The following is a 57,671-nucleotide window of genomic DNA, read 5'->3' as shown; positions in this document are numbered from 1 at the left end:
CTTGGCCTGAAGCCAACGCCATTGTCGCTAACACTCAGCTCCACCGCTGACTCATCAAAAGTCAGACTCACTTCCACCTCAGTAGCTTTGGCATGTTTCCTCACATTAGTCAGGGACTCCTGGCAAATGCGCAGAAGACCTGCTTCTATTTCTGGCGGCAGGCCACGCCTCACACCAAAAACATCGAACTGAGCATTCACACCAACGCCCTGACTGAGTTTATCTACCTCCTGTTTAATCGCCTCAACTAAAGGCAGCTGTTCCAAAGCCTGAGGCCGTAGGTTCCACACCGACCGCCGAGCTTCAGCTAGGCTTTTTCGAGCCAGGCTTCGAGCTTGATTCAAATGCCGCTCCGCTGCTGCAACATCCTCACCCAATGCCTGTTCAGCTGCTTCAAGCTGTAGAATAATGCCGCTGAATCCTTGAGCCAGTGTGTCATGGATCTCTCTGGCCATGCGGTTACGTTCCTCCATAACTGCTATCTGACGTGTCTCCTCGTAGAGACGGGCATTTTCAATAGCCACAGCCAGCTGGTCAGCTAGCGTCTGGGCAGTGTATAAATCAGCTTCGCCAAAAGCATCAACTTCGGTGCTCTCGATATCCAAAACTCCAAGAACGTTGTTCCCAATCTTGACAGGAACAGCAAGCTCAGACTTAGTGTCTCTTAATGCCTCGACAGCACGATACCTAAAATCCTCACTTACATCATTCGCCAAAATCGGCTCACCTGTCTGAGCTACCCAGCCAACTATACTCTCCTCATCAACCTCCAGAGGCACCTGCACCGGTATAACCCCTTTCTGTCCGCTTAAACACAGCGCTTTAAGCGCAACTTTACCAGAGCTAGGTTCCATCAGAAAGATGTTGACATTATAGTAGTGGAAGGTCTCATGGAGCAGGTTGCCTACATACGGTAATAGTTCGTCAAGATGCACGATAGAGCTAATCTTACGGCCAACCTCGTTTATGGTACGTAGTTGCTCCGCTCTCTGTCGTTCCTGTTTGGTGCGATCTTCAACCTTTCGTTCCAGGTCAGTATAGGACTCCTTTAAAGCCTTGGCCATATCATTGAACTGCTCAGCCAACTGCTGGATTTCATCACCAGTATCAGCACTAATGCTATAGTCAAGCTCGCCCTTGGCTATGACTTCAGCACCCTTGGTCAACGCCAGTATTGGCCGGGTGATCGCCCTTGATAGTAAAAATATCACTGCAGCAGCAATAAGAATCATGCCACCGAAAACACCAGTGAGAATCCACTGCGTTTTCTCTACTCTCTCATTTATGTCTTGCATAGCCTTCTTAACTGTGGAAGTTATCTCAGCTTCTAACTCCCCGGCAGGTGCCGAGTACTCATCAATGTAGGTAGATGCCGCTACTACAAACTCCGTACCTTCTACAGGCATACAATGCATATATTTTGTCCTGACCTCCCCTTTAGTATCTTCCCAGTCATAAATGCCTGAGGCTTCTCCCTTAAAACTCCTTCCTACGATAGACGCAAAGTAGACAGGCTCACCACCCACCTTAAGTAAGTTGACACCCACCATTTGAGGGGTGCTATGGAAATAGACCGTGCCAGTCTTATCATAGGCCATTGTAGACCCAGTTTGTCCTACACGTTGAACTGCTATCTCGCCCAGCTCCTTATTCCCCGTCAACTCGGAAATGCTCAAGGCTGGATGATACCGCATAAAGAGTTCCATCTCATTGGCAACATACAGTGCCCGCCGCTGTATTAAAGTTCGGCCCAGGTCTTCCAAAGCAACAATGCTCTGACGCGCAACTTCGTCTACCATGGTAGCGCTACTCTTTTTGGCAATATCCCTGACCTGATATATGGTACGAAATGCCAGTGAGCTAGTAACACCCAGTGAGATAAAAGACAAAGCCAAAAAAAAGATAAGAATTTTAGCTCTTATGCCAAACTTTAACCTCATCTTAACTTCCAACCTCCATACCTTCTTCTATCCTTTGCTCCGCTTCCCATATCAACCTTTCGCCATATCCAAATAAGACCTCCTGGCACTCATCAAATACTTTCTTAGTCTCTAAGTATTTCTTTAGCCTTCAACCGGAGTCAACTTCTGGCTCGTCCACTCACCCAATCTAAAGCACATCTCCTGCCTGCTTCGGCAATAGTAGCATAATGAGCCTCTCTAAGAGCCTCGTATATCGCCGCAGAAGATAACCAAGTCAACACCATTGCCCACTGCATATTCTACCACCTCGCCCAGAGCCCTGAGAACATCAATCAGCCTTGTCGAGGATCCCGTAGCCGAGTCGACATCAAAAGTCTCCACGCCCAGACGGAGTTCAAAAGAATGGAGAATCTTCATTATTTATTATTTATTCCGAAGTACCTGGTGTCCTAGTTTCCCATAGTGACTGTGTAGCAAAGGGCTCACCGCTCAGTTTAGACTGTAAGGTATTCGCCATATCCTTTATCGCCAATCTAATCTGCGCCATGCTATCGCGTTCTCGAATAGTAACCTGTTTGTCCTCCAGCGATTGGAAATCAATAGTAACACAAAATGGGGTACCGATTTCATCCTGCCGACGATACCGCCGACCTATGCTCTGGGCATCATCATACTGCGTCATAAAATGTCGGCGAAGTTCAGCATATACCTCCCTAGCTAGAGGCACCAGCTTCTCATTTCTGCTTAAAGGCAGAATGGCCACTTTGATTGGAGCTAATTCTGGATGAAAATGCAAAACCACCCTGGTTTCCCCTTCAGCTAGCTCCTCATCATAGGCATCTATAAGGAAAGCCAGCGTCGAGCGGTCAACACCGGCCGAAGGCTCAATAACATAGGGCGTATAACGCTCCCCTGTCTCCTCATCAAAGTAGCTCAAGGTTTTTCCGCTATACTTAGCATGTTGCACAAGGTCGAAGTCGCCCCGGTTGGCAATGCCCTCTAGTTCCGCCCAACCCATAGGGAAAAGATACTCAATATCGTCGCAGTCCTTGGCATAATGAGCCAGTTCTTCCTTAGCATGCTGGCGAAGGCGCAGGTTCTCCTCTCTGATTCCAAGCTTTAAGTACCAATTGAAGCGCTCCTTCACCCAGTAATTGAAGCACTTCTCATCAGTGCCCGGCTTGACGAAGTACTCGATCTCCATCTGCTCAAACTCTCTGGTTCTGAAGATGAAGTTACCAGTTGTGATTTCGTTGCGAAATGACTTGCCCATTTGCGCAATACCAAAAGGCAACTTTCTCCTTGAAGTAGCCAGTACATTATCGAAATTAACAAAAATACCCTGAGCTGTCTCCGGACGCAGATAAACAACGCTGGCATCATCCTCCACTGGCCCCATAAAAGTCTTGAACATCAAGTTGAACTGCTTCGGCTCCGTCAGCTCGCCGCTACAATCGGGGCAGCTATCACCATTCAGGTCAGTGGCCCGCCACCTGAAGTGACAGGCCTTACATTCTACCAAGGGGTCAGAAAAGCCCTCAACATGACCACTAGCTACCCACGTCTGGGGATGCATCATTATGCTGGCATCTATACCAACCATGTCATCCCGTTCTTGAACTACTGCTCGCCACCAGGCGTCTCTAACGTTCCGCTTCAACTCCACCCCTAGCGGCCCATAGTCCCAACAACTACCCAACCCACCGTAGATCTCGCTGCTAGGAAAGATGAAACCTCTCCGCTTACATAAGGAGACGATTTTTTCCATGTCCACTTTGTTCTTTTCCTCAGGCAATTTAACCTCCTCAGAAGCTTAACCAAGCTTATCAACTTTATGTCTGAGTGTCAAAAGACCCCAAAAGTGATGTTTCTATACAATTATGCTAGAATCGAAACACACTAAGACTGCATAAGTCAGCCGATGAATACAATCAGTAAGCCCGGAATACTATGCATTGTGTATCTGGTTCTGCTGGTTTTGGCAAACATCTCTTGCAGCCCTAAACCCATAACACCATCACCCCAACCGCCACCCCCACCAGAACTACCAACTCCAGACACTACACAACCTCAAACAGTAATTACCATCGCCCCGATTGAAACCATCAGCTACAACAAAGTCACCTTCGAATGGATTGGTAGCGATGATAGAACTCTAACCATTAACTTGACCTACTCATATTATCTAGAAGGCTATGATACAGACTATTCTCCGTTCACCGCTGATACCACCAGGATATACAATGACTTGCCTAACGGCACTTACACATTTTATGTCAAATCAAGAGATGAAGCTGGCAATTCTGACCCCACTCCAGCAACCGTCAAATTCACAATAGCTACAGCCCCACCGGAAGAAAAGCCCCAAGTCGTAACACCTATCGTCAGCACCTTGCTTACAGTGCCCAATAGCGATGTCAGCCACATAGCTGTCGCCTACAATAACACCATTTACGCCGTCGATTCCCCAAACGCTAAGCTTTACAAATCAGACCACGGCGGTATCGGCTGGACTGACATAACAAGAGGCCTTCCTGCAGCGGCGCCGTGGACAGAACTAGCCATAGCCCCGGATGACCCGAAAATCGTTGCCGTAGCTGCCAATGCCGGTACTGAGGTTTATCTGTCCACTGATGGTGGTGCCAATTTCACTGCCACCGGATTAAGCGGCAAACTAGGTGGCGGTGAGCAAGTCAATTGCATTGCCATATCGCCAAGCTATGGCCGCCGTGATTTAGCCGTAGGCACTTCCACAGGCAGTGGTAACGGCAGAGTGTTGGTGAACATAACCAGTGGATTTCCCAGCAACTGGAAAGACATGAGCACCGGCGCCACCGGCTGGTCAAACGCCGACGTCTTCGCCATCGAGTATCCACCAGGGTTTGCTGCTGACGGCACTCTTCTGGCTATCACCGCCACTGGCCCCGCTCCAGCTACCGATGACACCTACCTCTACATCGGCATCAGGGACCTTGGCGGAGATACCACAATCTGGAATAGCTCCGCAGGCTACCCTGTAGAAATCTGCCAATCAGGCCAAGACACACCAGGAACACCGCTAACTTATGCCGATATAGCCTTGCCAGCAGATTACTCTGGCACCGTCCCCGCACACCGGCATGTCTACACTTGCTGGACTGATAATCCACCAGGAGTAGCCACCGCCGGCAATCCTAATGATGACGTTTACCGTCTTGATGACACCGTCTGCTACCGACTTCTGGTTCGCAACGATATCATCTGCAGTCTGGCGCATTACGGCATGTTCAGCCGGGGCAAGCTGTTGGCTGGAGCTATGTTGGCTAAGCCAGCCACTTTCAATCCAGGCCCTCAGGTATACTTTACATCCAACCCACAGTCACCATACCCCACCTGGCAGAGTAGCCAGAAAACACCCACCGGCCCCGGTCAGGCCCGCGTAGCCTGGTCTCCCGATGGCAAAGCGGTTTATTGCGGTACCAGCTCCGCCGGTGGCGGCAGCCACGACCAGAGCGCCTTCTCCATAAGCACCAACGATGGCTTCACCTGGAACCAGATAGGTCTGATTGACCTTTAGTTTGACACCTCAAGTCGCTTTCTCTACAATTTCAACTCGGCATGATCAAAGCTGTCTTCTTTGACTTCTACAACACCTTGGCCACTTACCATCCACCTCGGGAAGAGGCATGGGCTAATGCCTGCCGAGAGCGCGGCATTAAGGTGGAAGCAAAGACGCTATTTAGCTCCTTAGCTGCAGCAGACATGTACTGGCGTGATGAGAACTCCCGCTCACCCGTAGACAAGAAAACTCCAGAGGAAAAAATCAACTTTTACGTCGAATACGCAACCAGGATACTCGAAGGAGCTGGTGTGGAAGCTAGCCGTGACACGGCACTTCAAATACTGGCAGCAATCCGAGAGCATAAGTGGGAGTTCAGAACCTTTGATGATACCTTACCCACCTTAAAAGAGCTGGAGAACCGAGGCTTAATCTTAGGGCTGATTTCCAACGTCGTCCAGGACATGGAGTCCACATATACGGAGTTAGGACTACAACCGTACCTCGATTTCAAGGTAACCTCTGCCGAAGTTGGTTGTGACAAACCACAGCCAAAGATATTCCAGGCAGCGCTAAAGAAAGCTAAGGTCAAGCCTGAAGAAGCCATATATGTTGGTGACCAGTACGACTTGGATATTGTCGGTGCCCGAGGGGTCGGCATGAAAGCTTTATTCATCGACCGCAACGACTATTTCCCGGACATCACCGACTGCCCCAGAATCCGCAGTCTCACCGAAATCACGAAATACATCTGACCTCATCGATCGCCTTTACCTCAGCATTGCCACATAGCTGTTCAGTGGAACTTTGAGGGAATCAGCCACCGGTTGGCATTTCGCCCTGAGACAGTAGAAAACCCTGCCTTCCGCCGGCATCTCAGATAGAGACTCATAATAGCCCATGCCTTTGGCAAATATGAGGTCTGCAGAATTGAACTCACGCTTAAACTCCGCCGACGCCACAGAGAAATCTATGCCCGGGGTAGCCGTCCCGGTGGTCATTATCTCGCCTAGCTCAGCTTCAGGCCCGGCTCGCCTGATATCTTCCACAGTAACGTCATCCTGAACCGGCGAGGCCTTAACCACATAAGCAACAGAAGCCCATTGCCTCATCCACCTGATAAGCAGTAAATCAAAAAACACCTCACCAGCATTATCCGCCAAATACAGAACTCTTCGGGCATGCTTAAGTTTGGCTTCAAACCGCTCCGAATCATCGATGACAAAATCCACATGCCGTTTCATGTCCTTCTTCATAACATCAAGAGGCCTGAAGAAATCTATGGTATTCCCCAGAGCGGCAAACTTGAGGCAACTTCTAAAGCTGCCATGTTCAACTTTTATCTGCTTCGACAGCTCTCTGGCGACCGCGATCTCCTTGTCTTTCATCTGCCGGTAAGGGTCAGAATTTCCGGTTATCCTCTTTATGGCATCATGGATTTTGGTGGCGATAACAATAGATACACTATCCAGAGAGAAATTGTCACCAAGTATCTTCAGGCTCTCTGCTACAGCTCTGGCTTTAGCCGGCTCATCATTCGCCGCCAGCTCAGCGGCCTGGCAAGCCAGCTTCTGCAAGCACTCATAACAATCCTTCGAAGCTTTCATTTCCAGAATTAATGTGCAGCGGGATAGGTTATGCAGATAACTTGCCTTTAGTTACGCTTGCGGCTTATCGGTTCAATAACCATATCGATGAATTCAGAACCGCCGCAAAAGTCACCCAGAGCAGATAAGGCCACATAAGTGCGCTAGAGGCCAAAGATATCCTGAAGAACTTCAGAACGGTGAACAGTATCGCCACCCACAGAGCGAAGATTACGATTAATCCGTACAAAGGAGACTCGAGGCCAAAGAAAACCACCGACCACAGGGCATTTAGAACCAACTGCACCAGGAACACGATTAGTGCTATCCTGACCTGTCGATTCTCCAATCCCTTACGCCAGACCAGAAATGCGGCTACGCCCATCAGTATATACAGTAGTGTCCACACCGGAGCAAACAACCAGTTCGGTGGGTTAAAAGCCGGCTTCTCCAGCGTTGCATACCAGTTTGGAATCGCCTCCCGTGTAAATATAGAACCGATGGCACCAGCAGCCAGGCAAGCAACAATACATGCTACTAGCTTAAAGACGTCCTTGAGTTTCATGTCTCGCATTATACCATTGAAATATTCTGTTATCTCAACAAATGCTTCTTAAACCAATCAATAGAATAAGGAATCACTTCATCGAAGTAGTTGGCACAGCAGTGTTCACCATCAGGATACCACTTTAACTCCTTTTCCCCAATCGCCCAATTCATAATGTAATCGACCTGCTCTGTGGGATTAGGGACCACTATGTCCCTTCCCCCGTGAATGATAAGAAGCGGACGGTCCAGCGGTGGTGCCTTTTTAATGTCGATTTCTCCCCAATTATCTCTAGCTTCCTCCACGCTTTTGAAACCGGTGACATACAACAAATCCCTGGCCCAAATTGGAGTTACTCTTTTAGCCATTTCCGTTGTTATATAACCAACGCCACCATTTCCAATAGCACAAGAAATCCTCTTATCAAATGCCGCAGCACGAGGCGCCAGATAACCACCAAAACTAAAGCCAGACGTTCCTATCTTTTTAAGATTAATACCGTATTTGTTATTCTTCTCAAACCAGTCGATAATAGCGCTAACCGCCTTTTCATAGTCAGGAATCATCTTCATGTTCTTCCACATCTCTCCCTGCCCCGGCCCATCGAAGCTGAAGCAGTTAAAACCAGCCTCCGTCAGCAAGCTCCCCATATAGTGATTTTCAACTTCCTTTATATTGTCCAATCCGTTGATATAAATTATCAGCGGTCTGTTCGGCTGCCCTGCAAGCCTGAGGTAACCGGGAATTAAAATCCCCCGAAAAGGTATCTCTAATCTTATCGGTCTTTTGTCTTCATCGTATAACTCAACGGCTCTTCTATAACTCCGCCTGGCCTTCTCCTGAGCCTCTTCCTTCTGCTCAAGGTCTATAAAGTAGATATGCTGACCGATATGAAAACACCCCGCTGCCTCATGGAATAAGCATCTAGCGGTGTAAGTATTCCCATTTGACAGGGCGTCTTCAGCTAGCTTCAGTAGGCTCTCCCCTTCTTTCGACCATTCGCTACACCACATATAGAAATTCTTTATCCGTGACACTACTCCCCGAATCCGGGCTAAATCCACGCCACAAATCAGAAACCTGGTGTACCAATGCCTGTAAACCCTCTTCTCGTTAAGGATAAAGCGATAGATTACCCTTTCTTTAACCGACAGTTTTTCCATCGTGTTGCCTCCTGCCTTCACAATAGGTATCTAGTTGCTCAGGAAATCGAGTATGGCCTTACTAACTTCCTCCGGCTTTTCCAGCTCCGTGAAGTGGCCTGAATCCTCGATGATTTGAAACTCAACATTTGGAAAGACCTCTTCAATACCTTCATAGTACCACAATGGCTGGGCCGGGTCTTTCTCCCCTTGAAGCACCAGCACCGGGAATGTCATCTTGCTAAACCGCTCCAGCCGGACGTCCTCGTCTTCGAGCCTAAAGTCTCTAAAGTACCGAGGTACAGCTTCAGCAACCCCGGGGCGGCTGAACTCGAAGATAATGCCTTCCATGTCCTCATCGCTGATTTTCTGCACTGTTCGAGGTTCATAAACCATGGTAATAAAAGTTCTGGCTTGTGACATCATGCCTGTGGCCACATCCTGATTTTTGAACAGCTCGAACTGAGGATGCTTGGTCGGGTCAATCTTCAGCACTGGCGCTTCCATGCGGATATACTTGACGATTCGGTCGGGAATAGTGCTGGCGATACAGTCGCCTATCAACGTGCCCCAATCATGAGTTACCAGTGAGAACCTATCCAGCCCAATGGCATCAAATAGAGCAATCAGCTCGTTCGCCACCCCCTGGGCTGTATAGTCGCCATCGCTTTTATCGGACTGCCCGTACCCCTTCAAATCAACAGCTATAACGCGATATTTCTTACTAACCGTTTCGATTTGATAATGCCAGGAAAACCAGCTTTCCGGCAAGCCATGAAGAAAAACCACAGGCTCACCTTTGCCGGCTTCAACGTAGTGCCATTCAACCCCGCCAGCTTCCACAAACTTATGCTCAATCTTTACTCCTTCAGATGGTTGCTCAGGAGAAGGCACTTCCACCGGTTTAGCACAACCAGCTAATAACAAACAGGTCAAAATTAAAGCAATCAAAGAAATCCATTTCATTCTTGTTCCCTCCTCGTAGCTAACTAGAACCGGAGCCTGGCGCCAAGCGCATCACATTGTAGCAGAAGGGGCAATTCTTTTACTAACTACGGGGAGCCAAATTCTTCTCGCTTATTGTTACGCAGGCACAAGCCTTGCATAGTGCCATGAATAGCCAAATATCTTCTGTTAGGCAATGTGTTGGTATTATTACTTAAACACTTGCCATTTATTTATTCCTCAAGGTTCTCCAGTTTTAGTTGATTTCCTTTATCTAAACTACTATCATAATTCATATAGGAGGTTGGTATGAGTGAAGACGCCATTCTTAAATATATCGCTGCTAAAAAGGAATCTGATAAAGCAAAACAAGATGTTAAAGAAATGGTTGTAATAATGGAAAATGTGGCTAGGGCAATAAAAGATAACCCGTCCAAAGAAGACATTCTTAACATTCCTATTATTGTTGTTGAGGGCAAGAGACCCAGTAGGACGAAGGTGTTAAGTGCTTTACATGTATTTGATGCCGACAGGTGGTCAGATGCTAAGCAAATAGTTGAAAAATTAAACATTTTGAATGACACCCACTCTAATGCATGTAAATTATGGGAGCTTATTCCTCCGTCAGAGCGAAGTAATCTGGTGCCTCCTGGCAGAATTTCACCATTCGAATAGTTGGTACGACATCAATAATTGAAGTGCCGCCAGTAATATCTGACACTTCAACAGATATTACTGGAATTTTACCCGTCAATTCTTTAGCCAATGCTTCCATCATATCTAAAATTGCTATCTGATTGCGTAATATTATTTTCTGATATTCCCTAGTCTTGGCTAATTCATCCATAACTATAATCTCCTTTGCTTTGATTTAGAGTTTCACAACAAGCTCAACCTTAATCTCCCTAGGGGGATTATGCTAAAATTAAACTAAAACAGGTTGAGAGACTATGCCAGCGAACCTACCGCCACAATACTTTGACGCTGAAAAGCGCTACAGGCAGGCTAAGACTCCGGAGGATAAAATCGAGGCTCTGGAAGTCATGCTGGCCATCATGCCCAGGCACAAGGGCACCGACCATCTGTATGGCGACCTGAGACGAAGAATAGCCAAGCTCACCGAAGAAGCGGAGAGAAAGGCTGCCACCAGCAGAGCCAGCTTTTACATCAGGAAAGAAGGCGCCGGCCAGGTAGCCCTGGTCGGGCTGCCCAATGTGGGCAAGTCACAACTGCTGGCTGCTGTCACCGATGCCTTGCCCGAAATAGCCGATTATCCCTTCACCACCAAGACTCCTAATATAGGTATGATGAAATTCGAAAATATCCAAATCCAATTGGTTGACACACCGCCAGTGACAGGCAAGGACTCCCGCGTCTGGCTAAATAATATCGCCAGAAACGCCGACCTGATAGCTATAATCGTCGACCTTAACAACCGCCCAGTAGAACAGGCAGAGGCTACCCTTCAGGAGCTGGACAATATAGGCATAGTGCCGGCCACAAAAGAGACTACCGAGGCTACAATCGGCAAACGGCAAAGGAAAATACTTATCATAGGCAATAAGAATGACCTGGACAGCTCGGCTGCCAGTTGGAGCCGATTGAATTCGCGCTATAACGCCAAGTTCCCCATGATTTCAGTGTCCGGCACAGAGGGCAACAACCTGCAAGACCTCAAAAAGGGAATTTTCAAAGCCTTGGAAATTATACGCGTCCACACCAAAAGCCCGGGGCAGAAGCCAGACCTGACTGACCCGATAATATTGAAAAGAGGCAGCACAGTAAAAGAGGCCGCTGAAGACATTCACAAAGATTTCAAAGCCAAACTGAAGTACGCTGTCGTCTGGGGCTCGGGAAAATTCGATGGGCAGAGAGTCAGTCAAGGTCATGTCCTGCAAGATAACGACATAATCGAGCTACATGTCTAGAGTTATTTGCCGCGCCTCTTTCGAACCCAGACATCATACAGCACCTTCGCCAACTCTTCTATGTATATCCGATTTTCCAGCTTCATCTGCCACTTGTTCGGCACAGTGTCTACGCCCTGATAAGCCCCGGCTATGGCCCCGGTCATCGCCGCTATGGTATCAGTGTCCCCACCGAGGCTGACAGCAAACAGGATTGCCTCCTCGAAAGAGCCGAAGTGGGAAAGAAACGAATATATGGCTGTCGGCACCGAGTTAAAAGCTTCAACGCCATTACCCAGCTCAGCCACCACTCTAGCCCTATCCAGCTCACCCAGGAGCATCTCTACCTTAGCCAATTTTTGCTTGTACACCTCGTGCTTAACAAACTCACCTAGCTTAGCTAAAAACTCCCGCGTGTCAAGAGCTTCCGCTGTCTCCAGATTCACAGCCAAAGCCACTGCATAGGCCTGCAAAGCCGCCCCTTCCTCACCCAGTTCATGGCTATGTGTAATCTGGCTTGATTTGTAAGCCACCTCTTTCAGCATAGCTAAATCATCGTAATAAAAGACGCCTACAGGGGCAATCCTCATTGCCGAGCCATTACCATAAGAGCCGCCACGATACATCTTTTCAGCTGCCTTGTCCCAGGCTTCACCAGCCCTTATCATTCTGAATATTTGCGGCGGTCCTGGCCCATAGCCACGCCACGGCTCACGCTCATAATTTCGCGCAAAAGTATGTGCCATATGTTCACCATCAAAACCTTCTCTATACACCAGCGATTCAGTCATGCCTATCATCATTTGAGTATCATCAGTATAGGCTAGAAGCTCTTTCCTGGCAGTTGCAGCCTCAATCGCCTCAGGCTCAGCCATCCGCAAACCCTCAAAACCAGCGCCAACAGCATCCCCAACCGCGGTACCAACCAGAGAGCCTAAGAATTTTGCCCTTAGAATTTCCTCATCCATTCAGCCCACCACAACAGAACTCAAGACTTTCGTCACCAGTTATTATATACTAAAGGGCAATTAAATGAGACCGTGAATAGCAAGATAATCGAAAGAATAAATAAAATCAAAAGCGATAGGGTACACGGTGCCGGTTGGCTATCACGGCAAGCTATCAGCACTCTAAATTTTGCTGTAAACGCAAGCCAAGCTCGTACCATCACCGAATTTGTTGAAGAAGTACAAATGGTAGCCGCAGAACTTGTTAAAGCCAGACCTAGCATAACTCCTATAGCTAACTATACCAACGAGCTTCTGAATCAGATTATCACTAGGTCTCAGAGTGAAAAGGACCCAGTTTCTCTAAAGAATTTCGCCAAGATTAAGGGAAACGAGCTCATCAAATCATCGGTAAGAGCTTTTTCTAAAGCTGTAGAGTACGGCTGCGGAATAATCACCGACCTTGATACGGTGATAACCTGCAGCTATAGTTCGACAGTCTGCAAGGTCCTTGAGCTAGCCAGAAAGAGAGAGACAAGGTTCCGGGTTATCACCGCTGAATCTAAGTTTAGGGATAAAGCTTACGGGAAAATCACCGCCGAGCAACTAATGAAGCACCACATTCCAGTAGAAGTAATACGTGATGAAAATATACACCTCCGCATAGCCAAAGCAGACAAGGCATTAGTCGGTGCTGACAGCATAACAGCCGATGATTATCTTATTAACGGCACACCGACACTTACACTGGCTCAGGCGGCCAAGAAGAAAAAAATCCCGCTCTTCACTATCTGTGAAACCGCTAAGTTCGACACTTACGGTTACATAGCCAAAGCACCAGAGCTAGAGCCAGGCTTTGACAAGACTCCGCTCAACCTAGTAACCGGGATAATAACCGAAAAAGGCACCATGCAGCCGAGTATGGTCATTTCTTACATCGAGCAAATGGCACATCACAATATCTAAAATAGAAACCCGGGCTGACAAGAATGAAACAGGAAAACTTACTTGAAGTTATTGACACACATGCCCATCTCGATGAGCTGGAAAAACTTGAACCAGCGCTCAAAAAAGCCAAAGAGGCTGGCGTTATAGCCATTGTCGCTGTTGGCTCAAGTCACCAATCAAACCAGAAGGTGATGGAAATCAGCCTGAAGTATCCCACCCTTGTCTATCCGGCTCTCGGCCTACACCCCTGGGAACTAGGTAATTTAGATTCTCGACGAATCGACGCCACTCTAATATCCATTGAAGAAAGAGCCGCACACATCGTGGCAATAGGCGAAATAGGACTGGATTACGATAAAAGAGTAGTCAAAGTAGCCTCCAAAGAGCTACAGAAGGAAACCCTAAGACGTCTGTTAACTTTAGCCAAGGAATACAGAAAGCCGGTTATACTACACAGTCGCTATGCTTGGAAAGACAGTTTTGACTTGGTTAAAGAGACCGGTATTGAAAAAGCTGTTTTCCACTGGTTCACCGGATTTTCCAGCGTGCTGAAAGATATAATCGAAGCCGGCTACTTCATTTCAGCCACCCCAGCTGCGGAATACCACCAGGAGCACAGACGGGCTATCAAGGAAACACCGCCGGAAAAACTGCTTCTGGAGACAGACTGTCCGGTAACATACGGCAGAGAGACCAAGTATCGCTCTGAACCCGCAGACATCTTTAGAAGCCTGAAGGCTGTTGCCGCACTGAAGGGCATCAACGAGTCCGCCATGGCTCAGCAGACCACATATGACGCAACACAATTTTTCCACTTCGATTTACAGGCCAAATGAACTTTGCCAAGACAGGAGAAACGGAGTAAAATATTAGCGAAAATCACCGAGGAAAAAGCTAAAGGCTCAGTGAAAGCAGTCATTCTTGTTGGCGGTGAAGGCACCAGGCTGCGTCCACTCACCTACTCCACTGTGAAAGCTATGGTGCCAGTCCTGAATAAGCCGTTTATTGAATATGTCTTTCGTCACCTCAGCAATCACAAAATAAAAGAAATCATTCTAGCCTTAGGTCATAAGCCAGATTGCATTACAGACTATTTCGGTGATGCCCGCCAACTGGGTACGATGCTAGTTTACAGCGTCGAAACAGACCCAATGGGCACTGCTGGGGCTATCAAGAACGCCGAGCAGTACATAGACGACACTTTCTTCGTTATGAATGGAGATATCTTCACCGATATCAACTTGACCGACATGCTACGTTTCCATAAAAATAAAGGCGCCAAGGTAACCATCGCCCTGACGCCCGTAGAAGACCCCACTAGATTCGGCGTTGTTGAAACCGATAGTAATCAGCGGGTAACCCGCTTCGTCGAGAAACCAAAGCGTGAGCAGGTTACAAGCAACATGATAAATGCCGGCGTTTACATTATTGAAACTGAAATCCTAAAGCGTATCCCACAAGGCAAACGTTTTATGTTTGAACGCGATGTCTTCCCCGCACTCTTAGCTGACGGAGAGCCTGTTTCCGGCTACGCAACCGATGTCTACTGGATTGACGCTGGGACTCCAGAGCAGTATTTACAGTTGAACCACGATTTAATGTTCGGCAAAAGCGTCCAGGTTGCCTTCACGCCTGAGGAAATCCGGATAAACGAAAAGAGTTCCGTCCATCCCCAAGCCAAGTTGACCGGACCAATACTAGTTGATAGAGATTGCACCATTGGCAAGGGCGTTCAGCTCAAAGGGCCAGTGGTTATTGGCACAGATTGTACAATAAAGGATGGTGCTATAATAGAAAACTCAATTCTATGGCAAAATGTTACAATAGGAGAGCAAGCCATATTAAAAGATTGTATTGTAGCTAGCAATAGCTGCATTGATAATAATGCCTGCATCGAATGTGCTACCCTTGCACAGACAAAGGAGTAGCCTTAAAGTCATCCAAATAAAAAAATCAGGAGGCCGAGACCGTGTCACAAAACATAACGAATGTAGACCACGATAGCTTTCAAAAAGCTGTCTTAGATTCACAAAAGCCAGTGATGGTTGACTTCTGGGCACCCTGGTGTGGTCCGTGCCGTGCTGTTGCTCCCATCGTCGAGGAGTTAGCCAATGAATACAAGGGGAAAATAGAATTCGCCAAGGTTAACGTAGATGAAGCCCCATTTGTAGCCTCAAAGTACGGAGTTATGAGCATCCCGACTATTATGGTATTCCAAGGCGGAAAACCTGTACAGCATGCAATTGGCTACCAGCCCAAGGAGCAGCTAAAGAAACTGCTGGATGGCACGTTGGCGAAGCAGGACAGCAAATGACAGATATTTCCTACATCGTCGCTTTTACCGGCGGACTACTTTCCTTCTTCTCGCCATGCGTCTTACCCCTGGTACCAGCCTATCTAGCTAACCTGGCTGGCGTTACCGCCATCGACCCCAATACTAGGAAAAGCTACCTGCCAGCTTTGTTTCACAGCCTCAGCTTCGTGCTTGGCTTCTCCATAATCTTCATCGGCCTGGGTGCCTCAGTTGGTTTGATAGGTACAGCCATAACCGCCTATTCAACTCTACTCAGCCAGATAGCCGGCGGTCTGATTATCGCCTTTGGTGTATTCCTAATAGCCGCCTTCAAATTACCCTGGCTGAACTATGAAAAACGTCTAAACACGACAGTGGGTGGCAACCCCGGTTACCTACGCTCTATCGGCATCGGGGCTGCCTTCGCCTTAGGCTGGACGCCCTGCATCGGCCCGATACTAGGCGCCATCCTGACCTTAGCCTGGAGTTCTCAAACTGTTGCCGAAGGTGCCCTGTTGCTCACTATCTACTCCCTGGGTTTAGGTATTCCCTTCATCATTCTCGGTTTAGTCTGGGGAGCAATCATGCCGCTATGGAAGAGTATAAACCGTTATCTGGGGGTAATTTCCATAGTAAGTGGAGTACTGCTTATAATTGTTGGCATACTCATGCTTACCGGCAACCTGGCCTGGCTCGGTCAACTCGCACCGTCTTAGAACCCAGTCAATGAATGAAAGGAGCGCTAATCAAGTGAAACGAAAAACACCGATAATATTGGCGATCGTTGCCTTCATATCGCTAGCAATGATTAGCTGCGGTACCGATAATGTCCCCCAAATTGGTGACAAAGCTCCTGGTTTCACACTGGAAAGCATTGACGGCAAGAGCACAAGCCTGAGCGATTTTCAAGGCAAGATAGTACTAGTCGTGTTCGCCAGCGTCAACTGCAAGGAGTGTGAAGAGCAAATGCCATACCTAATTGAAGCATACCAGAAGGCAAATGGGGAGCTAATAGTATTGGACATCTACCACATGATTTACGATGCCAAAATAGTGCAAGGTTATATAACAAAGAAGCAGTTCACTACTTTCCCCGCTCTGCCTGACCCAAAAAACAAAGTTGCCACTGCCTATGGCGCTACACGCTTTCCACCAACAAACTTCCTCATAGATGCAGAGGGAATCATCAGATATAAAAAGATCGGACCTTTCCAGAGTCAGGAGGAAATAGAGGACATACTCAAATCTCTGTAGCCAGCTATGCGCAGCTTCTGAACCCGGCCATCTGTTCATCAAAATACTACTTTGAGAGTGTTTTTCAACGGTTGTTTTCAATGTAGTGACGAGGTTAAAGCCTCGCTGCTACATTAGTAAAAAATGTCCTAGTTTCGTTCTTGCCCAGGATGTATAATAAGGTCAGTTACAGAGACTTTAAGTCGGTGCACCGAAGCAATCAACGGATGGTACTCTAGTGCAGCAGCAAAGATTCTGCCCTAATTGTGGAACGCAAATCGAGTCTGGTCAGAAGCACTGCAGCAACTGTGGTGCGACATTCTGTCCCATCTGCAGCACGCTTATACCACAGGGAGGCACAAAATGCCCAAGATGCAATTACCTTCTGGGGTCGTCACCGCCTGGAATGGTAGAACATCGGCCACTAACACCACCTCCATCTCCCAGACCGTTTAGTGCATCACAAGGTGGCATAATAGGACCACAGCCTATACAACCGCCGTCATATCCTCCGACTCCATCAGCTCCGACACCAAGTGCCATACCTGGAACACCAATCCAACAACCCATGCCACCCCAGCAATATGGAACAGGTGGCCAACCACCGGGAGTCTCTGACTCACCCGGTGCTATGCCTTATGTGAGTGCACAAGAACCATCAGTAAGCACTCGAAAAACATTTGTGGACACCGCCCCAATACGAGTGAGGCGGTTCCCTCCAGCTCTAGTGGCTATCCTCATTATCGCCGTTATCGGCCTTCTAGGCTTCTCTGCCTTCGCAGCCGGCTGGCTTGAAAGTCCACTTAACGCCATTCAAGAATTCGCTGTTGGGATCCAGTGGCCAAACTGGTTGCCTATTGGCCCTAAAGATACCACACCACCTGCAATCTCAGAGGTTAATGTTTCAAATATAACCGAGACAAACGCCGTCATAACCTGGCAAACAGATGAGCCATCTACCAGCCAAGTAATGGTATGCGATCCAGAAGGTGGCTGCACCTGGACAGAGGTTGATGAAAATTTAGTTACTGACCACTCCGTAACTATAAGCAACCTCAAGCTCAGTACGACCTATCACTTCACTGCAACATCAACCGACGCCAAGGAGAATCAAGCGATCTCCGAAGGAGATTTCACGACTTTAGCGCAAGCCACTACAACTCCACCAGCAATTTCAGGAATCAAAGCATCCAACATCACTGACATAAGCGCCACCATAAGCTGGACGACTGACAAAGCTGCCACCAGCCAGGTGGAATACGGCACAACAAATGCCTACGGCTCAACCACAACACTCGACCAGCAATTAACCACTAGCCATAGCACCACATTAGCAGGGCTAATACCAAGCACCACATATCACTTCAAAGTCAAATCAAAAGACGCTAGCGGAACGGAAGCGGCATTTCAAGACCAGACTTTTACTACTCGTAGCACTGTGTCAGCCGCCGCCGAGGTGGGCCCCGAAGTGGGCAAGCGCGCTCCTGATTTCACCCTGCAGGATCTTGACGGAAAAGCAGTGAGCTTAAGTGAGTTCCGGGGGAAGACTGTGATGCTCAAGTTCTGGACAGACAGTCAAACCTCTCGAAATGAAATGCCCGTCATACAGGCATTCTATGAAAAATGGACGGGCGAAGAACTCATACTACTGGCCATCAACTGGAAACAACCTCCTGCACAGGTGCAAAGCTTTGTCGAAGACAAAGGATTAACATTCCCCGTACTGCTTGATCAAGAAGGAGAGGTAGCTTCCAAATACAAGGTGTCTCCCAGTTCCAATCCCTCCACTTTCTTCATTGATGCCCAAGGTATTATCAAGCTAAGACAAGATGTCCCCTTCAAAACAGACATGCAGATAGAAAGTAAACTCGAATCTCTTCAATCGTCACCGTAACACATACGCAGTCAGCGAGACCTACCAGATATCCTCTTTTCCCGCGACCTTTTCATCAACGCTGATGGTATTATTAAGGAAATAAAAGAAGGGCGCTTTATGAGTCCATGCGAAATAGAAGCCATACTCAAGTCCTCTAATTATGATTTGTCATAATGATTGAATCCAGCAGCTTTTTGCACCTTTAGCCCCCACCTGAACACCACCCAAGGCGAGAGAATGCATGAGTCCGATTTACCAGCCACAATTGCAATGGCTCCAGTCCGTCATATAAAATACCCTAGAACACAAGAGGAGATTCACGTGAAGAGACATAAATGGCATCTGATTCTAGTCACGGGATTAGCACTTCTTCTGATAGGGTCGGTTGTGTCCTGTGCCAGATCTGATAAAGTACCTTATGCCCCTGACTTCACCTTGAAATCTGTTAATGGTGACACTGTAAGCCTAAGTGACTTTCGCGGTAAGCCGGTAATGCTCACCTTCTGGAAGATTGATTGCCCGGCCTGTGAGTTCCAAATGCCTCATATGCAAGCACTCTACGCCGAGTATCAAACCGAAGAGATAGCGATGTTAACCGTCAATGTGGGTGACAGAGCCACACGTATTCAGGAGTTCATCGAAAGTCACGGACTTACTCTCCCCGTACTGCTCGACGGCAAAGGAAGAGTTGCCAAAACCTACGGGCTCCCTGGTGTCCCGATGACCTTCCTGATTGATTCTGAGGGCATCGTGAAAGCATACCAGATTGGCTCCTTCAAGAGCCGAGAGGCAATAGAAAGCGCACTCGCACAGGTGTTCCCATCCCTAACACTGACTCCCAAAGTTGAAGCGGGGCCCGAAATCGGCAAGCTCGCCCCTGATTTCACCCTGCAAACCCTCGATGGTCGAAGCATTACCCTAAGCAACTTCCGAGGTAAAACTGTGTTGTTAAATTTATGGGTGAGTTCATGCGCTGCCTGTGTCGATGAAATGCCTTACTTCCAAATAGTGTTTGATGAGCAAACGAACGAGGGGCTAATTATACTCGCTATAAATTGCGGGGAAAGCAGCCAGACTGTGCAAAGTATAGTCGATGGTCTGCGACTTACATTCCCTATGCTGCTTGACACAGATGGTAAGATATGCGCGGAGTACAAGCGCGGTGCCCCCACAACCTTTCTCATTGATGGCAACGGCATCATCAGAGCTATAAAGGATAATGCATCCGAGAGTTCCGAAGAGATAGAGGGTATGCTCGATTCCCTGTAATAAAACTCTATAAATTGCTCTTTTCATTCTCTATATACGCATTAAGATGAAATTATCAAATCCCCTACAGAATCTAGCCGGAGGCATAGGCCTGCTGTTACTCGTCATATTCGCTGGCACCATCGGCTACAGGACTATTGAAGGCTGGTCTTTCATGGATTCCCTGTATATGACCATAACAACCATAACCACTGTGGGTTATACCGAAGTCCACCCACTGTCAACAGCCGGTCGAATCTTCAGCATTATCCTCATTCTAACTGGTGTTGGCACTGCCTTTTATATCCTAACCACCCTGGTGCAATACATGCTCGAGGGAGAATTCGGAATCAGAATAGGGAGGCGACGTATGGAAGCCAAAATCAGAAGACTGAATAACCACTTCATCCTTTGCGGTTATGGGCGAGTTGGGCAAGCAATTGCCAATATACTCAAACAACAAGAAGCTAAATTTGTAGTTATCGAACGAGACAGGGAGGCCGTCAACAGGGCACAGCAAGCAGGCTATCTAACCATTCACGGTGATGCCACTAAGGATGAATCGCTGAGACAGGCAAGGATAGACAGTGCCAGAGGTATAATTATAGCCCTGGGCGATGACGCCGATATTATTTATACCACCCTTGCTGCCCAAGAACTAAATGCTACGTTACCCATAGTCGCCCGAGCTAATAATGAAGATGCCGAGAGAAAATTGCAGCAAGCCGGTGCCCACCGTGTGGTAGCTCCAGAAATCATCGGCGGAGCACGAATGGCCAGGCTAGCCTTACGCCCACAAGCCGTAGAATTTATCGAGACAGTCTTATTCGGCCGAGAGAAACAACTGCTTGTAGAAGAGATAGAAACGGGGGAAGAATCGCCATTAGTTGGCTCTACAATAAAAGAAATAGAGGAGCGCTTCCCAGGAGTAAGAATTTTAGCTCTGAAAAAGAGGGACGGGGCATTAGTTCCTAACCCGAGTCCGAATACAACTGTCACGCAGGCCAGTAGCCTGACTGCCTTTGGCACTATCGAGCAATTGCGAGCCATAGAGGGATGTTGCCAGCCAAGCAAAGTCGCAACAAAATCTGGCAGTAAGACGCGAACTGGCTAGAAAAAAAGCCTCTTCCCGCACCTTTGTAAAGAGCGACCGAAGTACGCACGGATTCCCACTGGTCATCCCTCCTCACGCACCCTGGATTCAATTTCCTCTTCGCGATGTCTCAATTTGCTTATTGTTTGTTGAATCCCGGCTTTACTCCAGCCAATACGGGACAGAGTGCGGCGCACGAATTCAAAACTAGCTTCATATTCCGGGCTTACCAAATCCGAAACCCCCAAACTCTCAAGCACTTCTGATTCTCTCTTCCTATGTACACGAGCAACCACTTCAAGTTTAGGATTAATCCTCAGGGCATTTTTTACCGTAGCCACCACTACTAAAGGGTCAGGATATGTAACGACCATAACTTTAGCTTTATCCAGTCCAGCCAAAGCAAGTACGTGAACATTGCTAGCGTCCCCATAGATAGAGGCCTCGTCTCTACGATGTAACTCAGAAATAAGCTCGGGGTCCATTTCAATCACCAGATAGGGTATTTCGAGTTCATTCAAACTCTGAGCAATATTTCGTCCCACGCGACCATACCCACATATCACTACCTTCGTAAAAGGCCGCTTCGATTCTGCCCCAGCTGCAGGAAGAACATCACCAGCCAACAATTCCCCTGGGTCTGGAGTTCTAGCCAATTTGCGATATAGTACCGAAACGAAACCGATTAGCAATGGGGTAAGCAACATAGTAATAATAGTGCTGGCTATAACTACCGAATAGAAGTAGTCAGATATTATCCCCGAACTTATTCCAGCCCGAGCTAGAATAAAGCTGAATTCCCCAATCTGAACCAGACCAATACCAACAAACAAAGCCGTCCGCCCACCGTAGCCAAAGAGCCTGGCGATGCTAAAACAGATTGCAAATTTAAGAGCAATTATAAGTACCACAGTTAACACCACTGCAGACCAATGCTCCACCACAAACTTGGGACTGAGGAGCATACCAAGGGACACAAAGAAAAGGGTAGCGAACACATCCCGCAAAGGGGTAACCTCAGCCAAAGCCTGGTGAGCGAATCTAGATTGTTTAAGTAGCAAGCCGACGACAAAGGCACCAAAGGCGATAGACAACCCGAAAATGTAGGTTCCAAAAGCTGTTCCGAAACACAGAATGAGAACAGTTAGCAAGAAAAGTTCGCGAGACCTTATACCTGCCACCGTCCCCAACAACCAGGGAAGCACCCAAATTCCCAAAATAACAGCTACCCCCAAGAAAAGAACTGCCTTGCCAAGAGCAATTGCGAGGCTAGACAATAAGACTTGTGGCGTGGCACCAAATACAGGCACCACGACCATCATAAATACAACACTTAAATCCTGAACAATGAGAATTGCTACCATAATTCGCCCATGTACTGAATCTAATTCACCCCGCTCCATGAGTATTTTGAGGCAAACCATGGTGCTGCTCAGCGAGATAAGAAGACCAAAGAAAGCAGCATCTGATACAGTCCACTGGAATAGGAGCTTCCCAGCCACCAGACCAAGAGCAAAGGTGGCTAAAATCTGGGCTATACCACCCCAAATACCGACCTTGCCTACCTCTCGCAGCTGACTATAGGATATCTCCAACCCTACTGCAAACATCAGCAAAGCCACGCCTATGGTAGCTAGAGTCTCAATCAACTCCACGTCTCTAACTATCCCGAAACCATAAGGGCCAATAGCAATGCCCACGAGTAGATAGCCCAAGATTACTGGCTGCCTCAGCCGATGAGCTACCATGCCACCGACCAAAGCCGCCGCTAAGACAATAGCAACGTTGACAATAGGGTCGAATCCTGTCATAATCGCTTGCATCCCACTGATTCAAATCCAATTCTAACACATGAGGCAAATTAGCCAAAATCTGCAACTGATAAGCTCCAGAGACCCCCAAGCCTTATTAAACTAAACAACAAAAGGAGGAGACCACGATGTTTAAGACACGCATGACTGAGCTATTTGGAATAAAGCACCCCATCATGCTTGCAGGCATGAACTGGATTACTGAGCCTGAGCTGGTAGCCGCCGTCTGTAATGCCGGTGGTCTAGGTATTTTTGCTACCGCCGCCTCCACTCCCGACGAGACGCGAAAAAACATAAAACAGATTAGAAAACTTACCGATAAGCCATTTGGTGTAAACCAAATCCTGATAGGTCCCGGGGCTAAGGAAAACATACAGGTAGCCATAGAGGAAAAGGTGCCCGTGATAAACTACTCCCTGGGAAAGCCCTGGTTCATCGAGCAAGTCCACAGCTATGGGGGCAAGGTTTTAGGGACAACAGCAATTGCCAGGCATGCAGTCCGAGCAGCAGAATTAGGTTGTGACGCCGTTGTAATCACCGGCCAAGAGGCAGCAGCTCATGGAGCTAATGCTACCTCAATGGTGTTAATACCTCTTGTCTCCAGCCACATAAAAGTCCCCCTTATAGCAGCCGGCGGTTTTTACAACGGCAGGGGGCTTGCAGCAGCTTTAGCATTAGGGGCTGACGGTATATCCATGGGCACCAGGTTCATGCTCTCTAAAGAGAGCCGAGTCCATGATAATTTTAAGAAGCTCTGCCTGCAGGCTACTGAACAGGACACACTATATAGCGACCATTTCGATGGCATGCCTGGAAGAGCACTAAAAACCAAAACAACTGAAGCAATGATGAAAAGCGGGTTCCCTCTAATGGAAGCACTTAAGGGGGCTAGCGAAGTAAAACAATTGCTTGGACTTTCATTCTGGCAATTCATGGGGCTCAGCTTCCAAATGATGCGAGCCGAAGAAGGGTCACCACTTTGGGTGCAAGCCCGTCAAGCTGCCGGTGCCAGAAGACATATGAAGGCAATATACGAGGGTGATGAAAAGGAAGGGATTTTGTTTGCTGGAGAATGTTGTGGTGGTATCGGCGACTTGCCCAGTGTTAAGGAGATTATCGACCGCGTAATAGCCGAGGCTGAAGAGACGCTAGAAACAACAAGAAAGAAGCTGGTGAAATCATAGAAATGCTACATTCTAAAAAGAAGGGGCATAAATTTAGGGGATTCTAACTATGTGCCCCTCCAAGTCGCCGCTGTATATTAGCCAGCAATGTCTCAGCGTCCCGCACCATTTTCTCCAGCAATTCCTGGCAACTAACAACTTCTTTGATTAGACCTATGGATTGGCCCACAGCAAACGGAGCCCCGTCCACATCGCCATTGTTCCAAGCCTTCTCGGAGCGCTCACCGGATATCAGGGGTATTATTTCTTCCAGCCCCCCACGCCGCCCCTCTACCTCAAGCACCTTATAGACCAGCTCATTCTTCAGGGCTCGCATCTGCAAATCAATTGTCCCACATATGAGAGTAGTATCATTCTCCTGGCGGCGGATGAGTTCTTCTTTTATCTTGGGATGCGCCGAACATTCGGTTGTAGCCATAAACCGTGAAGCCATCATGACGCCTTCCGCTCCAAGAACCAGGGCGGCAGCCAAGCTTCTGCCATCAGCAATGCCCCCAGCAGTAATAACTGGTATCTTAACCGACTCAGAAATCCGCGGCGTGAGCAGCATTGTGGTCACATCATCATTCAAAGGGTGTCCCCCCTCCTCAAAACCGGCTGCGATGACAGCATCGTAGCCAGCTTCCTCAGCATGCCTGGCATGCCTCACCGAACCGAGTTTATGTATCAATTTGACGCCTGCTTTCTTCGCCCGGTTAACAGCATCCACGCCCAGGTACCTATCCAAAGGTGCACCTGAGATTTCAATAGCAGCCACTTTTTCTTCACAACAGACCCGAAAATACTCCTGGTGCATCTCTTTTGTAATCCGCACCGATGGCATAAACGTAATGTTCACGCAGAAGGGCTTGTTCGTCAACCGCCGGGTCTCATCAATGGCTTTATGTAGCGCATTACCAGATTCATAGTTGCCAGACGTTAAATTCCCAAGTCCGCCAGCGTTCGAAATCGCGGCACAGAGCTCAGGCTTAGCCAGCCACATCATACCACCACACATCACAGGGTGCTTACTACCGAAGAGTTCCGTCATTCTAGTTTTCACGGTTTGCCTCCTCTAGATGCGAAAGATACTTATCCCTATTTAGGATGTAATTATAACCCAGTGAGAGCAGCGGGACAATAGAGTATTGTGCGGCATTGCCGTTGATTCTACCTCTTTGCCTCTGCTATACTTCCTACGGTCGTTTGCCAAGTGACCACACTTATGATAAAGGAGGACTCTCAATGAAAACAAGGATGACTGAGGTATTCGGAATAAAGCATCCCATTATGCTGGCTGGAATGGCTTTCGTGAGCTTACCCAAGCTTGTAGCTGCCGTCTGCAATGCTGGGGGCTTGGGTATGTTCAATAGCGTTGCCAACACACCTGACCAGATGAAAGATATTATCAAAGAGATTAAGTCGCTCACCGATAAACCATTCGGCATAAATGTTACGCTGCTGTTCCCCAACGCCAGGGAGAACGCAGAAGTAGCCATGGAAGAAAAGGTGCCGATTCTGAACTATGCGCTGGGGAAAGGTGATTGGCTAATCAAAGCGGTGCACGAGTACGGCGGTAAGGTTATAGCCACTGTAGCCACAGAGCGACATGCACGCCGGGCAGAGCTGGACGGGGCCGACGCTCTTGCCGTCACCGGTTTGGATGCCGCAGCACATGGCGGTGAGCCCACCACGTTGGTGCTAGTACCATTACTAGCTGGCAAGGTAAACATACCTATTATAGCCGCTGGTGGTTTTTGTGATGGTAAGGGGCTTGCAGCAGCTTTGGCCCTGGGGGCTGACGGCATATCTATGGGCACCAGGTTCATGCTTACACAGGAGAGCCCGGTACATACAAGAATCAAAGAGATCGGACTCAACGCTACTGCCGAGGATACCTTTCGCTCAGATAAAATCGATGGCCTGCCCGGCAGATTCTGGGCAAGTAAAGGAGCTTTAGAGATGGCACAAGGAAATGTGTCACTAGCACAGGCTGCATCCAGCGCGTGGCAGATAAAGAAAATGCTGAATGTTCCATTCTTTAAGCTCTTCCTGAGTGGGCTAAGACAACAAAAGGGAGTTCAGGATTTAGCTCGCCAAGCGGTCGGAATCGACTTTCTCAGGCAGCACCTCTACGAGCCCGCCGATGATATAAACTCTGTTATTCTGCCCCTGGGACAGGTCACTGGCAGGATAAACGATATACCCACTTGCCAGGATGTAATTGAAAAAACAGTCGCCGAAGCCGAATGGATAATAAAAAGACTGAGGGAAAAAGTCACTTCCTAAGACCAAAAACTAACTGAATGACGTAAGCGCCAAACAAATGGCAACGGGAGGCTGTTCATTAAGTCACGTCCAGCAATGAATTCTAACCAGAGTTTGTGTTTTCCTGTAGCGTTCTTCGAGTCCTACAATAACAGCTAGCAAATGTTTCCTCTTTGCCTTGCGAGCTTAGCGCTGTGTGCAGTCTCCTTTCTGCATCCTTGGCTCTAGTCGCGGCCGAATCGGTAGGCACGTACGCGTGATTCTCACTGTAAAATGCTGTAAAATAAACCCTATGGATGATCAAGCTGCTAAATCCAGGTGGCCTAAAAAGAGGCTTCTCTGGATTCCATTTGGTTTTACCGTGGCAGCTCTTGGGACTGTTCTCGGGATCTCGTTGTATGCTGCCTATTCAATGACCAAAGTTGTCCGGGCGCCGTTTGAGAAAAAGCCTAATAACCTTGGCCTGAAATATGTGGACATATCTTTTACCAGCAGGGATGGGCTGACATTACGTGGCTGGTGGCTTGAAGCGGGCGATAGCAGTCGTGTCGTTGTGATGATTCATGGCGCAAATGGGCACCGTGCTGACCCAGATATAAAGATGCTGGATATAGCTCGAGAAATGTTGAACGCCGGCTATAACGTTCTGATGTTTGACCTGCGTGGACATGGCGAGTCAGAAGGGAAACACGTATCTTTAGGCTATTATGAGCAAAGAGACCTGCTAGGTGCGATAGATTACGTTAAGCAACGTGGCATGAGTAAGATTTGCGTTATTGGCTTCTCTATGGGAGCAGCAACTGCTCTCATGACTGCTGCCAATTGTAAACAGATTGATGCCATTGTCGCTGATAGCTCCTTCGCATACCTTGCAGATATTGTCGAGCCTCAGTTTTCCAAGCGAAGCAGCCTGCCGAAGTTCTTTATACCTTTGGTCCTTTTCGTGGCTAAGAAAATACACGGCATTGATTTGTCTATGCCCAAGCCTGTCGACGCTGTTAGGCAATTCACTACGCCTCCAATACTAATTATCCATGGAGGGCAAGACAATACTGTTCCTGTGGAGCACGCCAGTATATTGGCACGAGCATCCTGTAATCCCAATACTAGGTTATGGATAGTACCAGAAGCGGAACACGTAGGTTCCCACCGAGCCAGACCCAAAGAATATATCACTCAGGTGCTATCTTTCTTTGATCAAGCTCTCAATGTAAATCAAGTGTAGACATATTGAAATCATGCAGCCTGTTTGTCAGGTATACGTAATGAAAGTGCTAACGAAGACTCTGCACAGCTGTCATTTTAGTATCTTTTGCTATTTAACCTTTACTTAGACTCTATCTGCCTTGCTTGGCGCTTTCTGTGTATTTTACCATCAAGCAAGCCTGAAAAATAGGCTACGCCAGAGGGGTGATCCGACAAGAAGAAGAGAAACAGACAACTTTAAGACGACAAGTTATTAAGAGGTTTTGCTGCACCTGCCAATCTGCATCTTTTAATAGCGGAAAACAGACAACTTACTCCTGTACTGCATCAGCGTTTTGCTGGCGCGATTTTCTGGCGAAAATAGGAATGCCTATAGCTGAGATGATAACACTGGTCACGATGACTGACATTATAATGTCGGGATAAACAGAGGCATTTAGAATCCCAGCAGCGACTACAATTTGAGTCAGCACAGCAGCAGATTCACCCCTGGCAAACATTGTGGTCAATATACCACTGTTGGATAACAGGATACGACTACCCACAGAAGTGAGAAGGACTACAATGTACCTTCCAAAGAGGAGTATAAGAGACAGAACGACGCCGAGCACAACAAGTCCAGGCTCCTTAAAAGTTATCATTAATCCTAAATAGATGAAGAAGAAGGTCTTTATAAGGAAGGATATTTGAGAATGGAATCTCTTCATTATTTCAGTAGCCTCGACTGTTCGCTTAATTCTAAATAGTCTAGCTACGCTTACGCCGTTTCCTAGCATAAGACCGAAGACCAAAGCAAAGATGACTCCGCTGCCATGGAAAGCCTCTACAACAAAGTAGAAAAGGAAAACAATAGCCAAAGTCGTGATGTCGCTATAAGCCTCTTTTTCAAGCAGCGTAAGCATCCAGAGCCAGAAAAATCCGACAGCAGCTCCGATTGCAACCCCTAGGCCAAACCGTATACCAATATCCTGACCAATTATTGAAACTTCGAGTTCAGCCTCCCCGCTAGACATGGCTCCTAGGATGACTAGAGCAAGGACTATTACTATAGGGCTGTTCAGAACAGATTCCAGACTTAGCAAAGATGAGACTTGAGTTGGGACTCTGGCTCGACTTATCAAGGGCACTACTATGGCAGAGCTGGTACCACCTACAACAGTCCCGAGCAATAAGCTGTCCATCAGTCCCCAGTCCAACAGGTAATAGGTAAAGGCTGCTATTGATGCTATGCTGACTCCAACGCCCAATAAGACCAGTGGTATTGCTCTGGGTGCACCTGAAAGAACCTTTTTAAATTCGAATTCTAGTCCCGCGCTGAACAGGATTACGACTAAAGCCAAGCTGGCGATTATTTCCGAAGCCGGGGCTATTTGAGATGGATCAACAATATTCAGAACAGGTCCTATTAAGTAGCCTAATGCCAGTAGTATTAGTATGTCAGGAAAATTTGTTTTCCTGAAAAGAAAATCTGCCAGGAAGCCGATAAGGAGGAGGATTCCGATGAACCCGAATACTGCTGCAGTTGTCATCTTAGTATCTCTTGGCTTTCAATTGCCTTCCATAAGAGCAATAGTCTGGGAGCGATTACAAATAGATTACGTCAGAGGTTTGGTCTAAAGACAAAAACATAAGTAAGTAGTCTTTAAGGTGGCCAGTTATCAAAAAGTTCTGCTTAACATGCTCTTTTCCATTTTGCCCCAGCCAGTTAGCATATTCTGGGTTGCTCAATAGCTGTTTGAGGGCATAGGCAGCACCCTCAACCGTGTAGCATAGCAGTCCAGTAAACTTATTCTTAACCTGCAACGGTATGCCTCCGACCGCCGAAGCCACTACCGGCTTCGCCTTCCACAATGCTTCGCTTATGGTTAGCCCAAAACCTTCTTTCAACGATTTCTGAATGATAATCGTGGCTGCCCGCTGCAAAGCGTTAATCTCAATATCGCTTTCTGGCGGCACTAGCAAGACATGAATGTCAGGATTCTCTTCCACTCTTTTCCTCACCTCCTCAAGCACCTCCTCGGACTCAGGGTCATCAGTGGCTGTTCCACCAGCCAGAACCAGTTGACAATCTATGCTTTTCCTCACCATCTCAAAAGCTTCTATCACCCCCAGCGGGTCTTTCAAACGGTCAAAACGAGAAATCTGGGTAATCATGGGCTTGTCTGAAACCAAACCATACTTTGCCAGCACAGTATCAATTGTCCCTGAGTCAAGCTCTTTGTTCTTATCGCTCAGTGGGTCTATGGATGGTGTAATTAAGAACTGACGGATGGGCAGTTGTTGAGCAAAGTTAGGTGCTGAGAAGACAGCGGCATCATAGTCCACAATAAAGCCACGCAGAAACCTCCATACCTTCCTATCAGGGCTGGAGACATCGATATGGCATCGCCATACCCATTTCTTGCCTATCTCCTTCTTCTTGGCTATCAAACCCACCGGCTGAGGGTCATGAACAAAAACAATATCTCCGTAAAAACTCATCTCCTCCAGGTTCCGCTCAGTTACTTCCGAGAACAAAGCAAAATCTCGAGGCGAAATTTTCTCATGCTTACCATGGAGGGCATTATGGAATTTCTTAGTCACCTCAAAGAATTCATCGCTACCATTTATCACATTCCATCTGACATCAACACCTAGCTGATTAAGCAGAGGTACCATATGCTCCAAAATCTCTGCCACCCCACCACCAATAAACGTAGAGTTTATAATCTGGACAACTTTGCCCGAAGATTTCTCGGTCAGCATCCTCAATTCTTCAAGGCAACTTCTGCCAACTATGGGCTCATAATCTTGCAACCGGATTCTAGATTGTAAATGAATTTCGTTCTGCAATTAATCCACCTTATTTAATACGCTTCTCAATCACTTGAATCATAGTCGACCTCAGACCTTCCAGCGTATAATTATATGGGTCTAAGTAAGCAAGTTTCTCAGCCAAATCCTTATCATCAAGACATTCCTCAATCCAAATAGCAAAGTCACTAACACCCTTCTTTAACCTTAACCTTGCCTCAAAAATGTGATAAGCAAGGGAATTTATACTGACTTGCCTGAGCACCTCAATAAACTCCCTGAGATCGTGAGCAACATACGGGGTAGGCATTATGAAGCTCACTGACTTGATAAAATGGAACTCCCTACCCTCGCGTGCAGTTCGCCCATCCGGCTTTTTCGATAGATAATCCCTAATGACGCCCTCAATTCTTGCCCTTAAGGCGCTGATGGTTGGGAAATCAAACGTATCAATGCTGGCTAACTTCTCTCCTATGACTTCGTCGCCAAGCTCGTCGCTAACCCACAGGGCAAAATCATTGGCTGGTTCAGGAGTTAGATAATGATACTCTTCAAGAAAATGATGAGTATGGTAATAAATCACAGAGTCAGGAACTTCTTTCAACATATTAACCAGCTCCACCAAATTGCTGGCTTTTAATCCGGTCAGCTCCTTCAAATAGAGACGCGTGTAAAAACGAAAAGGCCTAGTAGCTTTCTTGAGTGGACGCCCGTAATTAATAACAGTGCTCTGGACCAATCGACTGTTGGGAACCAGGATGAGGTTGCCATCCAGTGCTCTGACCTGGGTATTTCTCCAGGTCACGTCGGTGACATAACCGCTCTCCCCAGACTCCAATTTTATAAAGTCGCCGACCTTGATTTGCTCACCTTGGGCTAGTTGAAAACCTGAGAAAAAATTGGCCAGCACGTCTCTAAAAGCTAAAGCCGCTATCAGAATAGCAGCAGCCAGAAGCAAGATGATTGGTGTAGTCGGTGCTCCCCAAACATCGAGCAATATCAAGGCTCCGACCACAGCAATAGCAATTCTAACGGCATTTACTATCAAAGTCTCCGAGGGCTGCAGGCGTGGAACCTTACCAATGTAAAGCTTCAATATTTGTGTGCTTAAACTGACAACCACCCAAGTCAATGAAAAGACGAAAAGACTGGCCAATATCTTATCAGCGAATATCTTTGCGGAAGAGTTTAATTTTGAGACCTGGATGGCTATGAAAGCACCTAAAATCAGGAACCAGTAGATAAACGGGGTCCGTGTCGTATGAATGATTAACTGGCCTCCTTCCCACTTCCCTACCATCCAACGGTTGAAGGCCCTATAAACAATCCTCCTGACCCACAAACCGACCACATAGGTAGCCAAGAAAATAACCAGAGGAACGGCAATGTAAAGCCAGTTTCTTGTTAGCCAAAGCCAACTTGTGGTTAGCCAATCAACCATTGAGCATCTCCACACATTATAACATCTTTAAGAATTCCGTCACTTCTTCAGGCGACTTCAAGAAGTAACGCGCCGCTGATTGCAAGTTACCCTCACCAACAAAAATTGAAATGCCATCATTTCTCTCAACCGCCCTAAAACCATCTTCGTCAGTCAAGTCATCACCCAAATATATCGGTAATGCTGCTCCTCTTCCCCTGGCCGCTCTGCATTTAGCCATAAGCCAGCATATCGCTTTACCCTTGTTCCAATCTACAGGCGGCCTTATTTCGTAAACCTTCTTACCTTGAGTAATCCTTATCTTGCCGGTCACATGCAGCGGGTCAGTGACCTTTCTAAATGTGTCTTTCACTCTTGCCTCCTCAGAATCATCAACCAATCGATAGTGAACACTGACAGTCAATCCTTTATCCTCAACAAACACTCCTTTAATATTCCTCAACGTGGCTGATAGCGCCTGATTTAACATCTTAAGGAAAGGCCTCATTTCCTCAGCAATAGGCTCTAAAAAGCTTGAACCAAAACCTTCTATCTCCAACCCATGGTTTCCAGCATATATAATACCCTCTAAGCCTATCTTGTTTTTTAGGTCAGGCAAAGCCCTACCGCTAACGATGCCAACTGCATAGCGTCGGTTCTTAGCCAATATTCGGAGTAGCTTTCTCGTCTCCTGAGGAAGAATAGCTAACTCCGGCTTATCTACAATGGGAGTTAAGGTGCCATCATAATCCGAGAGAAGCAGGACATGGTCAGCCGATTTGAGACGCTGGGCAACCTCATCCCATACATCGAAAAGATACTGCATGAAATAAACACCCCTAAAGCCCCAGATTAGCTAACTCAGAAATGATGCTTCCAGCCCAACGATAAATATTGTTTTCCTCCACCACCTGGCGCAGCTTCCGCATCCTTGCCTTCCTTTGCTCCTTAGGCATTTCGATGGCTTTTTTTATAGCCTCAGCAAAGTCATCAATAGCGTAAGGATTTACAAGAAGCGCCTCGGTCAGCTCCCTGGCAGCGCCGGTGAATCGGCTGAGTATCAGCACACCATCTTCATCTGTTCTGGAAGAAACAAACTCCTTAGCCACCAAGTTCATACCATCGTGGAGCGAGCTGACAATGCAGAAATGTGCCAACCTATTGAAATTCAGCAAAGTTGCCGGCGACGAATGTTCCCTAACGTATATTATTGGTTTCCAATTAGCAGATTGATATTTCCAGTTTATCTCCTCGACAAGGTCATCAACCTCAGCATTCAGCTCTTTATATTTCTTAATGTGAATTCGGCTTGGCTCTCCTAATTGAAAGAAAACTATTCGTCCTTGATACTCTGGATACTTAGCTAGGAACTTATCCAAAGCCCTGAATCTGTGCGGTATTCCTTTCGTGTAATCCAACCTGTCAATCCCAATCCCGATAAACTCATCTCCCAACTGCCACCTACGGCGAATTTCTTCCATTCTTTCAGTGGTTTCCGCCCTGGCAGCATCACGTGCTATTCGGTGAAAGTCAACACTAATAGGAAAAGGACGCACTAATGTCATGCTGCCGCCACGACTAACCGCCGACCTCTCATGGTCAACTCTCGACTCCAGCATCAGCTTCACAGTCTCCAGGAAGTTATCACAATGATATTTTATGTGGAAACCCAAGAGGTCATTGCCCAGTAAACCATCCAATATTTCTTCTCCCCAGGGGCAAATTCGAAAGGCCTCAGGGTTAGGCCATGGTATGTGCCAAAACTGTGCCGTAATTACCTGAGGATTTTTGGCTTTTATCAATCTAGACAAGAGCGCCAGATGATAGTCCTGAATAAAAACGAACGCTTGCCTGTCGCCGATTTCCTCAAGTACAGCGTCAGCAAAAATCTGATTCACACTTTTGTAAGTGTTCCAATGAGCTTCATCAAAGTTAGGTGGCGTATAGGCAATATGACATAGCGGCCACAAGGCTTCGTTTGAAAACCCCAAATAGTAACCTTCTTCTTCTTCCTTGGTTAACCACACCCGTCTCAAGGTATAGCAAGGCTCATCTGGGGGAACTGATACGCGGTTTTTATCATCAACAACCTCTCTATCGGCACTACCGCTTCCATGGGCAATCCAGACACCACCACAGGCACACATTACCGGGTCTAAAGCCACCGTGAGACCACTGGCTGGAACAATACACTGAATCTCATCACCAGATAAAATATGAATATAAGGCTCTCTGTTGGACACGACTATGAACAATCGGTCAGTTAGTTTGGTTTTAACCAACTGCTGCAAATCTGCTTTTGTCCAGCTCAATTTGCACCTCCTTGCGTCATCGCTACATGCCCATTATATCTGCATCCTAACTGGCAACAAAACAACAACCATCAGTGCTAACACAACAGATGATGCAGGAACCACAAACACTTGAGAACTGCCACGCCGCTTGTTGATGGCAGCCGGCATGACTTCAAAATAAGGACGAGACAAGAACATCCAGAGGAATAAAGTTAACTTGCTATCGACATGGCGTAAAGCTTCGGTTTCTCACACATCCCAACTTTTGCCGAGCTAAAATGCTCCGCCATTCCAGACGATAACGAAGGGAGAACCAATACCTATAGGATTTCGTGCCTATTTTTTCTTGGTGGCTTTCTTTGGCTTGTCAGCCTTCTTGGCATGAGCGGCACATGTCTTGCACATAGCCTCAGACTCCTTCCTCATTCAGCGAGAGCTTTCTGCTTTTATTTATATCACCTTCTAAAACGCATAGTCAAATCCGAGAGTGTTTGGCGTCATTTCGAGGGTAGTAATTATCCAACCAATGTAGTGCAACGCTTCAGAGTCGCTTTCACCGTAGCGAGGCTTTAGCCCCGTTCTTCCCCCCTGTCATTGCGAGCGAAGCGTGGCAATCTCTGGATTCCTTCACTGCGTTCAGGACAAGGCTTCGGTGGCTTACGTACCGCAAAATGACATTGCCAGTAAACAACCCAGCAGAGAAGCCTTGACCACCATTACGCCAAGCAGTAGAATTCCACAAGCTGCGACAAGCATAAGGCTGGACATATGGAGGTATTCCTATGCCAAAGCAATTTCCTCTGAACGCAGAAGGATTTCACCCCTTCGCTGAGCTGATAGGTCTGAATTTCACAGCATCCGAGAAAGGATACAGTGAGTGCGTCTTAGAGATAAATGAAAAGCTGCTTAACCCGCACAAAGTCGTGCATGGAGGCGTCGTCTATTCCATGGCAGATACCGGTATGGGCGCAGCTCTTTATCCCCATTTAGATAAAGATGAAATTTGTGCCACTGTGGAAATCAAAGTGGTCTACTTCGCAGCACTGGCATCTGGCCTGCTTGCCTGCAAAACAAAGGTTATTCACAAGGGCAAGAGGATTGCCGTACTGGAATCAGAAATAGAAGGCAACGGACGCCTCATCGCCAAGGCAATAGGCACATATTCCATATTCAAAGCCAAAGGTGACTAATTACATTGAAAAAGACAGTCTTGACCACTCCTACGCCAAGCAGTAGAATTCCAAAAATATAATAGACGAACAGGACAAGGTGTGATAAATCACACCCTGGTACGGAGTCAACGGACACATGAACATGTTAACCATTAGGCAAGCAAAATTGGCAGATTTAGGGCAAATTACCGAAATTTACAACGACGCTATTGAAAAAACGACCGCTACATTTGACACTGAGCCGAAGACTCTTGAGGAACAAGAAAGCTGGTTTGTAAACCATGATGCCAGTCATCCTATATTAATTGCCGGGCAGGATGGCCTCATTGTAGGATGGACATCTTTAAGCCAATGGTCTGACAGATGCGCCTATTGCGATACTGCCGAAATATCGCTCTACGTCAAGGAAGAATACCGGGGAAAGGGAATTGGGAAGGAGCTTATGAAAGCGATTATCCAGAAAGGTAAAACGGCAGGCTTACACACAGTAATTGCCAGAATAGCGGACGGTAATGACGTAAGTATTGAACTCTGCGAGTCTTTCGGGTTCCAGCACATAGGAACTATGAGAGAGGTGGGTAAAAAGTTTGGCAATTTGTTAGATGTACATCTAATGCAGTTAATCTATTGAGCTTGAATACTACCACGTAATTACTAAACTATGCCTGAAAATCTTTCGTCGCAACTTGAAAAATATCTACCGCCTGCAGTTCTAGCTCTGGTAAAAATTGCAGGGCAAGAGGCCAGTGCGCTGGGGCAGGAGCTATATATTGTCGGCGGAGTGGTGCGTGACTTGTTTTTGGAACGTGCTAACTTCGACTTCGATTTGGTCGTCGAAGGTGATGCTATCGAACTGGCGCGGAAGCTAGCAAAAGATAGCCGGGCAAAGTTAACAGTCCATCCTCGCTTCGGCACTGCCAAACTCGATTATCCCGGCTTTAGCCTTGACTTAGCTACCGCCCGCAGTGAAACTTACAGCAAACCGGGAGCTTTACCCATCGTCAAGCCGGGCAGCCTCAAGGATGACCTCATCCGCAGGGACTTCTCTATCAACGCCATGGCATTGCACCTTAACCCACAACGCTTCGGCGAGCTGATTGACCTATACCACAGCAAAGACGACCTCGAGCATCGCCTCATCCGTATACTGCACTCAAAAAGCTTCGTCGACGACGCTACCAGAATATTAAGGGCGATACGCTACGAGCAGAGATTAAGCTTCAAACTGGAGGCGGAAACCGAAAAATTGCTCCGTCGTGATGTGGCTATGCTCGATACCATAAGCGGTGACCGCATAAGGCACGAGCTGGAGTTAATTCTTAAAGAAGATGAACCGGAGCCAGCCTTTAGACGCGCTGAAGAGCTAGGAGTTCTCCGTCAATTGCACCCATCGCTCAAAGGCGACGGTTGGCTTAGCAAAATGTTCACCAAAGCTCGCCAGGTTGATATACGGGGCTCATTCTCAGCTCTTTACCTGTGCCTGCTCATCTATAATCTGGCAGAAAAGGGAAACGAGGAGTTCATCTCACATCTCAACTTCCCGAAAACCTCCTCTCAAGCCATGCGACACACATTACAAGTCAAGGCCAAATTGCACAACTTAGCCAACCCCCAGCTAAAACCCAGCGATATTTACCAGTCGCTTCACGGTTATTCAGCACAAGCCATTAAAGCCAATGCTTTGGCATCGGAATCATCGATAGCGAGCCAACACCTGCACTTGTATTTAACCAAATTGCGCTATATAAAGCCTCTGTTGAATGGGGAAGACTTAAAAAAAATGGGCATTCCCGCCGGCCCTAAAATAGGAGAGATTTTAGGCAAAATACTAAAAGCCAGACTTGATGGCGAAGTTCGAACCAGAAAAGACGAGGAAAGACTCGTCAATCAATTACGTTGAATATGGCGATTATACTAAACTGACTATTGTGTAATGCACCCACCGAACAAAAACTCAGAATGTGACACTTGCCTCAAATGGGGGAGTTTATAGCTAAGTTCACGCAGACATCCCATTGCATGTCATTTCATGCTTACTATGAGCGAATAGGGAAATGTAATTTGCCCTGTCCTTAATGACGCTACCCTTGTTTATATTTGTATTTTCACAGTTTCAGTGTATAATGCGACATCAGAGCATTCGCTAATGACTTGTGTGATTATAAGAAGATATGAGGGGCAAGCGTCGTAGAAAACAACCTCAGCCATTGATCTTTGGTGTATTTGCAGCAATATGCATTGGTGTTATTTGGTTTTTTTCGAAGGCAAACTCCTCTTGGTTTAGTCAGTATCTAACGATAATATTAACCAGCATCAGCATCATTATTTTACTCTTTTCTATATTAAGACTGATATTTAACAAAAGGCAGGGTTTGTTTGGCCGCATCATATGCATAGCATTAATTGTATTATCGTGTGGGTATTTATTGTGGGTATATTTGCTACCTCTGTTAATTCAGTGGTTTAGACAGAATATTACAGTTACGGTAGTTGTTTTATCTATACTTGTTATTGCTTTACTTCTGTTGGCATGGAAAAAAGGATGGCTCTTACAACTAACTATCCCAAAAAATAACCCGCCAAGCAAGGAACAGTTAATTAATATGGGTGGATACGGATTTGAGAACTATATAGGGGGATTGCTTAAAAGAGACGGTTGGGCAGTAGTTCAAGCTAAAGGAGGACCCGGTGACAGGGGGCTAGACTTGGTAGTAACTAAAATAGACCGGGATTATGGCAGGCAGGAATTATATATCCAATGTAAAAACTGGGATTATCGAGCACCACCAGATGTGATCCGCAATTTAAATGGGGCTCTTCCTGATAATAAAGCGGGCGTTAAAGGCATTGTAATTTGCCCTAGCGGTTTTACAAGTCAAGCTGAAGATGAAGCACGACAGTATAAGATTCTTACTTGGGAGTATGAAGATATTTGTAACCTATGGAAGAAGGCAACGAAACAACCTTCGACACCCACACCTCCTGTTACGGCGCCACCTACTACTACACCACCATCGCCAAGTAGTTGGCAAGAAATAAAATATGAAGATTTATCTCGATGGGTAATAGATCAATTCAGTAACAGAACAGTTAAAGGCAAGGAATTCGCTTATAGGATTAACAGAAGCACTGGAAAGTTTGAAAGGAAGCTCAGGCGGCGCAAGTATGATCCATGGCATGAAGTCAAATATGATGATTTATCGCAATGGGCTATGGATCAGTTTGCTAACATAAGGGTTAGAGGAAAGGTATGGGTTTATAGAATTAATCAAGGCACAGGAAGGTTTCAAAAAAAGCTCAAGTAGTGAGTAATTATAGATTTTATTTTGTAACTAAACGGGGATGATTAATTTTGGGCAAGGACGGTCTGGTATAAATATGTTACAGTGTCGAATATAATCGTACGCCCAATTTAACATACATCCCGATGTTCGTGTATTAGTAATAGTCTAGCGCTTTGTTGGAGCACACGATTGTCCATATTGTTTGCCACTGCACATTTGCCTGAATTGTTACCTTTTCGAAAATACTAACCAAACATAATGCTTTTGTCGAAATTAATTTACAATCTTTAGATAGTAGATACAGCATAGCCTTCGAGCTTCTGCCGCCGTAGCCGTCGCTGCATCTCCTTGGCTTGGGCTTCACTATCTACAGGCGCAAACAAAGCCGGTCCCGAGCCGGCTAAATGAATATCTTTAGCACCAACTGTCTCAAAACGTTTCCAATAATCTTTCAACCCAAGAAAAGCATCAAAGGCTACCTTGTCAAAAACGTTAAACAACAAGGACGGAGCGATTTGCCTATCTTGAGACCACATTCTGAATGCTCTGTAAACAAATTGGCCTCCGGTGAAGTGCCTCGCATCCAAACGTGAATAAAGCTGCTGCGTCTTGCGAGATATTTTGGGCAATGGTGGTATCAACAAAACAAACCAGCTCGGCACCGGAGCTGCCAAAGGAGTCACTTTTTCGCCCCTGCCCTCTATTAAAGCAGCGCCTCCATGAATAAAAAAGGGTGCGTCTGACCCAAGCCTGGCTGCCAGCTCAACTAAAGCCGAAGTTGTCAGTTTCAGTCCCCAAAGCTTATTGAGAGCCAACAAAGTGGCAGCCCCATCGCTGCTGCCACCACCCAAACCAGCACCCCAGGGGATTCGCTTCTCAAGTCTGATCCTGACCCCCTTGTCACAGCCACTGACTTTCTTAAGCAACTCAACAGCTTGAACAACCAGATTATCTGAAGCTTGCAGGCTCCGCTCGGTGCATTCAAACGCAACCTTGTCAGCCGGCTCAAAATACAGAACATCACACAAATTAATTGTCTGAACCAGGCTATGAATCTCGTGGTAGCCATCATCACGCTTGCCCAGAACTTCAAGGACAAGATTAATTTTAGCCGGTGCCAGGTAGTTCAGCATTGCATCCTGACCTTTTTTGAAACCGCCCAAACTTCATATAACTTAGCCCACTCTTCCAGTCCGAGCGTCTCAGCCCGGCGTTTAGGGTCGATGCTCGCCTTCTCCAACAATAAGGCAACTTCAGCCGGTTTTATCCCTAAGCCGTGAGCTAGCGAATTATGCAATTGCTTTCGAGGTGAGCTAAATCCACATTTTACTACCTCGAAAAAGCCGCCCATATCAGACACTTTAACCGCAGGCTCTGACAATACATCAAATCGCAGGATAACCGAATCAACTTTCGGCTGAGGATAAAAGCATCTGGATGGCACGTGCGAGATAATCATCGGCTTGCTATATACCTGAAGACTAACTGCCAGCAGAGACATCTTTCCCGGACCAGCAACAATGGCTTCACCAACTTCCTTCTGCACCATCATCACCATCAACGATGGCTTCGGCGAAGCCTCTGCAAAATAACGTAATACGGGAGAGGTAATATAATATGGCAGATTAGCTACCACTTTATATGTGCTTTTCTTTTCCAATAGCTGTGATGGACTAACCTTGAGTATATCAGCGTTAATCACATTTAAATTCGCCAGCGAAACTAACCGACGCTTCAACAGCGACGCCAGCTTCGTATCGAGTTCCACAGCAATGACATCGCCAGCATGCCGGGCTAGCTCGACAGTCAATATGCCTAGACCAGGGCCAATTTCAATTACAGTGTCATCTGGGGAAAGCTCAGCAGCTTCAACAATTATCTGCAAAATTGATGTATCTACAAGGAAATGTTGCCCCAGGCTTTTCTTCGCCTTCAGACCAGACTGGCGAAGCAGTCCTTTGACCTGAGCTGAGGATAATGCTTTTTTATCAGGCACTTGGCGCCTTCAAACCTTAAGCTTTAGTATCCTCTGGGCATTCTTGTACAGGACTTTCTCAATCACTTCGGGCTTAAAGCCAAAACTCTCGAATTCATCAAGCCATCGCTTTGGCGGAATCTCAGGATAGTCAGAGCCGAACATAAACTTATCTTGGAGCCGTCCGTTGACCTCCCTTCTAATCACCTCTGGGAAATATTTCGGTGCCCAACCCGAAAGGTCAGCATATACGTTACCTTTGTGCAGCAAAACGGCAATTTGTTCTTCGTGCCAGGGCCAGGCAGGATGAATCATTACTATGGTCAAATCGGGAAAATCAGCTGCCACGTCATCAATATAGGGTATGGGTCTAGTATAGCTTAAACGTATGCCATAACCCCCTGGCATACCAGCCCCGGCGCCGGTAGTCCCGGTATGGAAAGAAACTGGTATTTTCAGTTCCACACACTTCTCATAAAGAGGATAAAATCGCCGGTCATTAGGGTAAAAAGCCTGGAGAGCTGGCTGGAACTTCAGCCCCATCAACCCCAGTTCCTTAACGCAGCGCTCCAGTTCTTTTATAGCTGCCTTCCCCTTCCAGGGGTCAATCATTGCCCAGCCGCCGATAAACACATCGGGAAATTTCTTAATCAGCCTCGCCACCTCGTCATTGCTATTGTTAGTATCAGTACCACTTGTGGTCTGCGTATCCCAACCTATCAAGATAGCCTTTATATCCAGCTCCTTGAAATCCTGTGCCATCTCTTCATCTGTCTTAACTTTGTACTCAGCTCCGTAATACTTGGAGATATACTCAACCAACTCCGTCCCCCAGATACGCTTGCGGTCAAAAGCCGACGTGCTCGGGTGGACATGAACATCAATAGCTTTCATTTTAAAGCCTCCTTTTACACCATTTTACATCATTGTATAGCCACCGCTAACGCTAATGGTCTGTCCGGTTATGAAGCTAGCCGCATCCGAAGCCAAAAAAACGACGAGGTTGGCGACGTCCTGGGGCTTACCCAGCCGGCGCAAGGGGTATGCCTTTGCTGCCCTCTCCTGAACTTCTGGGGTCAAGAATTGAGCCATCGGACTTTTCCACATGCTAAGCTCACCAGCATGCTCAGGACTTTCAGGCAACGTCATTCCAGGACAAACAACATTAACATTTATACCATAGCGCCCTAATTCACGAGCCAAAGCTTTGGACATAGCGATAACACCGCCTTTGCACCCAGCATAGACTGCCTCTCTATACTCGCCCATCCTGCCAGCATCAGAGCTGATGCTGATAATTTTGCCATATTTTTGTTCAATCATGTGGTCCAATACTGCCCTGGTACAGTTGATAACCCCCCAGAAATTGATGCTTACCTCTTTCTCCCATTCCGCCCTCGGCTTCTCGATAAACAGCCGGTCCATACCCCAGCCAGCGTTGTTGACCAGTATATCTATTTTCCCGAACTGCTCCAGTGTTTTTTTAACCGTAGCTGTTACGGAATCGACATTGGTGACATCAGTTTTGATAACTACAGGCTTACCACCTAGAGCATTAGCTTCTTTAGCTACCTTTTGCCCTTGCACCTCGTCTATATCAGCAATTACTATATTCGGCCATTCCTTAGCAAAGGCTAAGACTATACCCCGACCGATATTCGAGCCGCCACCAGTAACAATCACCGTCTTGCCGGCCAAATGCAAATCCATCTTTGAATCCTCCTGATTTTTTAATATGGGTCGTGCACCGACTGTCGATTTTGCCTTCTAGCTTGCCACAGTTAGCCAGCTCCGACCAGGTAGCCTTGCGGCACCCGGAGAATACTATTTACCGCTGCTTCCTTCCGGACCTGACGGGATTCATAGTTCTCCGCCGCGCAAGACCCAGCCCTCAACGCCACTTTACCACAGCAGTCCTAAAAGACAGGAACCTCGAGCCGGGATTCAACCCCGCTATAGCGGATCTCGGGTACAGGGCACCGCTAGTTCCCCGTCTAGCACGACCCAACCAAATACTACTATGGAACTTTGAACTTTTCAAGATTACCAGCCCATGCTTAAGCGCAAAATGAGCGGCATGGGCAATCCCCTCTCCTCCATCTTTTTTTGTGTAGCTTGAATATCATATTCAACCCGGTAATGATGGACGGTCTGAGCTTCAATATCATAAAGTGCATAGCTCGCCCGAGGGTCACCATCTCGAGGCTGTCCCACACCACCGGGATTGATAATCATACGGTTTTTCCCCAACTCCAAGTCAGTTCCTTCTGGAAACATCCTGTAGACTGTCTTATTACCAGCAAGCTCGAAAATGAGCGGAACATGGGAATGGCAAACGAGGCAGTAAGCCGTCTCAAAACAGGCAAAGTTATCTTGCGCTGCCTCAATCGACAGCAGGTATTCCCAAATAGGCTCGCGTGGGCTGCCATGAACCAGCGTAAAATCACTTTCACGAAGGGTGAGAGGCAGGTTTTGTAAATAATCTTTGTCTTCCGCAGTTAGCTGCTGAGCTGTCCAGTGACAGGCTCGAGCCGCCACAGGATTGAAGTCAGCGGTATCCATCTTGCCTATGGCTGCCCAATCATGATTGCCAGCAACACATACATGCTCAAATTGACGCAGACGCTCAAGGCACTCATGAGGGTCAGGGCCGTAGCCCACCACATCACCAAGACACCACATCTTATCAAAACCCCCTCTGTCATCAGCATCGCGAAGCACTGCCTCAAAAGCCGTTAAATTGCTGTGTATATCACCGAGAATTGCATACCGCATACCGCCTAACTATACCATCCAGAAGCCGGTTTGTTAAGTTTTTGTATCGTCCAGCACATTAGTGACGCCACCTGTGTCCATCATTTTGAAAAGCAATCTATTTGTCATCGCGAGGGGCGTAGCCCCGTGGCGATCTCAGCCGAGGCAGATGTAATTGCCATGCAGAGATTGCCACGCCTTGCTCGCAATGACAGAAAAAAGAAGCCGCAATGACAACAGAGTGTCACCCGTCTATCTAAGCGAACTCAGTTTTAGGTCTAAGGATATGGACAAATGAATAAAAAAGGGTAAAATATGCTAAAGACAAGTCAACCGCAGCATATCAGGAGAGATGAGATATATTACTTCGCTTACGCCTCCAATCTGAATCGGAAGCAGATGGCAGAGCGGGCTCCGGACAGCAAGCCCAAGTTCATCGCTACCTTGCCTAATTTCAAACTCACCTTCACCGCCCGGTCAGGGCGACAAGGCGGAGTTGCCAGCATAACTCCACATAGAGGCGAGAAGGTTTTGGGAGCTGTCTATGAAATATCTGAGAGGGATTTGAAGCGGTTGGATGAATATGAGGGTTATCCTACAATCTACGACCGACGCAAGGTAACTGTTTGGACGGAGACCAACGAACCGATAGAGGTCATTACTTATATCAAGATAGACCAATCACGCGAACTAAAGCCTGCTCCGGAATACCTAGCTGTTATTCAACAAGGCTACAGGGACTGGCAGATAGTCTAAGCGCGAGGGGTTACATACAATCCTTTCCCTATTCACTCTTGTGACCTTGTACGCTGTTCTATATCAATAGTCACGTCGCAAAGTTCAGCAAAAGCTAATAAGAATAAACCACCCAATACAGACACCACAACACCTCCTACTCCTATGATTACCACCCCAATCCAGGTAGATCCGGCGACTTCAGGCACAAGGTTCTCTAAGAATGTGACGCCTTGCGCTGTCATTACCGCCGCTGCAATTGATAAAACGCTGCCGCCTACGCATATTACCCAGCCGATAATTGTATAAATAATGGCAACAGCTCTCAGGACTCCGTATTTTGGGGATGGTGCCTTTCTTGCTGCTGGCCTAACATCTGGCATCGGCTGAGCCTCCGAAACTTGTTGTTGGCTGATAGCCGGCAATTTAGTTCCGCAGGTGGTACAAAACGGATGCCCTGTGCTTTGCGCACCACAATTCGGGCAGGCGACCATTTGCTGCATAGATTATCAAAGCCTATCTATCACTTCAGGCTCCAAAAGGAAGCTTATAGTTGAAAGCAAGAACCATGACAATAGCGATAATCAAGTAGATTATGCCACCAATTAATAGTCCCAGTACTAACATTCGCCACCATAGACCCCAGGCCAGCCCCCAAGTAGGCTTGACCTCGACCCCCTGGCGATAGGCAGCAGAGCTCGCAACTTTGGTAGGCGCCCCCTGAGTCGGGGCAGTTGGCACCTGCTGAACCGTAGCAGCCAAGCTCGCTCCGCAACTTCCACAGAACTGCTGCCCGGCGAGATTCTGAAAACCGCATTTTGGACACTTAATTTTTTGCTGCTGTACCTCAGTAACCAGCTTTGCTCCACATTTCCCACAGAATTGCTGCCCTGCAGGGTTTTCCATACCACAGTTAGAGCATCTGACCATCTGCTCCATATCACTCACCTCCTTACCTGTTTAGTCGAATTATATAACTTGCATTTGCCACATACAAGGCTTTTTGAAGCCTCATATAGAAAAACGATTAAAGTTTAGGCCAAAATATAGGCTGTGTGCTATAATCGCGGCAATGAAGGTCTCCGAGCTAGGCGAATTTGGCTTAATTGAGCTTTTAGCCGATATCGTTAATAGAACCAAAAATCCAAAGGATATCTCTTGGCAAGGGGTACTCATCGGCATCGGTGACGATGCCGCCGCCTGGCAAGGAGACAAGACCATCCAACTAGCCACTACAGATAGCCTAGTTCAAGATACCCATTTCGACTTGAATATCACCAACTGGGAAGAGCTGGGCTGGAAAGCCATTGCCGTAAATCTGAGCGATATCGCCGCTATGGGTGGCATTCCTAAATATGCCCTGATTTCTCTGGCTCTGCCCGGCGAGATCGAAACAAGCTGCATTTCTAGTCTGTACCACGGCATGGCTCAAATAGCAAACCAGTTCGGAGTTGCCATAGTCGGCGGTAACATCGCTTCCGCCAAAGAAGTAGTGATTAACGTCACCGTTCTAGGTAGTCTGGAATCTACTTCCGCGCTCACCCGCTCAGCGGCTGTAGCAGATGACCAAGTAGCTGTTACCGGATACGTGGGATTATCAGCTGCTGGCCTCAAGATGCTCAAACAAGAGCTCAGTTTCGATGCCGAAACCAGCCGACTTCTCAGACAAGCTCATCTCCAGCCAATGCCGAGAGTAAACGAGGGGCAGATTCTGCTACGCCACGGGGTCCGGGCCGCCATAGACATAAGCGATGGCCTGATCGCTGACCTGACCCATATATGCCAGGCGAGCAAAATCAGCGCCCAGATAAACGAAAACGCGGTGCCAATCCATCCCGCAGTTCAAGAAAACTTCAAATCAGATTGCCAGCAATTAGCCCTGAGTGGCGGCGAGGACTATGAACTGCTGTTCACTGCCGGCAGACAGATTATCAAACAAATACAACAGTCCATATCTTGTCCGGTGACAGTAATAGGTGAAATAACTCAAGGCAAAAAGGGGCAGGTGACTATTATTGATGCCAACGGTAGAAGCATCCCCTGGCAACAAACTGGCTGGGAGCATTTCAAATCTCAAACATGAACGCCAAAACGACAGACATAAAACTCATTTCCCGCAGCCCAGAGCAAACTCAGCGCCTGGGAATTCGTCTCGGTGAAATAGCTCAGGCGGGAGATGTATTTCTCCTCATTGGCAATCTGGGAAGCGGCAAGACCTGTCTGACGCAGGGCATTGCCTGGGGGCTGGACGTCAAAGAATATGCCTTCAGCCCCTCCTTTGTCATTGTCAGAGAATATCATGGCAGACTACCCCTATACCACATAGACTTCTACCGACTCGACCACATTGAGGAGATCACAGATTTGGGGCTGGACGAATATCTTTATGGCAAAGGCGTTTGCGTAATCGAATGGGCAGAGAAAGGCATAGCAGTGCTGCCACAAGAAAACCTGTCTATTGGGCTGAGCTACATTTCGGACACGGAGCGCTCCATTAGTCTGGAGCCCAGAGGTCATCGTCATAGCCAATTACTAAAATCTCTTAATCTGGACTTGGAAACATGGAGTTAACCATAGATACTTCAACCGATTGCTGCAGCATCGGCTTATCCCGCCAGGGCGAGACGCTAGCCGAGCTGACCTGGCATTCGGGGCAAAGCCACACTGTAGAACTGGTCCCGAACATAGTCCGTCTGCTCGCTCAAAACAAAACCAGCCCTCAATATCTTACTGCCATCTTCGCAGCTAAAGGTCCGGGGAGCTTCAACGGCCTTAGGGTCGGCATCAGCACAGCCAAAGGCTTAGCCCTAGCCTTAAATATCCCACTGGTTGGGATAAGCACCTTAGAAGTCGAGGCTTATCCCTTTGCCTTTACCAAACTCCCTCTATGCCCAATTCACAACGCCGGCCGTGGCGAAATTGCCACTGCTCTTTACCGGCAAAATGATAACTGGCGCTGCATAGTTCCAGTACACATCACTACTGCCGACGCTTTATGCCAACAAATCAAGCGAAAAACACTATTCTGCGGCGAAATCCCACCATCTGTCATCGAGCAACTACAGCAAAAGCTAAGCAGACACGCCATAATACCTGACCATGCAGCCAGACTACGTCACGCCAGTTATCTGGCAGTATTAGGCTGGCAACGTCTGAACAGAGGTGAACACGACGATCCGGCAAGTCTGCAGCCTCTGTATCTGCGCCAACCACCAATTACCCAGCGCAAAGTGAAATAAAAAAGTGTGTGTTTACCTGTCATTGCGAGCCGAAGGCGTGGCAATCTCAGAGATTGCTTCGTCGCGCTGCTCCTCGCAATAACATTAAGAATTTTTAGGAGGGGTCTGAAATGGAACGAAGCTTAGTGCTAATCAAACCTGATGCCATGCAACGAGGACTGGCTGGAGTCATCATTTCCCGCCTTGAGAGACGAGGGCTAAAGATTGTGGCTATGAAGATGCTGCAAATGGACAAGGCCTTAGCCCAGCGGCATTATGCCGTCCACCAAGGTAAAGCCTTCTTCAACGACCTGATTGACTTTATCACCTCCAGTCCCATCATCGCCGCCGTTTTCGAAGGGGAAAGAGCCATAGAAGCCGTGCGGCAGACTATGGGTGCCACCGACCCGGTCAAAGCCTCTTCCGGCAGCATTCGGGGAGACTTCGGACTGGACATTCAGCAGAACCTCGTCCACGGCTCCGACTCAGCAGAAAACGCCGAAAAGGAGACCAGCCTTTTCTTCTCACCAGCTGAGATTTTGGGTTGGCCAACTGCCAAATCCTAAGCTCCAAACTCCAAATCCCAAACAAATCCAAATATCCAAAAATTAATAAACTAAAACGGTTTTGAATTTAGTTATTCGAATTTTGGTATTGTTTGTGGTTTAGATATTCGGATTTAGGATTTGGTGTATGGGAGGGGTAGTTATACTGCTATATAGACACATTGCTCTTGTAGGATTGATGGGCGGATTACTGTATCCTGACCACAGGTGTGGCTTCGTGCCACAAATCGTCCAACCGATAATAATCCCGCTGTGATGGGGAGAAAATGTGGACTATTACTTCTCCTAGATCGAGGAGAATCCATCCCGAATCAGCAGCCCCCTCAATGTGAAAAGGGGCGACACCATCACGCTTCATCTTTTCACGAATTTCCTGCCAGATAGCTTCAATCTGGCGGACGCTATCCCCACTACAAATAACAAAATAGTCAGCGAAGGAGCAAACTTCTCTGGTATCCAGCATGACAATATTGTCAGCCTGTTTATCCGAAGCAGCCTCCACCGCTCGCCGCGCTAATTCTATCGATTGCAGAACTCACGCCTCCTAATCAGTACTGCTATGAAGTAACATAAACAATTATACCACATGCTAAACTATATCTTGAATAGCTCTTCTCCGCAAATCCTCACCAAGAGAGGAGAACTACTGCTATACAAATGCGGCTGCGACACTTTAGGATTGTCTGGAGTTGGGTTGGGGCAGATTTCGCAAGGATAGATCTTCAGATCTGTCCAAACTCGCATAGGTCTGAAGATTTGTTACTACAATGTTTAACCTGTGTCAATCCATGTAGTATTTCAGGCCATTTGCCAGTATAATCTCTGCAGACATTGTTATTGAGTGTAACACAATGGAAAAGTTGTTTTTTGGGCCAGCGGGGGTGCCCCACAGTTCCAGAGTAAAGTCTACAGCAGGTGGCATTGAGCGCATTACCGAGCTAGGACTTGGCTGCATGGAGCTGGAATTCGTCCAAGGTGTCAAGATGAACCGTGATACCGCATTAACAGTGGCTGAAATTGCCAGCAGGAAGAAAGTAGCACTTACTGCTCACGGCCCCTACTTCATAAACCTCAATGCCAGAGAACCCGAGAAGATAAAAGCCAGCCAAGAGAGAGTGCTCCAGACAGCCCGCATTGCTGCCCTCTGTGGCGCCACAAGCATCGTCTTCCACGCCGCCTTCTATCTCAGTGACCCGCCGAGCCAAGTCTATGAACAGGTCAAGAAGCAACTTCAGCAGCTAACCCGTCAATTAAGAGCCGAAGGCAATCGGGTCTGGATAAGACCTGAGGTAACCGGCAAGGCCAGCCAGTTTGGCACCCTGGAGGAGACGATTGATCTGAGCGCCGAGGTGGAAGGCGTAGCTCCATGCATAGATTTCGCCCACTGGCATGCCCGCACCGGCAAGTTCAATTCCTACGATGAATTCGCCTTCGCCCTAAAGCAAGTGGAGGCTAAGCTGGGCAGACAGGCGTTGGATAATATGCACATTCATGTCTCGGGCATAGCCTATGGCAAAAGTGGAGAAACCAAACACCTGGAACTAAAAGAGTCAGATTTCAACTACGTCGAGTTTATCCACGCGCTAAGCGACTATAACGTAAAAGGGCTGGTCATCAATGAAAGTCCCAATCTTGAGGAAGACGCCTTGCTTTTGCAGCAGACCTACAGAGACGCTCAGCGAGGGAAACTCTGAACTCAAAATTGAAAGGTTGAACATCAAAATGACAAATAAAAATGCACAAATTCGTTTTTTCTTTTAGAAGGGAGCAGACCTGAAGGTCTATCCCTACCTTTAACTTTTGACTTCTCATTTTGCATTTTCACATTTGATTTCTAATTTGCCTGAGATTGCCATAGCACTACATGCCTCACAATGACAGGCAATTATTCTCGAAGCCTCCTGTTTTTTCTATATTCATTGGCATTTGATATAATAGGGTGTGGAGCAAAATATGAAACCGAAGTGGTGGCAAGGTGGTTTATTCTACATTCTGATTCTGGTAGCCATCTTAGCCTTGGCTTTCAGCTTTCTGCCGACGTCTAAGAAGCCAAAGGAAGTGGACTTCTACACATTCGTCGAACAGGCCAAGCAGGGGGAAATCGATACTATTCAACAGGACGGGGCTACCCTCATCGGCTTGAAGGGCGATGAAAAGAAAATCGAGGCCTCTTTTGTAGGTAGCACCAAGGAGCTTATGGACAGCCTTAAGGAAGCCGGGATAACGCTCGGCGAGGACGGAGTGAAATTTACTGTCAAAGCTGGCGGCTTCGACTGGGGAGGCGTATTAATCAGCTTCATTCCTCTGCTTCTATTCGGTGCACTGCTCTTCTTCCTTTTCCGTTCAGCCCGAGGTGCCAATACTCAAGCCTTCAATTTCGCCAAGAGCCGGGCTCGGCTGGCATCTGGCAACAAGCCTACCGTCACCTTTGCCGACGTTGCTGGAGTTGATGAGGCTAAGGGGGAACTCCAGGAGATAGTTGAGTTCCTTAAATCGCCTCAAAAATTCCTGGCTTTAGGAGCTCGCATCCCGCGAGGTGTTCTACTGGTGGGGCCACCCGGATGTGGAAAGACTCTAATAGCCAAAGCTGTTGCCGGCGAGGCTGGAGTCCCCTTTTTCTCTATCAGCGGCAGTGAATTTGTAGAGATGTTCGTCGGCGTCGGCGCTTCCCGGGTTAGAGACCTTTTTGAACAGGCCAAGCGCAATGCACCGTGCATCGTCTTCGTTGATGAGATCGATGCCGTAGGCAGGCATCGTGGCGCCGGCTTGGGCGGAGGCCACGACGAACGAGAACAAACCCTAAACCAGATATTGGTGGAAATGGATGGCTTCGATAGCAGCACCAACGTCATTGTCCTCTCGGCGACTAATCGTCCCGATATCCTTGACCCGGCTTTGCTGCGACCTGGCCGCTTCGACCGCCATGTTGTCATTGACCAGCCAGACATAAACGGTCGAAAAGCCATACTCCAGGTTCACGCTAAGGGCAAGCCTCTGGCAAAAGACGCTAACCTAGAAGTGCTAGCCAAGCAGACCCCTGGTTTCAGCGGCGCAGATTTAGCCAATCTTATAAATGAGGGGGCCATTCTGGCAGCTAGACGTGATCGCAAAGATGTCGGCATGAAAGAGCTGGAGGATTCCATCGACCGCGTTATCGCCGGTCCGGAAAAGAAAGGGCGAATTATAAGTCAAAAGGAAAAGGAAATCATTGCCTATCACGAAACCGGCCATGCGCTGGCCGCTAAAATGCTGCCCAATGCTGACCCAGTACATAAAATCTCTGTCGTAGCTCGAGGCATGATAGGAGGCTGGACTCGCTTCCTGCCTACCGAAGACCGCCACCTGTGGACACACTCCCAATTTGAGGATAGACTGGCAGTAAGCCTTGCCGGGCGAGCCGCCGAGGAGATCATCTTCGGTGAAGTAACCACCGGAGCTCAAAATGATTTGGAACAGGCAACTGGCCTTGCCCGAAAGATGGTGACCGAATACGGAATGAGCGACAAGCTAGGACCACGCACCTTCGGCAAACGAGAGGAGCTGGTTTTCCTCGGCCGTGAAATCCACGAGCAGCGCAATTACGGTGACAAGGTGGCCGACGAAATTGATGAAGAGGTCAATACACTTATTCAGCATGCTCACAACACTGCCAAGAAGATTTTGACTGATAACAAAGAAAGGCTGAAGTTAATTGCAGCACGCCTCATGACTACGGAGACCATAGAAGAAGCAGAATTTGAGACCTTGCTCAAAGAGCCTCTGCCTTCACCTCAACTACAAGCCACACCAGCCTCCTGATAGGCAAATCCCAAATACCACAATCCCTAAATCATAAACAAATTCGAAATTTACAAGTCAAAATCCAAAACGGTAATTTTTGCATTTCTATTTGTCTTTTTAACTTGTGGCTTTTAATCTATTTCTGGCGTTCGACAATGTAGGCTGCCAACCCCAGTAGAGACTGACGGGCACTATTATCAGGAAGCTTTTCCAAAGCTAGTCTGGCTCGTGAGCAAAATTCCGAAGCCAATGCCAGGCACTCATCGATAACCGGCGAATTACGAATCCTCTCCACGGCCAGTGCCACGCTTTCCGTATCCCTCTTTTCAACAACGCTCTTTATTAGGTTATCCTCAGGATGAGACTCAGCAAACAATATGGACGGCAAGGTCATTGTCCCTTCACGCAAATCAGAACCTACTGGCTTACCCAGCTCATTTTCTTCACCCACAAAGTCTAGAACATCATCCACAACCTGAAATGCCATCCCAAGATTATGGCCATAGTCCCTCATCGCCTCAATAGCATCTTCAGGCGCCTGACTTAAAATAGCGCCAGACTCAGTTGCCGCTGAAAAAAGGCAGGCTGTCTTGGCGCCAATCCAGGCAAAGTAATATTCACGAGCGCTTGCCAAGTCGAAGGAGACACCGGTCTGCTTTAATTCACCACCGGAAATAGTCATCAGTGTCTGGGAGAACAGCTTTACAACTCTCAAATTCCTCGTGCTCGCCGCTAGACTGCCGGCTTTAGCAAAAAGGTAATCACCGAGGAGCAAGGCCCTGTTCTCACCCCAGGCACGGCTAACCGTCGGCTTACCACGCCGAACCGGTGAATTATCCACAATATCATCATGAACTAGAGTAGCAGTATGGAGAAGTTCTATCGCCATCGCCATCAGAACAATCAGAGCGGCGTCATAGACATAAAACTTACCGGCAAGCAAAGTAAGGGCTGGCCGAATGCGTTTCCCGCCATTCTTCAAAGTATACGCCAGCAACTGTGCCAGCAAGGGAAATTCAGAATCAGCTATCTCTTCTAAGCTTCGCTCGACCTTCTCCAGGTCCTCTTGTACGGGTTTGTAAATATCACTGAGATTCACTTGATCCACCAGACCCCAGGCGACTGGTTCCCTCAGCAACAACGCTGTCATCCAGCTTATGGAACAGTGGCTCCGGCACCGGCAGCTTACGCCCCGGCACCGGCGATTGAGCCTTCCAGCCAGTTGTCTCAATGCTGCCATCGAAGCCGAGAAATTTATGAAGTCTCCCAGAACTAAAAGGCAGAAATGGATAGAGAATGGTCTTCAAAGCTGCAAGCGCCGACAAGGCTACATAAACAGCTGTAGCTGAAGCCTGACTGTCCTGCTTGATGGCTTTCCACGGAGCTTTGTCATCGAGATAGCGGTTAGCCTCTTGAGCTAATGCCATAGCCGCCTTAATCCCCTCCTTGAAGTGGCACCCGTGAAGGAGGTTATCAACATCCTGCAACGCCGCCTGGGACTTAGCCAGAAGCCCTTTATCTTGACCATCAAACTCTCCTGGTGTCGGCACTGCCCCATCGAAATTACGGTAGGCAAAAGTGAGAACGCGATGAGCTAAATTACCGTAAGTGGCTACCAGCTCATCGTTGTTGCGACGCAGAAATTCGCGCCAAGAGAAATCAGTGTCCCCGGTTTCCGGCATGTTTATAGATAAGAGATACCGCAGAGCGTCAGGGTCATAAAGCTGCAAATAATCAGGAAGCCATACTGCCCAGTTACGACTGGTAGACAGCCTTTTCCCCTCGATGGTCAGAAACTCGTTTGCTGGGACATCATAGGGAAGGTTAAGCCCTCCATAGCCCATGAGCATTGCCGGCCAGATAAGCGTATGGAACGGTATGTTGTCCTTGCCGATAAAGTAGTAACTCTTGGCATCACCGCTCCAGAAAGGCTGCCAGGCAGCATTATCACCATGCGATTTTGCCCATTCCTTGCTAGCTGAAAAATAGCCTATGACAGCTTCAAACCAGACATAGATGCGCTTGCCCTCAAAGCCGGGTTGAGGCACTGTAACACCCCAATCTATATCTCGAGTTATCGCCCGGTCTTTGAGCCCCCCCTCCAGAAAGCCTAAGGTAAAATTCAGCACATTTTGCCGCCAGTGAGTCTGCTCCTTCATCCATGATTTCAGCCTGTCCTCAAAGGCGCTGAGGCGAAGAAAGAAATGCTCAGAAACCTCAAAGCGTGGGATGGCAGAACAAAGCCGGCAGCGAAGGTCAAGAAGGTCGCTGGGATTCATAGTCCGGCCACACTCATCACACTGGTCACCTCGTGCCTGTGGGAATCGGCAGTAAGGGCAGGTACCTTCAACATAGCGGTCAGGTAGAAAACGCTGGCATTGCGGACAATAGGCCTGAGGCACAGCATCCTTATAAATATAGTCTTCTTTCAGAAGTTTAAGGAAAATATCATGAGCGGTCTCAGCGTGATTCGGAGTGCCAGTAGTAGTGAACAAATCCCAGGAAATGCCCAACTTCTGCCAGCAATCGAGAAACTCCTTATGATATTTGCTCACTATCTCCCGAGGGGACTTCTTTTCCTGCTCGGCGCGCAGAGTAATTGGCGTCCCGTGCTGGTCACTACCTGAAACCATCAAAACCTTATCACCCTTGAGCCGATGATACCGAGCGAAGATATCCGCCGGCAGGTAAGCCCCAGCGATATGCCCCAGATGAAGCGAACCATTGGCATAAGGCCAGGCAACCCCAATAAAAACAGTCTCAGTCATTATTACGCCTCATGATTAAAATTCTAATCCTGGATTCTACTCTGAATCCACTTTTGTTGGGAAAAAGGTCAGCACCTGTTCGCCCTTTTCCTTTACGTGAGCGGCGTAGCCTTTGGCTAAACAACATTCTACGCATAAACGCGACTTCTCACCTTCTTTCTCCTCCGTGACCAAATACCGCTGTCCCTGCTCGATAAGGCTCTGACAACTATCACATTTGATTTCGCCTGCAGCAACACATCCACGATTCATTTTCAATCTCCTTTAGTCGCCTTTAACCACGCTTGATAAAGTTTCTTTTTCGATACACCGCTGGCCTCAGACAGCCGGGCTACTGCCTCCTTAGCACCAGCTCCCTGCTCATAAAGCTTACGGAGTTCCTTTTCAACTTGCTGGCTGATCTCAGGTTCCTGTCTTGCTTTACCCTCGATGACCACTGTAAACTCACCCCTGGGCTGGCCAAAATGCTCTATCGCCTGGCTCAATATACCCCTGAACACTTCCTCATAAACCTTAGTAAGCTCACGGCAGACAGCCACTTTCCTATTCCCAAAGACCCCCAGAGCATCGCTCAATGTCTCCAAAAGACGATGCGGCGCTTCAAAAGCAACCAAAGTCCACGGTTCATCGGCCAAGGACTTGAAAAGGCGCCGCCTGGCTCCCTTGCGACGGGGCAAAAAGCCGAGGTATAGAAACTGATTAGCCGGCAGCCCGGAAACCACCAGAGCCGTAATTACCGCCGAGGCACCAGGAACAGGCACCACAGGAATCCCGTGCTCAATAGCTGTGGCAATAAGCTCATAGCCAGGATCGCTCAATCCCGGCATTCCCGCTTCGGAGACCAAAGCCACATCCTTTTCCTTAAGGCAGTCCAAGAGATAACCAAGCTTAGCACGCTTATTATGCTCGTGATAGCTGGTCAGCGGCGTCTTTATATCATATGCGTTAAGCAGCTTGCGTGCGGTACGCGTATCTTCAGCAGCAATCAAATTTACCTGTTTCAACAAACGTAAAGCCCGCAGAGAGACATCTTCTAAATTGCCAATCGGTGTAGCAACAATATAGAGCGCCGTCACAATTTGACCTTAATTATAGCCCACCTTTGGGAATGGGTCTAGCCCTTTAGCACCCAATCAAACTCAGAGTGCCTGGTAATCCCATCCCTATCACGCGAGCCGCAAGCCCCTACATCTTAAACTTGAAGCCTCATCCGAGTCTCGGTGCCGACTTTTTTATCCAATTTTTCAAAGTTTGGCACAACAGAGCTTTCTCTTGACTTCGGCTCTTCTTCTTTGCTATAGTCTGCAACAATAACCCGGAGACAGGAACATGGCAGCACCGAAATTTAAAGATATGGAACGCGCTTACGGCTTTGAAGAGGTTGCCATTGTCCCCGGGGACATAACCATCAATCCTGACCAGGCAAATACAGATTTCAAAATCGGGAACTTCACCTTCTCCATCCCTATTCTGGCGGCAGCTATGGACGCTGCGGTTGACCCGAACTTTGCCATTCTCATGCATAAGCTTGGCGGACTGGCGGTTCTCAATCTTGACGGTGTCCAGGCAAGATATAAAAAGCCCGAAGAGATTCTGGCTCAAATTGTTCAAGCTCCTGATACTGAGGTAACCTCGCTGCTCCAGAAGGTCTACTCAGAGCCTATCAAAGAGGAGCTTATCGGCGAGCGCATTCAGACAATAAAGCGGGCCGGGGCTACCTGCGCCGTCTCCCTAATTCCAGCCACCACCAAACGACTGTCAATGGTTGCCAAAGAAGCCGGTGCCGATATAGTTGTAGTTCAGTCTACAGTCACCACCGCCCGCCACATCTCTAAAAGCTACCGCGGCCTCATCTTCTCTGAACTATGCCAGACCCTAGGCCTGCCCATCATAGTTGGTAATTGCGTTACCTATAGCGCTGCCCTGGAATTAATGAGAACTGGCATCGATGGCATCCTGGTTGGCGTTGGTCCCGGAGCTGCTTGTACTACCAGAGAGGTCCTCGGCGTCGGCGTTCCACAAGTAACAGCCACAATGAATTGCGCCGCTGCCCGCGAAGCTTACTTCAAGGAAACCGATAAATATGTGGCATTGATCACCGACGGCGGCATACGGACCGGCAGCGACCTGTGCAAGGCCTTCGCCTCAGGAGCTGATGCAGTGATGCTCGGCTCAATCATGGCACAGTCCACAGAAGCTCCAGGTAAGGGCTACCACTGGGGTATGTCTCATCCTCACCCCTCATTACCCAGAGGCACCAGAATTAAGGCGGGCATACGGGCTCCGCTGGAACGCCTCCTCTTCGGTCCCACCTCGGTTACCGACGGCACTGAAAACTTCGTCGGTGCTTTGCGCACGGCTATGGGCACCTGCGGTGCCCTTACCATTAAGGACATGCACAAGGTCAAGATGGTTATCGCCCCGGCCATAAAGACCGAAGGCAAGTATTTCCAGGCAATACAGGGAATGTGCTCCAGCTAGAAACTTCTAAACAAAAACGGAAACACAGAACCAGACGCCAAAGCCGACCAGAACAGCAGAGCAGATACCAAAGACAATACGCTGCACTTTCTGCGTCCAAAGATGCCTTGTCCTGAACACACTCATTGAAACGCACTGTTCCCAAACTAAATCACACGACCAGTGCACCACAGCGAAAATCAGCAAGCCCCAGATGCCAAACTGAGCAGCAGTGACTATCAGGGCTATCCCAATAGTCGCCCACCACAAAAAGAAATACGGGTTAGCCCCAGTCAACATAATCCCGGTAACTAGGGAGCTATATGGTAAATCAGCAGCTTCTCCCAGGTTTTTTCGCATACTCCGCAGCACCATCACACCCATAACAATCAGCATCAGGCCGCCAGCCAGACCGATGACCTTTTTAATCTCCGGAGAGGCAAAGAACTGGGCAAAACCGAAATAGATAAGTGCCATTAGGGGCAGTTCGATAACTGCATGCCCCAGAGCGATAAAGATGCCGGCGTTTTGCTCCCGGTAGCCTTTAGCAATGGTGGCTGCAGTAAGAGGGCCGGGCATCATAACACCGGAAAGGGATATACCAGCGGCTGAAAGTAGAAATAGGCCGAGACTTGCCTCCATTAGCGAGACGCCTAAATCTCCTCTTCCTCTTCTTCTTCCACCCCAGCCTCTAACTCACCACCAAGCCGAGGCAATATTGCAGCAGTCCTGGTTTTCCGCTTAACAGTCTTAGATAGGCGACCTGCTGACCTTTTGAG

At 47.8% G+C, this 57,671-nt stretch carries 57 protein-coding genes and 1 other RNA gene (2 of these 58 cut by a window edge); 28 read left to right on the top strand and 30 right to left on the bottom strand.

All coding sequences use genetic code 11. From position 1 onward, the window contains the following. The 3 genes from FJ023_05340 to FJ023_05330 all read right to left on the bottom strand — a co-directional run. On the bottom strand, positions 1-1,940 hold the 5' portion of the coding sequence (locus FJ023_05340) for a HAMP domain-containing protein (protein MBM4446761.1). The gene continues 169 nt to the left of window position 1, outside the view; 1,940 of the gene's 2,109 nt are visible here — the first part of the coding sequence; the start codon lies at positions 1,938-1,940; its stop codon lies off the left edge, out of view. A 219-nt stretch (positions 1,941-2,159) separates the two neighbouring features. Continuing rightward, a complete protein-coding gene (locus FJ023_05335) occupies positions 2,160-2,339 on the bottom strand; it encodes a hypothetical protein (protein MBM4446760.1) in 180 nt (59 codons plus the stop codon). A 10-nt stretch (positions 2,340-2,349) separates the two neighbouring features. Continuing rightward, positions 2,350-3,690 (bottom strand): glycine--tRNA ligase, encoded by a 1,341-nt coding sequence (locus FJ023_05330; GenBank protein ID MBM4446759.1) that lies wholly within the window; start codon positions 3,688-3,690, stop codon positions 2,350-2,352. 153 nt (positions 3,691-3,843) lie between these two features. Here FJ023_05330 and FJ023_05325 point away from each other — a divergent pair, with 153 nt between their 5' ends. Both FJ023_05325 and FJ023_05320 read left to right on the top strand, forming a co-directional pair. Continuing rightward, positions 3,844-5,478: a hypothetical protein gene (locus FJ023_05325; protein MBM4446758.1), complete on the top strand. Its 1,635-nt coding sequence runs from the start codon at positions 3,844-3,846 to the stop codon at positions 5,476-5,478. 41 nt (positions 5,479-5,519) lie between these two features. Further along, positions 5,520-6,215 (top strand): HAD family hydrolase, encoded by a 696-nt coding sequence (locus FJ023_05320; GenBank protein ID MBM4446757.1) that lies wholly within the window; start codon positions 5,520-5,522, stop codon positions 6,213-6,215. Between the two features lie 15 nt (positions 6,216-6,230). Here the strand turns inward: FJ023_05320 and FJ023_05315 are convergent, their stop codons facing one another. The 4 genes from FJ023_05315 to FJ023_05300 all read right to left on the bottom strand — a co-directional run bounded on the left by FJ023_05315 (position 6,231) and on the right by FJ023_05300 (position 9,701). Then, a complete protein-coding gene (locus FJ023_05315; protein ID MBM4446756.1) occupies positions 6,231-7,067 on the bottom strand; it encodes a DUF89 family protein in 837 nt (278 codons plus the stop codon). A gap of 64 nt (positions 7,068-7,131) precedes the next feature. Further along, positions 7,132-7,611 (bottom strand): tryptophan-rich sensory protein, encoded by a 480-nt coding sequence (locus FJ023_05310; GenBank protein MBM4446755.1) that lies wholly within the window; start codon positions 7,609-7,611, stop codon positions 7,132-7,134. A gap of 29 nt (positions 7,612-7,640) precedes the next feature. Further along, a complete protein-coding gene (locus FJ023_05305; protein ID MBM4446754.1) occupies positions 7,641-8,756 on the bottom strand; it encodes an alpha/beta hydrolase in 1,116 nt (371 codons plus the stop codon). Between the two features lie 30 nt (positions 8,757-8,786). Further along, on the bottom strand, positions 8,787-9,701 hold the full coding sequence (locus FJ023_05300; GenBank protein MBM4446753.1) for an alpha/beta fold hydrolase: 915 nt from the start codon (positions 9,699-9,701) through the stop codon (positions 8,787-8,789). 288 nt (positions 9,702-9,989) lie between these two features. Between FJ023_05300 and FJ023_05295 the strand changes: the two genes are divergently transcribed. Next, a complete protein-coding gene (locus FJ023_05295) occupies positions 9,990-10,355 on the top strand; it encodes a hypothetical protein (protein ID MBM4446752.1) in 366 nt (121 codons plus the stop codon). 275 nt (positions 10,356-10,630) lie between these two features. After that, positions 10,631-11,608 (top strand): TGS domain-containing protein, encoded by a 978-nt coding sequence (locus FJ023_05290; GenBank protein MBM4446751.1) that lies wholly within the window; start codon positions 10,631-10,633, stop codon positions 11,606-11,608. Between the two features lie 2 nt (positions 11,609-11,610). Here the strand turns inward: FJ023_05290 and FJ023_05285 are convergent, their stop codons facing one another. After that, complete coding sequence (locus FJ023_05285; GenBank protein MBM4446750.1) at positions 11,611-12,555, bottom strand: hypothetical protein; 945 nt, start codon at positions 12,553-12,555, stop codon at positions 11,611-11,613. Between FJ023_05285 and FJ023_05280 the strand changes: the two genes are divergently transcribed. From FJ023_05280 to FJ023_05240, 9 genes are all read left to right on the top strand, one after another. Continuing rightward, positions 12,550-13,500, top strand: coding sequence for a hypothetical protein (locus FJ023_05280; protein ID MBM4446749.1), 951 nt, complete (start codon positions 12,550-12,552; stop codon positions 13,498-13,500). The two genes, FJ023_05285 and FJ023_05280, sit on opposite strands and share 6 nt — an antisense overlap. Positions 13,501-13,523: 23 nt before the next feature. Beyond that, complete coding sequence (locus FJ023_05275) at positions 13,524-14,318, top strand: TatD family deoxyribonuclease (protein ID MBM4446748.1); 795 nt, start codon at positions 13,524-13,526, stop codon at positions 14,316-14,318. A gap of 3 nt (positions 14,319-14,321) precedes the next feature. Continuing rightward, the gene (locus FJ023_05270) at positions 14,322-15,410 is read left to right on the top strand and encodes an NDP-sugar synthase (protein MBM4446747.1); all 1,089 of its coding nucleotides are present in this window, start codon (positions 14,322-14,324) and stop codon (positions 15,408-15,410) included. Between the two features lie 41 nt (positions 15,411-15,451). After that, positions 15,452-15,796: a thioredoxin gene (gene trxA / locus FJ023_05265; GenBank protein ID MBM4446746.1), complete on the top strand. Its 345-nt coding sequence runs from the start codon at positions 15,452-15,454 to the stop codon at positions 15,794-15,796. Further along, positions 15,793-16,491, top strand: a complete 699-nt coding sequence (locus tag FJ023_05260) for a cytochrome C biogenesis protein CcsB (GenBank protein MBM4446745.1) — start codon at positions 15,793-15,795, stop codon at positions 16,489-16,491. The genes trxA and FJ023_05260 overlap by 4 nt, the downstream gene beginning before the upstream one ends. A gap of 10 nt (positions 16,492-16,501) precedes the next feature. After that, positions 16,502-17,029 (top strand): TlpA family protein disulfide reductase, encoded by a 528-nt coding sequence (locus tag FJ023_05255; protein ID MBM4446744.1) that lies wholly within the window; start codon positions 16,502-16,504, stop codon positions 17,027-17,029. A 217-nt stretch (positions 17,030-17,246) separates the two neighbouring features. Further along, positions 17,247-18,902 (top strand): redoxin domain-containing protein, encoded by a 1,656-nt coding sequence (locus FJ023_05250; protein MBM4446743.1) that lies wholly within the window; start codon positions 17,247-17,249, stop codon positions 18,900-18,902. Between the two features lie 219 nt (positions 18,903-19,121). Next, positions 19,122-20,153, top strand: a complete 1,032-nt coding sequence (locus tag FJ023_05245) for a redoxin domain-containing protein (protein ID MBM4446742.1) — start codon at positions 19,122-19,124, stop codon at positions 20,151-20,153. 46 nt (positions 20,154-20,199) lie between these two features. Next, on the top strand, positions 20,200-21,246 hold the full coding sequence (locus FJ023_05240; GenBank protein ID MBM4446741.1) for a potassium channel protein: 1,047 nt from the start codon (positions 20,200-20,202) through the stop codon (positions 21,244-21,246). Positions 21,247-21,308: 62 nt separating this feature from the next. Here the strand turns inward: FJ023_05240 and FJ023_05235 are convergent, their stop codons facing one another. Then, positions 21,309-23,048, bottom strand: coding sequence for a sodium:proton exchanger (locus tag FJ023_05235; protein MBM4446740.1), 1,740 nt, complete (start codon positions 23,046-23,048; stop codon positions 21,309-21,311). Between the two features lie 116 nt (positions 23,049-23,164). Here FJ023_05235 and FJ023_05230 point away from each other — a divergent pair, with 116 nt between their 5' ends. After that, a complete protein-coding gene (locus FJ023_05230; protein MBM4446739.1) occupies positions 23,165-24,220 on the top strand; it encodes a nitronate monooxygenase in 1,056 nt (351 codons plus the stop codon). Positions 24,221-24,263: 43 nt separating this feature from the next. On the opposite strand, the gene FJ023_05225 is transcribed toward FJ023_05230, so the two are convergent. Next, positions 24,264-25,262, bottom strand: a complete 999-nt coding sequence (locus FJ023_05225) for a nitronate monooxygenase (GenBank protein MBM4446738.1) — start codon at positions 25,260-25,262, stop codon at positions 24,264-24,266. Between the two features lie 182 nt (positions 25,263-25,444). Here FJ023_05225 and FJ023_05220 point away from each other — a divergent pair, with 182 nt between their 5' ends. Next, a complete protein-coding gene (locus FJ023_05220) occupies positions 25,445-26,488 on the top strand; it encodes a nitronate monooxygenase (protein ID MBM4446737.1) in 1,044 nt (347 codons plus the stop codon). Between the two features lie 271 nt (positions 26,489-26,759). After that, entirely contained in the window at positions 26,760-27,692 is a 933-nt protein-coding gene (locus tag FJ023_05215; protein ID MBM4446736.1) for an alpha/beta fold hydrolase, read from the top strand. Positions 27,693-27,984: 292 nt separating this feature from the next. On the opposite strand, the gene FJ023_05210 is transcribed toward FJ023_05215, so the two are convergent. The 5 genes from FJ023_05210 to FJ023_05190 all read right to left on the bottom strand — a co-directional run bounded on the left by FJ023_05210 (position 27,985) and on the right by FJ023_05190 (position 34,135). After that, entirely contained in the window at positions 27,985-29,202 is a 1,218-nt protein-coding gene (locus FJ023_05210; protein ID MBM4446735.1) for a hypothetical protein, read from the bottom strand. Positions 29,203-29,257: 55 nt separating this feature from the next. Beyond that, positions 29,258-30,418 carry a glycosyltransferase gene (locus FJ023_05205; GenBank protein MBM4446734.1) on the bottom strand — a complete coding sequence of 387 codons (1,161 nt, stop codon included), beginning with the start codon at positions 30,416-30,418 and terminating at the stop codon, positions 29,258-29,260. Between the two features lie 97 nt (positions 30,419-30,515). Further along, on the bottom strand, positions 30,516-31,907 hold the full coding sequence (locus FJ023_05200; protein MBM4446733.1) for a mechanosensitive ion channel family protein: 1,392 nt from the start codon (positions 31,905-31,907) through the stop codon (positions 30,516-30,518). A 16-nt stretch (positions 31,908-31,923) separates the two neighbouring features. Next, a complete protein-coding gene (gene otsB / locus FJ023_05195; protein ID MBM4446732.1) occupies positions 31,924-32,712 on the bottom strand; it encodes a trehalose-phosphatase in 789 nt (262 codons plus the stop codon). Between the two features lie 13 nt (positions 32,713-32,725). Continuing rightward, a complete protein-coding gene (locus FJ023_05190; protein ID MBM4446731.1) occupies positions 32,726-34,135 on the bottom strand; it encodes a trehalose-6-phosphate synthase in 1,410 nt (469 codons plus the stop codon). Positions 34,136-34,962: 827 nt separating this feature from the next. Between FJ023_05190 and FJ023_05185 the strand changes: the two genes are divergently transcribed. The 4 genes from FJ023_05185 (at position 34,963) to FJ023_05170 (ending at position 38,657) form a co-directional block, all read left to right on the top strand. Further along, on the top strand, positions 34,963-35,370 hold the full coding sequence (locus FJ023_05185) for a PaaI family thioesterase (GenBank protein ID MBM4446730.1): 408 nt from the start codon (positions 34,963-34,965) through the stop codon (positions 35,368-35,370). Positions 35,371-35,488: 118 nt separating this feature from the next. Further along, complete coding sequence (locus FJ023_05180) at positions 35,489-35,983, top strand: N-acetyltransferase family protein (GenBank protein MBM4446729.1); 495 nt, start codon at positions 35,489-35,491, stop codon at positions 35,981-35,983. A 30-nt stretch (positions 35,984-36,013) separates the two neighbouring features. Beyond that, entirely contained in the window at positions 36,014-37,252 is a 1,239-nt protein-coding gene (locus FJ023_05175) for a CCA tRNA nucleotidyltransferase (GenBank protein MBM4446728.1), read from the top strand. Between the two features lie 271 nt (positions 37,253-37,523). Next, positions 37,524-38,657 (top strand): restriction endonuclease, encoded by a 1,134-nt coding sequence (locus tag FJ023_05170; protein MBM4446727.1) that lies wholly within the window; start codon positions 37,524-37,526, stop codon positions 38,655-38,657. 266 nt (positions 38,658-38,923) lie between these two features. Here FJ023_05170 and ispE read toward each other — a convergent pair whose 3' ends face one another. The 6 genes from ispE to FJ023_05140 form a co-directional block, all read right to left on the bottom strand. After that, positions 38,924-39,769 carry a 4-(cytidine 5'-diphospho)-2-C-methyl-D-erythritol kinase gene (gene ispE / locus FJ023_05165; protein MBM4446726.1) on the bottom strand — a complete coding sequence of 282 codons (846 nt, stop codon included), beginning with the start codon at positions 39,767-39,769 and terminating at the stop codon, positions 38,924-38,926. After that, a complete protein-coding gene (gene rsmA, locus FJ023_05160) occupies positions 39,763-40,632 on the bottom strand; it encodes a ribosomal RNA small subunit methyltransferase A (protein ID MBM4446725.1) in 870 nt (289 codons plus the stop codon). The genes ispE and rsmA overlap by 7 nt, the downstream gene beginning before the upstream one ends. 9 nt (positions 40,633-40,641) lie before the next feature. Beyond that, complete coding sequence (locus FJ023_05155; GenBank protein ID MBM4446724.1) at positions 40,642-41,505, bottom strand: amidohydrolase; 864 nt, start codon at positions 41,503-41,505, stop codon at positions 40,642-40,644. 24 nt (positions 41,506-41,529) lie between these two features. Continuing rightward, positions 41,530-42,321 carry a 3-oxoacyl-ACP reductase FabG gene (locus tag FJ023_05150; protein MBM4446723.1) on the bottom strand — a complete coding sequence of 264 codons (792 nt, stop codon included), beginning with the start codon at positions 42,319-42,321 and terminating at the stop codon, positions 41,530-41,532. Positions 42,322-42,351: 30 nt separating this feature from the next. Then, an RNA gene (ffs, locus tag FJ023_05145) (signal recognition particle sRNA large type) lies at positions 42,352-42,614 on the bottom strand. 40 nt (positions 42,615-42,654) lie between these two features. Next, positions 42,655-43,386, bottom strand: coding sequence for a metallophosphoesterase family protein (locus FJ023_05140; GenBank protein MBM4446722.1), 732 nt, complete (start codon positions 43,384-43,386; stop codon positions 42,655-42,657). Positions 43,387-43,680: 294 nt separating this feature from the next. On the opposite strand from FJ023_05140, the gene FJ023_05135 reads away from it, so the two are divergent. Further along, the gene (locus tag FJ023_05135) at positions 43,681-44,121 is read left to right on the top strand and encodes a gamma-glutamylcyclotransferase (GenBank protein ID MBM4446721.1); all 441 of its coding nucleotides are present in this window, start codon (positions 43,681-43,683) and stop codon (positions 44,119-44,121) included. A gap of 32 nt (positions 44,122-44,153) precedes the next feature. Here the strand turns inward: FJ023_05135 and FJ023_05130 are convergent, their stop codons facing one another. Both FJ023_05130 and FJ023_05125 read right to left on the bottom strand, forming a co-directional pair. Beyond that, entirely contained in the window at positions 44,154-44,603 is a 450-nt protein-coding gene (locus tag FJ023_05130; GenBank protein MBM4446720.1) for a hypothetical protein, read from the bottom strand. A 25-nt stretch (positions 44,604-44,628) separates the two neighbouring features. Next, positions 44,629-45,039: a zinc ribbon domain-containing protein gene (locus FJ023_05125; protein MBM4446719.1), complete on the bottom strand. Its 411-nt coding sequence runs from the start codon at positions 45,037-45,039 to the stop codon at positions 44,629-44,631. Between the two features lie 133 nt (positions 45,040-45,172). Here FJ023_05125 and thiL point away from each other — a divergent pair, with 133 nt between their 5' ends. The 4 genes from thiL (at position 45,173) to FJ023_05105 (ending at position 47,884) form a co-directional block, all read left to right on the top strand. Further along, positions 45,173-46,183 carry a thiamine-phosphate kinase gene (gene thiL, locus FJ023_05120; protein MBM4446718.1) on the top strand — a complete coding sequence of 337 codons (1,011 nt, stop codon included), beginning with the start codon at positions 45,173-45,175 and terminating at the stop codon, positions 46,181-46,183. Beyond that, positions 46,180-46,671 carry a tRNA (adenosine(37)-N6)-threonylcarbamoyltransferase complex ATPase subunit type 1 TsaE gene (tsaE, locus tag FJ023_05115; GenBank protein ID MBM4446717.1) on the top strand — a complete coding sequence of 164 codons (492 nt, stop codon included), beginning with the start codon at positions 46,180-46,182 and terminating at the stop codon, positions 46,669-46,671. Before thiL ends, tsaE begins: the two co-directional genes overlap by 4 nt. Beyond that, entirely contained in the window at positions 46,662-47,339 is a 678-nt protein-coding gene (gene tsaB, locus FJ023_05110) for a tRNA (adenosine(37)-N6)-threonylcarbamoyltransferase complex dimerization subunit type 1 TsaB (protein ID MBM4446716.1), read from the top strand. Before tsaE ends, tsaB begins: the two co-directional genes overlap by 10 nt. A gap of 110 nt (positions 47,340-47,449) precedes the next feature. Next, the gene (locus tag FJ023_05105) at positions 47,450-47,884 is read left to right on the top strand and encodes a nucleoside-diphosphate kinase (GenBank protein MBM4446715.1); all 435 of its coding nucleotides are present in this window, start codon (positions 47,450-47,452) and stop codon (positions 47,882-47,884) included. 187 nt (positions 47,885-48,071) lie between these two features. Here FJ023_05105 and rsfS read toward each other — a convergent pair whose 3' ends face one another. Beyond that, entirely contained in the window at positions 48,072-48,416 is a 345-nt protein-coding gene (gene rsfS, locus FJ023_05100) for a ribosome silencing factor (GenBank protein ID MBM4446714.1), read from the bottom strand. Positions 48,417-48,735: 319 nt separating this feature from the next. Here rsfS and FJ023_05095 point away from each other — a divergent pair, with 319 nt between their 5' ends. Beyond that, a complete protein-coding gene (locus FJ023_05095; protein MBM4446713.1) occupies positions 48,736-49,578 on the top strand; it encodes a TIM barrel protein in 843 nt (280 codons plus the stop codon). A gap of 259 nt (positions 49,579-49,837) precedes the next feature. Next, positions 49,838-51,682, top strand: coding sequence for an ATP-dependent metallopeptidase FtsH/Yme1/Tma family protein (locus FJ023_05090; protein ID MBM4446712.1), 1,845 nt, complete (start codon positions 49,838-49,840; stop codon positions 51,680-51,682). 118 nt (positions 51,683-51,800) lie between these two features. Here FJ023_05090 and FJ023_05085 read toward each other — a convergent pair whose 3' ends face one another. From FJ023_05085 to rsmI, 4 genes are read right to left on the bottom strand one after another with little or no spacing between them, the layout of a single operon-like run. After that, a complete protein-coding gene (locus tag FJ023_05085) occupies positions 51,801-52,814 on the bottom strand; it encodes a polyprenyl synthetase family protein (GenBank protein ID MBM4446711.1) in 1,014 nt (337 codons plus the stop codon). Further along, positions 52,750-54,432 carry a methionine--tRNA ligase gene (locus FJ023_05080; GenBank protein MBM4446710.1) on the bottom strand — a complete coding sequence of 561 codons (1,683 nt, stop codon included), beginning with the start codon at positions 54,430-54,432 and terminating at the stop codon, positions 52,750-52,752. The genes FJ023_05085 and FJ023_05080 overlap by 65 nt, the downstream gene beginning before the upstream one ends. 36 nt (positions 54,433-54,468) lie before the next feature. Continuing rightward, the gene (locus tag FJ023_05075; GenBank protein MBM4446709.1) at positions 54,469-54,684 is read right to left on the bottom strand and encodes a hypothetical protein; all 216 of its coding nucleotides are present in this window, start codon (positions 54,682-54,684) and stop codon (positions 54,469-54,471) included. Positions 54,685-54,686: 2 nt separating this feature from the next. Further along, complete coding sequence (gene rsmI / locus FJ023_05070; protein ID MBM4446708.1) at positions 54,687-55,508, bottom strand: 16S rRNA (cytidine(1402)-2'-O)-methyltransferase; 822 nt, start codon at positions 55,506-55,508, stop codon at positions 54,687-54,689. A 253-nt stretch (positions 55,509-55,761) separates the two neighbouring features. Between rsmI and FJ023_05065 the strand changes: the two genes are divergently transcribed. After that, positions 55,762-56,913, top strand: a complete 1,152-nt coding sequence (locus FJ023_05065) for a GuaB3 family IMP dehydrogenase-related protein (protein MBM4446707.1) — start codon at positions 55,762-55,764, stop codon at positions 56,911-56,913. 6 nt (positions 56,914-56,919) lie between these two features. Here the strand turns inward: FJ023_05065 and FJ023_05060 are convergent, their stop codons facing one another. Both FJ023_05060 and FJ023_05055 read right to left on the bottom strand, forming a co-directional pair. Then, a complete protein-coding gene (locus FJ023_05060) occupies positions 56,920-57,534 on the bottom strand; it encodes a lysine transporter LysE (protein ID MBM4446706.1) in 615 nt (204 codons plus the stop codon). A gap of 11 nt (positions 57,535-57,545) precedes the next feature. Continuing rightward, a protein-coding gene (locus tag FJ023_05055) for a hypothetical protein (protein MBM4446705.1) crosses the window boundary here: on the bottom strand, positions 57,546-57,671 show its 3' end. The gene runs 639 nt beyond the window's last position; the window shows 126 of its 765 coding nt (coding positions 640-765); the start codon falls outside the window, past its right edge; its stop codon occupies positions 57,546-57,548.

This window comes from Chloroflexota bacterium, from assembly GCA_016875875.1.
Lineage (GTDB): Bacteria > Chloroflexota > Dehalococcoidia > GIF9 > UBA5629 > 9FT-COMBO-48-23.
The sequence above is the reverse complement of the archived record's forward strand: the minus strand, read 5'-3'. Positions and strand labels throughout refer to the sequence as shown.

What these genes read in the sequence shown, in the direction of transcription:
- FJ023_05335 (MBM4446760.1), bottom strand. Translation starts at nt 2,339, where the DNA reads ATGAAGATTCTCCATTCTTTTGAACTCCGTCTGGGCGTGGAGACTTTT.
- FJ023_05330 (MBM4446759.1), bottom strand. Translation starts at nt 3,690, where the DNA reads ATGGAAAAAATCGTCTCCTTATGTAAGCGGAGAGGTTTCATCTTTCCT.
- FJ023_05325 (MBM4446758.1), top strand. Translation starts at nt 3,844, where the DNA reads ATGAATACAATCAGTAAGCCCGGAATACTATGCATTGTGTATCTGGTT.
- FJ023_05320 (MBM4446757.1), top strand. Translation starts at nt 5,520, where the DNA reads ATGATCAAAGCTGTCTTCTTTGACTTCTACAACACCTTGGCCACTTAC.
- FJ023_05315 (MBM4446756.1), bottom strand. Translation starts at nt 7,067, where the DNA reads ATGAAAGCTTCGAAGGATTGTTATGAGTGCTTGCAGAAGCTGGCTTGC.
- FJ023_05310 (MBM4446755.1), bottom strand. Translation starts at nt 7,611, where the DNA reads ATGAAACTCAAGGACGTCTTTAAGCTAGTAGCATGTATTGTTGCTTGC.
- FJ023_05305 (MBM4446754.1), bottom strand. Translation starts at nt 8,756, where the DNA reads ATGGAAAAACTGTCGGTTAAAGAAAGGGTAATCTATCGCTTTATCCTT.
- FJ023_05300 (MBM4446753.1), bottom strand. Translation starts at nt 9,701, where the DNA reads ATGAAATGGATTTCTTTGATTGCTTTAATTTTGACCTGTTTGTTATTA.
- FJ023_05295 (MBM4446752.1), top strand. Translation starts at nt 9,990, where the DNA reads ATGAGTGAAGACGCCATTCTTAAATATATCGCTGCTAAAAAGGAATCT.
- FJ023_05290 (MBM4446751.1), top strand. Translation starts at nt 10,631, where the DNA reads ATGCCAGCGAACCTACCGCCACAATACTTTGACGCTGAAAAGCGCTAC.
- FJ023_05285 (MBM4446750.1), bottom strand. Translation starts at nt 12,555, where the DNA reads ATGGATGAGGAAATTCTAAGGGCAAAATTCTTAGGCTCTCTGGTTGGT.
- FJ023_05275 (MBM4446748.1), top strand. Translation starts at nt 13,524, where the DNA reads ATGAAACAGGAAAACTTACTTGAAGTTATTGACACACATGCCCATCTC.
- FJ023_05260 (MBM4446745.1), top strand. Translation starts at nt 15,793, where the DNA reads ATGACAGATATTTCCTACATCGTCGCTTTTACCGGCGGACTACTTTCC.
- FJ023_05255 (MBM4446744.1), top strand. Translation starts at nt 16,502, where the DNA reads ATGAATGAAAGGAGCGCTAATCAAGTGAAACGAAAAACACCGATAATA.
- FJ023_05245 (MBM4446742.1), top strand. Translation starts at nt 19,122, where the DNA reads ATGCATGAGTCCGATTTACCAGCCACAATTGCAATGGCTCCAGTCCGT.
- FJ023_05240 (MBM4446741.1), top strand. Translation starts at nt 20,200, where the DNA reads ATGAAATTATCAAATCCCCTACAGAATCTAGCCGGAGGCATAGGCCTG.
- FJ023_05235 (MBM4446740.1), bottom strand. Translation starts at nt 23,048, where the DNA reads ATGCAAGCGATTATGACAGGATTCGACCCTATTGTCAACGTTGCTATT.
- FJ023_05230 (MBM4446739.1), top strand. Translation starts at nt 23,165, where the DNA reads ATGTTTAAGACACGCATGACTGAGCTATTTGGAATAAAGCACCCCATC.
- FJ023_05220 (MBM4446737.1), top strand. Translation starts at nt 25,445, where the DNA reads ATGAAAACAAGGATGACTGAGGTATTCGGAATAAAGCATCCCATTATG.
- FJ023_05215 (MBM4446736.1), top strand. Translation starts at nt 26,760, where the DNA reads ATGGATGATCAAGCTGCTAAATCCAGGTGGCCTAAAAAGAGGCTTCTC.
- FJ023_05210 (MBM4446735.1), bottom strand. Translation starts at nt 29,202, where the DNA reads ATGACAACTGCAGCAGTATTCGGGTTCATCGGAATCCTCCTCCTTATC.
- FJ023_05205 (MBM4446734.1), bottom strand. Translation starts at nt 30,418, where the DNA reads ATGCTGACCGAGAAATCTTCGGGCAAAGTTGTCCAGATTATAAACTCT.
- FJ023_05200 (MBM4446733.1), bottom strand. Translation starts at nt 31,907, where the DNA reads ATGGTTGATTGGCTAACCACAAGTTGGCTTTGGCTAACAAGAAACTGG.
- otsB (MBM4446732.1), bottom strand. Translation starts at nt 32,712, where the DNA reads ATGCAGTATCTTTTCGATGTATGGGATGAGGTTGCCCAGCGTCTCAAA.
- FJ023_05185 (MBM4446730.1), top strand. Translation starts at nt 34,963, where the DNA reads ATGCCAAAGCAATTTCCTCTGAACGCAGAAGGATTTCACCCCTTCGCT.
- FJ023_05180 (MBM4446729.1), top strand. Translation starts at nt 35,489, where the DNA reads ATGAACATGTTAACCATTAGGCAAGCAAAATTGGCAGATTTAGGGCAA.
- FJ023_05175 (MBM4446728.1), top strand. Translation starts at nt 36,014, where the DNA reads ATGCCTGAAAATCTTTCGTCGCAACTTGAAAAATATCTACCGCCTGCA.
- FJ023_05170 (MBM4446727.1), top strand. Translation starts at nt 37,524, where the DNA reads ATGAGGGGCAAGCGTCGTAGAAAACAACCTCAGCCATTGATCTTTGGT.
- ispE (MBM4446726.1), bottom strand. Translation starts at nt 39,769, where the DNA reads ATGCTGAACTACCTGGCACCGGCTAAAATTAATCTTGTCCTTGAAGTT.
- FJ023_05155 (MBM4446724.1), bottom strand. Translation starts at nt 41,505, where the DNA reads ATGAAAGCTATTGATGTTCATGTCCACCCGAGCACGTCGGCTTTTGAC.
- FJ023_05150 (MBM4446723.1), bottom strand. Translation starts at nt 42,321, where the DNA reads ATGGATTTGCATTTGGCCGGCAAGACGGTGATTGTTACTGGTGGCGGC.
- FJ023_05140 (MBM4446722.1), bottom strand. Translation starts at nt 43,386, where the DNA reads ATGCGGTATGCAATTCTCGGTGATATACACAGCAATTTAACGGCTTTT.
- FJ023_05135 (MBM4446721.1), top strand. Translation starts at nt 43,681, where the DNA reads ATGCTAAAGACAAGTCAACCGCAGCATATCAGGAGAGATGAGATATAT.
- FJ023_05130 (MBM4446720.1), bottom strand. Translation starts at nt 44,603, where the DNA reads ATGCAGCAAATGGTCGCCTGCCCGAATTGTGGTGCGCAAAGCACAGGG.
- FJ023_05125 (MBM4446719.1), bottom strand. Translation starts at nt 45,039, where the DNA reads ATGGAGCAGATGGTCAGATGCTCTAACTGTGGTATGGAAAACCCTGCA.
- thiL (MBM4446718.1), top strand. Translation starts at nt 45,173, where the DNA reads ATGAAGGTCTCCGAGCTAGGCGAATTTGGCTTAATTGAGCTTTTAGCC.
- tsaE (MBM4446717.1), top strand. Translation starts at nt 46,180, where the DNA reads ATGAACGCCAAAACGACAGACATAAAACTCATTTCCCGCAGCCCAGAG.
- tsaB (MBM4446716.1), top strand. Translation starts at nt 46,662, where the DNA reads ATGGAGTTAACCATAGATACTTCAACCGATTGCTGCAGCATCGGCTTA.
- FJ023_05105 (MBM4446715.1), top strand. Translation starts at nt 47,450, where the DNA reads ATGGAACGAAGCTTAGTGCTAATCAAACCTGATGCCATGCAACGAGGA.
- FJ023_05095 (MBM4446713.1), top strand. Translation starts at nt 48,736, where the DNA reads ATGGAAAAGTTGTTTTTTGGGCCAGCGGGGGTGCCCCACAGTTCCAGA.
- FJ023_05090 (MBM4446712.1), top strand. Translation starts at nt 49,838, where the DNA reads ATGAAACCGAAGTGGTGGCAAGGTGGTTTATTCTACATTCTGATTCTG.
- FJ023_05085 (MBM4446711.1), bottom strand. Translation starts at nt 52,814, where the DNA reads ATGACAGCGTTGTTGCTGAGGGAACCAGTCGCCTGGGGTCTGGTGGAT.
- FJ023_05080 (MBM4446710.1), bottom strand. Translation starts at nt 54,432, where the DNA reads ATGACTGAGACTGTTTTTATTGGGGTTGCCTGGCCTTATGCCAATGGT.
- FJ023_05075 (MBM4446709.1), bottom strand. Translation starts at nt 54,684, where the DNA reads ATGAATCGTGGATGTGTTGCTGCAGGCGAAATCAAATGTGATAGTTGT.
- FJ023_05065 (MBM4446707.1), top strand. Translation starts at nt 55,762, where the DNA reads ATGGCAGCACCGAAATTTAAAGATATGGAACGCGCTTACGGCTTTGAA.
- FJ023_05060 (MBM4446706.1), bottom strand. Translation starts at nt 57,534, where the DNA reads ATGGAGGCAAGTCTCGGCCTATTTCTACTTTCAGCCGCTGGTATATCC.